Origin of the sequence: Desulfoprunum benzoelyticum, assembly GCF_014201505.1 — a bacterium.
GTDB lineage: Bacteria > Desulfobacterota > Desulfobulbia > Desulfobulbales > Desulfocapsaceae > Desulfoprunum > Desulfoprunum benzoelyticum.
In genome coordinates this window covers 173,015-230,193 of sequence record NZ_JACHEO010000003.1, presented here as the reverse complement: position 1 = coordinate 230,193, position 57,179 = coordinate 173,015, and the positions used below count along the sequence as shown (strand labels likewise).

The window sequence follows — 57,179 nt, the reverse complement described above, 5'->3', positions numbered from 1 at the left end:
GCGCGGTCCTTTGTACTCGTCGAAAATACCCGCTTTGCCATTGAAAGTCAAAATCTTCGAACGATATTTTTCTCGCCTCGACTCTGATTATCGGCTATAATTCCCGATTGCTCGAATTCTCGATGGTGCCGCTTCAGGGCCGGGAATTCGGACACCGCGGGATGGGGCCGGGCTGTTATGGCACGGCTGTCGAGACCGTCGTTCCCCCGGTGTGAAGACCTCCGGTTGTGTTGCTCGCAGAGCATTCGAAAGATATTTTATCATCAAAGGAAAAAAGGAGAACGATCATGGGCAAGAATATTCTATTCTTCGGACCGAATGGCAGCGGTAAGGGAACTCAGGGAGCCATTGTGCAGAAAAAGTTCAACATCCCGCATATCGAGTCCGGCGCCATTTTCCGTGAGCACATCAGCGGCGGGACGGAACTCGGGAAGAAGGCCAAAGAATATATCGATCGCGGCGATCTCGTTCCCGATGATATCACCATCCCGATGATGGTCGCCCGTCTCCAGAAAGATGACTGCAAAGGCGGCTGGATCCTTGACGGATTCCCGCGCTCCAAGGATCAGGCCATCACCCTGGCCAAGACTCTGGAAGAGAATGGACTGGCCCTCGATTACGTCATCGAGATCGTTCTCGATCGCCAGATCGCCAAGGAGCGCATCATGGGGCGCCGGCTCTGCGTCAACGACAACAATCATCCGAACCACATTGCCTTCGAGGCGATCAAGCCGGTGGAAAAAGACGGTAAACTGGTCTGCCGTGTCTGCGGCGGCGACCTCAAGACCCGCGCCGATGATCAGGACGAGGAGGCGATCAACAAACGCCACAACATCTATTACGATACGAACACCGGCACCATGGCTGCGGTGGACTATTTCAAGCAGGCGAAGGGCCCGAAAGTGATTTCGGTCGATGGTTCGGTCTCAATCGGTGAAGTCACCGAATTGATCATGAAGGAACTGTAATCCGGCGGGAGGAAGATCACCGATAACACCGGAGACAGCACGTACCGAGAAAGTGGAAGGGGGCATGCCTGCATGAAGGGATGCCCCCTTTTTTGCTCGGTTTCCCGGGGTGGTTGGCGGAAGAAGTCAAAAAATCCGGGACGCCTTCGGGAACGACCGCAGGGGCATCCGTCCACCAGGCCAGGCATGGTTGGCGGACGGAGAACATACAACGGCGACGCCATGTCGCTATCCGATTCAGGTATGGAAGATCAAGTGAAAAAGCACGGACCGGGGAAGGTCTATCTGGTTGGGGCAGGTCCGGGGGATCCCGGCCTGATAACGGTTCGGGGCAAGTACCTGCTCGAGCGGGCGGAAGTCGTCATCTATGATTACCTGGCCAGCCCCAGGTTGCTCCGGCATATCCCGAAGGACGCCGAACTGGTCTATGCCGGTAAGAAGGGCGGTGTGCAGCACACTCACACCCAGGAAGAGATCAACCAGATGCTGGTGGATTTCGCCCTGCAGGGCAAGATGGTGGTCCGGCTGAAAGGCGGCGATCCCTTCATCTTCGGCCGCGGTGGTGAGGAACTGCAGCAGCTGGCGGCCGCCGGCGTACCCTTTGAGGTCGTGCCGGGGGTGACCTCCGCCACCGCCGCCGCAACCTATGCCGGCATCCCGATCACCCATCGCGACTATACCGCCTCGGTGGCCTTTATCACCGGCCATGAGGACCCAACGAAGGAAAACTCGAATGTTGACTGGGCCCGCCTGGCGACAGGGGCGGGAACCCTTGTCATCTATATGGGCATCAAGAACCTGCCGATCATCGTTGACCATCTGATCAGCAATGGGCGCAATCCCAAGACCCCGGTGGCGGTCGTTCGCTGGGCCTCGACCCCGGAGCAGCAGTCGGTGGTGGCAACCCTTGACACGATCGTCGAGGTCGTCAGGGAAAACGGGATCAAACCGCCTTCGCTGGTGATTGTCGGTGAAGTCGTCAAACTCCGCGACACCATCGACTGGTTTGAAAAACGGCCGCTGTTCGGCAAACGCATCATCGTCACCCGTACCCGCGAGCAGGCCAGCGATCTGGTCGCCGGGCTCGAGGAAGCCGGCGCCGACTGTCTCGAGTATTCCACCATCAATATCCAGCCCGCCGACTCCTACGAGATCCTCGACAGTGAGCTCGAACGTCTCGACGAGTACCACTGGATCGTCTTCACCTCGCTCAATGGGGTCGACTATTTTTTTCAGCGGCTGTACGCCCGGGGAATGGATGCCCGTAATCTCAAGGGACCGGGGATAGCGGTGGTCGGCAAGAGCACGGCCGAATTACTGCTGAAGTACGGCGTCAAGGCCGACCTGATCCCCTCCGCTTCCTACACCGGCGAGGGATTGGCGGAAAGCCTGCTCGATCAGGGGGTGGAGGGGCGCAACATCCTTATCGCCCGGGCTGAACTGAGCCGGGAGATCCTGCCGGAGACGCTGCGCGGCGCCGGGGCGCGGGTGACCGTGGCCCCGGTCTACAAGAATGTCCCGCCGCGGGGGCGCAAGGATGTCCTGCGCGCCGAGCTCGAAAACGGCAAGGTCGATATGGTGACCTTTACCAGTTCTTCGACGGTCAAAAACTTTCTGACAATGGTCGATGCGGTCGACCAGCAGGAACTCGAGCGACTCATGGACGGGGTGAAGATCGCGGCGATCGGGCCGATCACGGCGAAGACCGTGACCGACAGCGGACTGAAGGTGGATATCCAGCCGCCGATCTATACCATCCCTGAGCTTATCCAGGCGATTGTCCAATACTATGCCGAGATCCGGATCTGAGATTCCGGGGCGCGGCCGATGGACCGGGAAAACCTGATCGACGGAGCCGGGCGGCCGCACCGGTCAATCCACGGCGGGGATCGGAGGCGGTATCTCCTGCGGGAGCTGCCGGCCGGCGGCTGGGAGGCAGATGTGCTCGCCGCTGACCGGGAGGAAGATCGGGCGGAAGAGGATCCGGGGGTCTCCTGTCGAGTCTGCGCCCATCGTATCACCGGCGATACCGACCGGATCGCCGTCAACGGTTCCCACACCCATACCTTCTTCAATCCCGCCGGACTGCTCTTTGAACTTGGCTGTTTCCGCCGGGCCCCGGGATGCCTGGTCAGCGGCGAGGCCAGTGATCAGTTTACCTGGTTCGCCGGTTATTTGTGGCGGCCGGCCTTCTGCGCATACTGTGCCGCCCATCTCGGCTGGCGGTTTGAAAAAGAAGGCCATGCATTCTTCAGCCTCATTCTGGCCAATCTGCACAACGGATGATGAAAAAACTCCTCGATCCCTCCAGGGAACGGAGGGGCGGGGGAAAGTCGGCTGTCTACGCCAGCCGAATCAGATCGAGCAGCTCGTCCGTGCTCATCTTGGCGCTCAGATCGCTGCCTTCGAGGAGGCTGCCGGCCAGATCCCGTTTTTCCTGATGCAATCTGACAATCTTCTCCTCGATTGAATTCCTGCACACGAGCCGATAGATCGTCACCGGGCGCGTCTGGCCGATGCGGTGGGCCCGGTCCGAGGCCTGGTCCTCAATGGCAGGATTCCACCAGGGATCCATGTGGATGACGTAATCGGCGGCAGTCAGGTTGAGACCGAGCCCCCCCGCCTTCAGGCTGATGAGAAAGAGATCGCCCTTTCCGGCCTGAAAGGCCTCGACCCGATCTTTTCTCAGCCGGGCGCTGGTGCTGCCATCAAGGTACTGATAGGAAATTTTCTGCTTGTCGAGAAATTCCCTGATGAGCCGGAGATGGCCGATAAACTGGCTGAAGACCAGCACCTTGTGGCGACTGTCGATCAATTCCTCGACGATCTCGGTGAAGACCTTCAGCTTGGAACTGGTGATCCGGCTGTGGGGGTCAAGCAGGCGCGGGCTGCAGCAGGCCTGGCGCAGGCGCATGATTTCGGTCAGGATCTGCAGGTGCCTTTTTTTCTTGTCCTTGTTGTTTTCGAGAATGTCAATCGCGTTTTGCCGCAAGGCCTCGTAGAAGTGGGTTTCGTACTCGCTCATTTCGACTTCGAGCGTGATTTCGGTCCGTGCCGGCAATTCGTCGAGCACCTCGGATTTGATCCGTCGGAGGATGAACGGACGGATCAGTTTCTTCAGCTTCAGACGGGCATCCCGGTCTTGATACCTCTCGATCGGGATGGCAAAACGATCGTTGAAACTATTGACCGAACCGAGCAGACCGGGATTGATGAAATGAAAGAGATTCCAGAGTTCGCCGAGGTGATTCTCGATCGGGGTGCCGGTGGTGATCAGCTTGAACCGGCCCTGCAGTGCCATCGCCGCCTTTGATCGCTTCGTTGCGGCGTTCTTGATCGCCTGGGCCTCGTCGAGGATGATGGCCTGCCAGGGAACGGCGGACAGCAGGTCCGTTTCCTGCTGCAGCATCGTATAGGTCGTGATGACCAGATCGAATGGCCCGAGGTCGCCGATGACTCCGTTCCGGTCTTTGGTGGAGAGCGTCCTGATCTGCAGTGTCGGAGTGAAACGGGTGACCTCCGACAGCCAGTTGGTCGAGACCGAGGTGGGGGCGACCACGAGCGATGGGCCGTCGGCGGCGAAGCGGAGGATGATGGCCAGTGCCTGCAGGGTCTTGCCGAGTCCCATGTCGTCGGCCAGGCAGCCGCCGACTCCCCACTGGGCGAGGCGGGCCAGCCAGTAGTATCCCTCCTTCTGGTAGTCGCGCAATTCCGCCTGCAGGGTTGAGGGTACCTCGGGGTGAAAGTCCCGGCAGGCGCGGATCTTCTCAAGTTGTTGCTTCCAGCCGTTGTCGGTGTTGATGGCGGTCTGGCTGATCAGGTCTTCGAGTGGGAGGGCCGCCAGCGGATGGATCAGCAGTTCGTTATTCTCGAAGCCGTTGGCGTAGATGCTGAGGTCCTCCAGCCGTTTCCTGAACTCCTGGGTGAGGGTGACGAATTGGCCGTCGCCGATCTCGACGAACCGTCCCGCGGTGGACTTGATGGTCGAGAGCAGATCCTTCAGTTTGATGACATGATCCTGGTCGAGCCTGAGGCTGCCGTCAATGGCCAACCAGTTCTGGCGGTTGGTCCGCACCTTGAGATTGAGATTTTCGAACGAGGCCTGGTAGGCGATGCTCAGTTTTTCCCCTTCCGGCCATTCGATAACGACCTTGTCACGAATCGCCTGGAGTTCGAGCAGGGCCTGCAGGCAGTCCTCCGGGTCCTGCAGATGCCACTCCCGATCGGTCTCATGCTCCAGGTCGATGGCCAGGTCGAGTATCGGACAGAGTTCCTCGACATCACGGGCCTTTTCCTCTTCCAGGGCGAGATCTCTTTTGGTCTGCATCCGTCGGCCCTGGATTTCGGTCATGATGTTTTCCACGCCCTGTCCCGGCTTGAGATAGTGCATGCCTCCGGGAAAAGGCTTGACGAACATCTCGAGCCGGAAACCGGTGCCATAAGGCAGCAGGTGCATGTATATCGTTGAATCGGCCTCGACGAATTCGATATCGCACTCTTTTCCCGCCGTCCTGTCACCGGCGATAGCTGAGTGGACAGTCATGAACGATGAGCTGTTGCCGATCAGCTTGAGTACATGCTCACTGGCCGATATCGGCACCAGCAGGCCGTCCATGCCAATCTGGCGGGCAATCTCTCGATGTTTGTCATTGATGCTGATGATCCTGATCCGGCTTGGAGTTTCCTGGAAAATCGAATAGCTGTCGGTCCCTATCGGCTGGGCGAAGCGGATCAGAAGGTTCTGTCCCTTTTCCTCGATCAACAGTTCCGGCTCGCCGGCAAGGAATTCGATCGGAGTCGTCGGTGACTTGGAAAGAAACAGCAGGGGGTGACCGATCATTGCCATCAGGGCCTTTTCGAGATCGAAATGATAACTGACGCTGTTCGTTTCCGGATTGTGAATGCGCTTGATCGCGGCGCAGATCTTGCGGTCCTTCGGTGTCAGGTAGCTGAGTTTTGCCTGGTGCAGACGGGCGAGAGAGATCGGCCGTCCCTTGCCCCAGCCGCCGGGCAGGCTCAGTTTCTGTTCCCGGGGAGTGATGGAGATCGATGTCCCGGCGGTATCGACCATCCACACCAGCCTGGTTTTTGCCTGCGACGAGGCCTCTTCCTCCGTCGAAGTGATGCTGATAAGGGCTTGGAGGGCCCGTTTCCACGGCTCTTCCGGTTCAAAGAGGGCCAGCAGCCCTGTCATCCCGGTCGCCGTCCGCAGACCGTCGATATCGAACAGGGCCGGCTTCGGCGCATTTCTCAGCTTGGTCAGGATTTCGGCATATATCATTGCCGGCAGATAATACCGGCTTTCGACGGCCCGGCCGTATCCCGTGATCAGCTCGGCCTCGACTTCCGGTTCAATGGTGCTGGTCATCCAGTACTGGCAGAGGGCGGCAAAGGCCAGGGTGAGGCTGTGGGTGGCGTCCTGGTCGGGGAGGGCGATCCGGGTCTGGTCGCTGTTGGTGTCAATCCGCGAATGGACGAAGGTGGCAAGAAATGTGTATGCATCGCTTTCCGGCGCTGTGTGAAAGAGTGTCTGGGCGGCTGCGATCTGAGCGGCGATGGCATGGTAGTCGTCACCATTCGATGCATGGAGCAGGGCGAGGATATGGAACAGCCCGCAGGGACCGAAAAAGGCGGCGTTGGCCCCCGGATTGAGCTCCTGCAGAAAGCGAAGATCAAGGTCGAATCGGGTGAGCGCCTCATCGAATCTGCCTCGGAGGAAGAGCAGGGTGCCCTTGGCGCCTGTCCCCTGGAACGACTCTTCGCTGGCCTGCAGCAGCAGATCGGCGTGGTCGAAATCGCCCTGAAGCAGGTACTGATTGAAGAGGAGACGTTTGAACGGCAGTTGTTCGTCCGGACTGAGCGCCGGAGATTGGTGCTCCGTTTCGAGGTAGGAGTGGATCTGCGGGAATCCTGTCAGGGCTGTCTGTCCATGACGAAAGATGATGTTGAGGAGGTAGAATTTGAAGGAAAGAGGCAGGCCGGCAAACCAGTCGGGATCGAAGGGCTCGGTCACGACCTGAACGATGGGTGGAGAGGAACAGACCAGATCGCGGCACTGGTTGGAGATGAATGATGCCGCCTCTTCGATGAGATCGAAATCCTGGCTGTAGATGCCGATGCGGAGTTCCCTCATCGCCCGCCAGCAGCGGGTGGACCATTTCCCATAGTAGTAGGATGCCGGAGCCTCTTCCCGAATGATCGCGGCATATCGGCCGAAATTGCCGTCAGCCAACGTTTTTCTCGTTATTATTTCAATCAGATCGGGGATCAGTCGGTGATCGGCGGTCAAGAATCCAAGTTGTTCGAATTTGGCAAGGTAGTGGTTGAGGTTGACGGAGGTGGGACGGTTTCCCCGCGGGTTATGGAGTTCGAGCTTGCGCAGGCAGTTGACCAGAAGGGTGGTGTGGGCAGGCTCGTAAACGATGGAAAGAAGTTGGAGGAGAGACTGCTCGAAGGGCGATAGCCTGTTGAACTGGTCAAGAAGTTCTGTCTCTTTCGGCATGATTGCGCTGATTCCCGGAAAACGTGGATGCCCGCAACCGGGCGCAGATGGTTCTGCTGCTCGGAGGGAGCGAAAAGGCGAACATGATACTATATCACCGGAGCACCGGCAAGAGAATGAAAAAGCGTTCAGATCGGCCTTCACCAGTCTGTCTTCAAGATTTTCGGCGGAGAAGGCAAAGGGCTACAGAAAAGGAGGCGTACTCTTCAGCGCCCCGAGACCATGCCGTGCCGCTGGAGGGGGGGCGGAAGGCGGTGGCAGGAGCGTGTGCCGGCAACCAGGCTTTGCAGGAACAGTAGAAGCGTAGGCATCGCGTTTGAAGAGGCTGACGAGATCCTGGCAGGCTGGAGCGGCGGGATGCGGGCGGCGAACCACGGGCAAGGTGGTGCCCCGCCTTGTCCATCGATGATTACAGGCTCTTATGACGACGTACCTTGGCCTGGTTCTCCAGATTGCGGATCCATGCCGTCAACAGCTGCTGCTGATTGAAACGGACAAGGGCCTCCCGATACTGTTGGATTGTCTGCTCATCAGCTTTTTTTGCCGGTGGTTTTCGTTCCTGGAAGGCAGAGACATAGAACGTACCCCCGACCTGGCCAACCTCCTCCGGCAAGGGGGAAGATTTTGAGAGCATGAAGGCCTGTGGGTGCAGGTCTGTGGGGAAGGCGGAAGTCTGGTTGGCGGCGTTGCGACGCAGATCGCCGGAGGTGGTGACCTGAAATGCGGTGCCGGCGGTCTGCTGTTGTAGGGTTTTCCCCTTTTTAAGCTGCTCGAGCATCGATAGCGCCGTGGTGCGTGCCTTTTCTTCCGCTTTGGTGGAGATAAAGTCGGCCTTGACCTTTTCCTCGACGATCGCCAGAGGTGGAACGACGGGTGGTTTTTTATCGATGGCAAAAAGGATCGCGTAGCCGGTATCGGTTTCGATCAGTGAACTCAACTCCCCCTTGTTCAGGGCGAAAGCGGCGTCAAGCAGTTTCTGGTTGGCTCCGATTTCTTTCGGCGGCTGCTCCTGGAGGAAGAAGTCCGTCTCCTTCAGGTCGGCGTCCGGGTGGGCGTCAGTGTAGGCCTTGAGATTGCCGGCTTTGATGATGCCTTCGTAGGCTCCATTGGCAAGCTGAAAGGCCATCTGTTTCGCCTCTCGACCTTTGATGATCTCAACGATTTCTGCACGAACTTCGTCGAGAGGACGGGTGGCGGAAGGCTTGACCTCCTCGAGTTTGATGATGTGATAGCCGAAGTCGGTCTTGACGATATCGCTTATTTGTCCGGGTTGCATTGAAAAGACCTTGGCGTCGAACTCCGGCACCATGCTCCCGCGTGAGAAAAATCCGAGATCGCCGCCGTTGTCTTTACTCGGATCGTCGGAGTATTGTTTCGCCAGTGCTTCGAAGTCGCTGTTCGTTTTGAGAATATCGATAATTTCTGCAGCTTTCTGCCGTCGTTCCTGGTGGTGTTCAGGGCTGTCCTTGTCGCTTGCAGCCAGCAGGATATGTCTGGCACGACGTTGTTCGGGTGTTCTGTAGGAATCGATATTGTCGGAATAATAGGCCTGTACCTGTTCATCGTCGGCCGTGATTTTCCGGCTGAGATCGTCAAAGGTGTAGGCGAGGTATCTCAGTTTGATCTCCGGGGCCGTTCGATACTTGTCCTTTGCCGAGTCAAACCACTTCTGCAACTCGGCCTTTTCGACCTTTATATCCTCTTTGAACGAGGTGGAATCCATCCTGACAAACTGGACGGATACGGTTTCGTTCTGCTGATTGTACAGATCCTCGATGTCGTTTTGGGGGACAAGGGTGACAAACTTGCCGATATCCTGGACTGTCCGGTCGGAAAGCATGTCGTGCCGCATTGACGACTCGAAGGTGGCGGGAGTGAGACGGTTGGCGGCGAGCAGGGATTGGTAGCGTTCCATGTTGAACTGGCCATCCTGCTGGAATTGCGGCAAAGAAGTGATCCTGTCGCGAACTTCCTCGGCGCTTATCCTGATCCCCATTTCGGCCGCACCCTGGCGCAGCAGCGAAGATTGAATCAGCTGCTCGATGACCTGTTGCTTGATGCCCAGCGATTCTTCCAGACCTTTCGGCAGGGTGCCTCCGAACTGGCCGCTCAGGTTGGCGATGGCCTGGTCGTATGATTCCTGGAACTGCTGAAAGGTGATTTCCTCATCGTTGACGGTGAGGGCAACCTCTCTGGTGTTCATCATGTTGGTGCCGACCCCCCAGAAAATGAAAACGAGGGCGATAATGACGACGATGATCTGTATGAATGTTGATTGGGCCTTGTTGCGAAGTATCTGGAGCATGGTTGTCGTGAAATGGCGGATAGGCAGGCGTTGAAGGGAGGAGGAGAAAGAGGTTCCTCTTGATTATTTGTCGCAGGTCTACATGGATTTACTCTTTCTTCTTCCTCCATGCAAGTAAAACCGGAGGTACGGACCGGACACGAGGCGGCATGGACACAGATCATATCGGCCTGCAGAGAGGTCTGGGAAAAAGGCGGAATAATATTTGAACATATGCAAGATATCGATTAGTGTAGGGCCCAGACTTCCCGGGTAGCAGGGAGGATCTGATTCAAACCGTCCGGATCAACCCTGCGTCAGGGGTTCGATGCCGGGCGATGAGCTGTTGAAAAATAAGCAAATCCGAGTGTCTGCTTGAAGAGACGGCGAAATTATAAATGATTGCCCATTCACTTGACAAACTTTTATCCCTATAGTAATAAGGCGTAATTAGTTTTCAGCCGACTCAAACAACGGTGAGAGCCACAGAAAAATATTTAAGGAGGTTTTAAAATGCCAACGCTTGAACACAACGGTTCGACCTTCCAGGTAGATGAGGATGGATTCCTGCTCAAGGGAATGGAAGAGTGGAATGACAATTGGGTAGACTATGTAAAAAGTTCTGAAGGTATTTCCGAACTGACCGATGAGCATACCAAGGTTATCGATGCTCTGCAGGAGTACTATAAGAAGAACGGTATTGCCCCGATGGTCCGTATTCTCTCCAAGACCACAGGTTTCCCGCTCAAGAGGATCTATGAGCTGTTCCCGTCAGGACCCGGCAAGGGAGCCTGCAAGATGGCTGGTCTTCCTAAACCGACCGGTTGCGTCTGATTCCAGAATCAGAGCGATAAGGATATAAAAAAAGGGCTGCCGATCGGCAGCCCTTTTTTTATGCCAGGTGGACATTTCTCCGTGGGGAAAAGTAATATCCTGGCCGGTTAGAAAATCATATTGGAGAAGCGTTGATGCAACTCGCTCAGATCTTCCTCGCAGCTTCCACAGAAGAGTCGGCTTTCTCCTGTTGACTGAATACTTCTGTCCTCGATGGAAAAACTGCTGTCCGGATTCTGGACGTAGTGCGTGACGACAACTGCATCTTCACTGACTTCAAAGAATTCGAGATCATTGCCGCAATGTGGGCACTTGATGCGCGGGATGAATGCCGACTCGGTCAGCGTGCGGGGGCGCGGAGATCTGCGGGAGGGGTTACTCATGGGTGTCGCCAGCGACGGCAGGAGATGACGACGATGGAGTCTGTTCTCTTTCTTCGCTTTGACGCAGATCTTTGGCCGCGGTTCTGAGCTCGCCGTCGATCGCTGCACCAGGCTCGACTGTCAGGTTCATATCTTCGATTCTGTCATGACTCGATCAGGTCTTTCTGGCGATAACGCTGCTGGCCTGGACATCACCTTCAAGGGTGCCGTAACGGTTAAACGAGACTGCCCTGATGTTGCCGATGATTTTTCCGGTCTCACTGAGAATGAGATGATCTCCTTCGGTGATATCGCGATTGGTGATTAATTCCTGGTCGAAGGGCGGGGGCCAGGGAGGGTAATGCCGGCAACTTGCATCAACTTTTCCGGATTGATCGTCTTGTTGTTGAGAGAAATTTCATAGTGGAGATGGGCGCCGGTGGTCCTGCCGGTGCTGCCGACCAGGCCGATGACCTGCCCTCGCTCGACACGATCCCCCTTCTTGACCAGGAAGCGGTCGAGGTGGGCGAAACTCGATACATAGCCGTTGCCATGGTCGACCTGGACATTGTTTCCATAGTTTCCGTTCCGGCTGGCCATGACGACAACACCGGCGCCGGTCGCAAAGACCTTGTCGCCTTTGCCGGCCCGGAAATCGAGGCCGGTGTGATAGGCGCCCTCATTGTTCACAGGGTCCAGACGAGAACCGAACCGGGAGGAAATGGGGCCGGGAACCGGTTTGCCTAAAGGTGTGTAGCGAACCGTTTCAAGATATTTTTCTGTCGTGACGAGCAGCTGATCGTGTTCGCTGTTGTCGCTGGGGACGAAGGGGCCGCCGCTGTCCTGTCTGGCGTAAGAGCTCCTTTTGATCTTGAGGCCGAGTGAATCCATGACCTCTTTGAGGTGTTCACTCCGGGCATTCAATTCGGAGACGGTGGAGGCGATGATCTCGTTTTTTTCCTCGGAAAATGAAGCGGCCTGCCGGGCCTTGTCCATCTCCAGGTTGGCAATTTCAAGGCTCATCTGCTGTTTCATCTGCTCTGAACTCTGCTGTTGTCTGGCAAGGAGTTGCGTGCTGTGCCGGAGCTGCTCGCGGAGATGGCCGATCTGTTTGGCGTGGTGGCGGTTGGTAGCAAAAAGGCCCAGGGTCAACGATGATGAAACGACCAGAGCCACAAGGGTCAGCAGGACCATGCCGCTGATGACGGTCAAAATCTTTCTATCGATGGAGAGGCGGCGGGTTTTGCCGCTGTCGCTGGTGAGGATGATGTAAAAATGATTGCTCATTCACTTGTTCCATACTGGTTAGCATGTCTCTATCACATAACTAGTTGTGATAACTAAATAACCTATACCGTCAGCAGGATAGGAGCCGTCAGAAAAACCGGCTAATTTATACTCTTGACAGGGCAATAGTTCAACAATAAAAGGACCAATGCCTGATTGCACAACCAAACCACGCCTTTGACACCATGGCAGAATTGAATCTGATGAGCTTTCAGTATGACCAGTCGCGGCCGGCAGCTCCCGGCCGCTTCCCAGTTCCGGCAGCGGTGCGAATCGTCACCGGAGCGGATCTCCACTCGATCGACAAGAGGCGACAATGGCCAATCTGATCATCGGCAAAGGCCTGAGCAAATCGTATGGCGCCCGCACGCTCTTTCACAATATCAACCTGTCGATTGCGACAGGGGAACGGATCGGGCTTGTCGGCCCCAACGGATCGGGGAAATCTACGCTGCTGCGGATCCTCTGCGGTATCGAGGATGCGGATTCGGGTCAGGTCGTCTGTCAGAAACTTGCCCGGATCAGCTATCTCGCCCAGGCCGATAGGTTCGACGAGCAGGCGACCGCCACCGATACCCTCCTTAAAGCACTTCAGGATTCCCATTTTACCGAGACCGAACGCTATACCCGGGTCCAGACCCTGCTCAGTCTCGCCGGGTTCAGGGCGGACAAGGTCCCGGTCGGTGAATTGTCCGGCGGTTGGCGCAAGCGGCTCTCCATCTGTCGATCGCTTCTTGTCTCCCCGGATGTGCTGGTGATGGATGAGCCGACCAACCATCTCGATATCGAAGGAATCCTCTGGCTCGAAGGTCTGCTCAATGGCATGCAGGGGATGGGGGTTTCCGCCTTCCTGCTGGTCAGTCATGATCGGCAGTTCCTCGAAAACTGCACCAACCGGGTTTCGGAGCTGTCGGCAGTGTATCCTGACGGGATTTTTCAGGTTGACGGCAGCTACTCCAGGTTTCTCGAAGAGCGGGCCGCCTTTCTCGCGCTTCAGACCCAGGCGGAGGAACGCCTTGCCAACAAGGTCCGACGCGAGACGGAATGGCTTCGCCGCGGACCGAAGGCGCGGGCGACCAAGGCCAGATACCGGATTGACGAGGCCGGCCGTCTCCAGGACGAACTCAGCCGGGTCAGGACGCGCAACCGTGCTTCTTCGGCGGTGCAGATCGACTTCGAGGCGACAGGGCGAAAAACCAGAAAGCTGCTCGAGGGAACCGGTATCGCCAAATCATTTGCCGGCAAAACGCTGTTCTCCGGCCTTGATATCCAGCTCTCACCGGGATCGAGGATCGGTCTGCTGGGCAGAAACGGCTGCGGGAAGTCGACCCTGATGCAGATTCTCGCCGCAGCCGTTGATCCTGCGGGCCTGCGACCGGATGCCGGGGTCCTGAAGCCGGCCGACGGGGTCCGTATCGTCAGTTTTGACCAGAGACGTGAGCAGATCCAACCGGAGGTAACGTTGCGCCGGACCCTGGCCCCGGATGGCGACGCTGTCGTCTATCAGGGGCGATCTCTGCACGTGGTGTCCTGGGCAAAAAAATTTCTCTTTCGTGTCGACCAGCTGGAGACGCCGTTGGGACAGCTCTCAGGCGGTGAACAGGCCCGCATCCTGATCGCCGCGTTGATGCGGCAGCCGGCCGATATCCTGCTCCTTGACGAACCGACGAACGATCTCGACATCCCCTCACTCGATGTCCTCGAGGAAAGCCTGCAGGAATTTCCCGGGGCCCTCGTCCTGGTCACCCATGATCGCTTCCTGCTTGATGCCGTCTGCGACCGGATTCTCGGTTTCGATGGCATCGGCGGCGTGGCCTGGTATGCCGATTACGAACAGTGGCTGTTCCATATCCAGGAACGGGAAAAGGCTGATCGTCCCGCGGCGGCGCCGGTGACGGCCGGGTCTGCCGACGAAGGGGGGCGGAAGAAGGCCGGCCGTCTCTCGTACCTGGAACAGCGCGAGTTCGATCAGCTCGAGGAGCGGATTGCGGCCGCCGAGGTTGTGCACGAAGGACTGCAGCAGACGATGGAATTGCCGGAGACGGTCGCCGATCCGGCCCGGCTTGCCGAGTGCTGGGAGAATCTTCAACAGATCGGCGAGGAGATCGATGCCCTGTACGACCGCTGGGCTGAACTCGACGCCAAAAAGGAGAGCGGAGGTTGATCGGCGCCGGGGCAGACGGTATCGTTGCCCGCCCCGACGCAGGCCGTTGACGCCGGTCAGCCTTCGCGGATCTCGATCTTCCGCGGTTTGACTGCCTCCGATTTGGGCAGGTGCAGTTTGAGGACGCCGTCGGTGAGTTCGGCGTCGACTCTGGCAAGATCGATCCCCTGCGGTACGGAAAAAACGCGGCGGTACTGGGCGGAGCTGAATTCTGCCATCAGCTGGCCCTTGACCGCCTCCACGTACCGGTTGCCGATCAAGGTCAGCTGGCCGTTATCGAGATCGATGCTGACATCCTCCTTCTTCACTCCCGGCAGATCGGCGTACACGAGATATTCATCGTTGTTCTCGTAGATATCGACGCTGGGGATCAGCACGGTGAGTTTTGCCGGTTTCTCCACGGCCGTCTTTTCAGTCTGGGCGATCGGGTTTTCCTGTGTCATGGCAGACCTCCTGTTCAGATCGTCTCGTTTCATCAGCGGATGGTTATCTGCTGCGGGCGTGCCGCAACGCTTTTCGGCAGGACAAGACTGAGCATGCCGTTCTTGATCGAGGCCGAGGCCAGGCCGCTGTCGACTTCGATCGGAAGCGTCATGCTCCGGGTGAAGGTCGGGTTCTCCCGTTCCCGGCGGTGGACGGTATATCCTTCCGGCCCGGCCGCCTTGCGTGAGCCGCTGATCTCGAGGTAATTGCCCTGGACCTTGATCTGGATGTCTTCCCGGGCGAAACCGGGGAGTTCGATGCGCATTTCCAGCTGTTCTCCGGTATCGTACAGGTTCATCTTGGGCCACCCGTCAGGGGTTCCCCAGCCGCCCTCGAAGCGCGGCAGACGGTCATATGTCTCGCCGCTCAGCAGATTGAAGGTGTCCCGCAAGGCATCCATCGATGATAGCATCTGCTGCAGATCATGAAATCGCGTTCGCATAACTGCACCTCCTGTTGGTTATGGATGGACTGATGGAAAGATGGCCTGATCTGTTGCTGCTAATTGTACTCGATTGAAATTATATATAATTTTGGTATGCGAAAAAGAAAATAAGAAGGCCTCCGGTGCATGTCAAGTGCTGCAAAGTGGTGTGCGTCGCGATTCGCGGGACAAGCCGGCGGTGAAAGTACTTGCCTCTCGACTTTGCTTTGGTCTAGTCTGGAACTGAAAGGTACGCCTCGATTTCATCGACAATCAGCCGGCAAGGATATGCGGATCGCGATTCTTTCAGATATTCATGGAAATTTGGAGGCCTTGGAAGCGGTTGCGATCGACCTCCGGGCCAGGGAGGTGGACCGGATCGTCTGTCTCGGGGATATGATCGGTTACGGCCCCGATCCCGAGGGGGTTGTCCGGTTGGTGCGAAGACTGAAATGCCTGGCGATACTCGGCAACCACGAAGCGGCCCTGCAGTCGACGGAGGCGAGACGGTGGATGAATTTTCAGGCCCGGGAGAACAACGTCCGTACCGAGCAGCTCCTTGGCGAAGAGAGCCTGGCCTATTGCCGCAGTCTGCCGCGCTCCGTGCTGCTGGCCGAGGCATTGTTCGTCCACGGTTTTCCGCCCGAATCGGTTTTCATCTACCTGTTCAGACAGACTGATCGGAAGATAGCCGAACTCTTCGCTTCATCCCCGCTATCGCTCTATTTTGTCGGTCATACCCATGACCTGCAGCTCGTGCGGCAGACGGAGGGAGAGATCGTCCGTATGCCGCTGGCCGAGGGGACGATCAGGCTGCCGGAGGACATGGGGCAGATCGTCAATGCCGGCAGCGTCGGCCAGCCGCGGGACGGCGACCTGAGGGCCAAGTACCTGGTGTGGGACTCGGTCACCCGGTTGCTGCAGGTGCTGTTCGTTCCCTACGATTGCCGGATCACCGTCGCCAAGATCCGTCGGCTTGGCTTTCCCGATGCCTATGCCGAGAGGCTGTGCCGGTCATGAATCAACTCGGCAGATACGAGGTCGTCGGCCGTCTCGGCCGGGGCGGCATGAGTGTGGTCTACAAGGGGCGGGCGCCGCTCACCGGCAGGATTGTCGCCCTGAAGGTCCTTGCCCCCCGGGACGAACTGCTGGTCGATCTCGCCGGCGAGGACCTGCTGCGGCAGGCGTTCTTCGACGAAGCCCGGATCATGGGCGGCATCGCCCACGCCCATGTCGCCGGGGTGGTGGACTGTGACGAGGCAGGCGGCCACCCCTTCATCGTCCTCGAGTACTACGCCCATTCGCTCGGCACCTTGATCGGCGAAGCCTACGAGGTCGAGCGGCCCTCGCGCACGATCTCGGTCGCCAAGACCACCCGCTATCTGCTGCAGACCCTGAAGGGGTTGGAGCGCCTCCACTTCGCCGGCATTGTCCATCGGGATCTGAAACCCTTCAATCTGATGCTGACCGGCGACGACCGGGTGAAGATCATCGACTTCGGTCTGTCCCGGGTTCGCGGCGAAGAGCGGCAGGGGATCAAGGGCCTGCAGGTCGGGTCGCCCTTCTATGCCGCCCCGGAGCAGGAAATCCGGCCCGAAGCGGCGGACGAGCGGGCCGATATCTATAGCACCGCGATGCTCGCCTATCGGCTCCTGACCGGGCGCCTGGCTGCCCCGGCGCAGGGGGACGTGCCGCTGCCGAGCAGTCTGCGGCCGGATCTGGGAGGAGGCTGGGACGAGTGGATCATGTCCGGCCTTGCCCCCGAACCGTCGCACCGGTTCGCCACCGCCAGGCGGATGCGTTCGAGCCTGGAGGATGTCTATGCCGCCTGGAAGGCGACCTCGGCGGCCGGATGCCGGTTCGAGGAGGACGAGGAGGACGAGGAGGAGCGGGGTTCGGCGGTGATCATGCGCCGGGAGGCACAACGCATCCGTCATTGCCAGGTGCAGGCGGAAGTCGGTCTCGACCGGTTGATGCGACCGACCGCATACCACCCACACCAATTGCGGTCAGGGGGCGACCGGCTTGTCCTCGATCCCCTGACCGGCTTGCTGTGGCAGGGGCAGGGCTCGGAATTCCCGCTTGACTGGAGGCAGGCGGGAGAGTATGTGGAGCAGTTGAAGCGGCAGGGCTGGGCCGGCCGGCGCGACTGGCGGCTGCCGACCCTGCCGGAGTTGCTGACCATTCTCCGCCCTCCCACCGTCGAGCGGGATTTCTGCCTCCCCCCGCTCTTTTCCCGGAAGATACACTGGCTGTGGAGCGGCGACTGGTGTTCCCTGCGGCAGGCATGGATGGTCGATATCGTCGAGTGTTTCGCCGAGCGGCTGGATAAGGATGGGACCGCTTCCGTCTGCGCCGTCTGTTCCATCTGAAACACCGCATCAAAACGGTGATGCCGCCAGCGGACGCCTCGCCGTCGCTCCCCTTCAAGCCACCCCATGGACGTGATGAAAAAAAAACCGAGAAATCGACATCGTATTGATAGCTTGAAAGACAGAGAAGAACTTGTCCTGGTCGTCAAGGGTGAAACGGAGTTGTTGAAATACCTGGTCGACAGCGTTCCGGCGAAGCGCCGCAACACCATCAAGGCCGTCCTGCGCGACAGGCAGGTCTCGGTGGACGGCAAGGTCGTCACGCAGTTCGATCATCCCCTGCATCCGGGCCAGCAGATCAGGGTACGGTGGGAAAAAATCCCCTTCAACCGGCTCTACCACGGGATACGAATCGTCTTCGAGGATCGCGATCTGATTGTCATCGACAAGCCGGCGGCGCTGCTGACCGTTGCCACCGAAACGGAAAAACGGCGGACGGCCTACAGCATCCTCAGCGATTACGTCAAAGAGCGGGACCCCGCCGCCAAGATCTTCATCGTCCACCGCATCGACCGGGAAACCTCGGGGCTGCTGCTCTTCGCCAAAAACGAGGGCATCCGGGACAGGATCCAGGAGACCTGGATGTCGACGATCACCGAGCGCACCTACGTGGCGGTGGTGGAGGGCCAGGTGGAACCAGCGGCGGGGACGGTGACCTCCTGGCTGACGGAAAGTGCCGCATTCAAGGTGTATTCGAGCCGGAAGCCGGACCAGGGGAAGAGGGCGGTCACCCATTACCGGACGATCAAGGGCAATCGCGATTATTCGCTGCTCAGCCTTTCCCTCGAGACCGGGCGCAAGCACCAGATCCGGGTCCACCTCCAGGATATCGGTCATCCGGTCGTGGGAGACAAGAAATACGGGGCGATCAGCAATCCCATCAAGCGCCTCGCTCTGCATGCCCAGGTCCTGGCCTTTATCCATCCCGTCGACAATGTCCCCTGTCGGTTTGAGAGTGCTGTTCCTCCGTCGTTCCTGCGGTTGTTCGCTGTGAAATGATCACCATTCCTCCTGGAGACCGCGGCAGGGATTGGGTGGAGATCTCGCCAGCAGTCTGTGTTAACCTCGGCTGCCGAATTGTCTTGCATTAATTGATGGATCCTTTTAAGATGACAATCTTACAATTATTTTGAGCATACACTTTCCCGCCTCCAGCAGTGTCTTACTATCGCACCGCCTGATGCCGCCAAAGTTTCTGCTGACTACGTTAAAGGAGATCCAGTATGAAACTTTTTGTCGGTAGTCTTCCCTTCGATATCACCGAACCGGAACTTGTGACCCTTTTCGGAACCTATGGCAGCGTCGTTGCCGCCAATCTGGTTACCGATCATTTTTCCGGTCGTTCCAAGGGTTTTGCATTTGTCGAGATGTCGACCAGATCAGAAGGACATAAGGCTATGGAGGATCTCAACGGCAAGGTCTATAAACATCGGACCCTCGTCTGCAACGAGGCCAAGCCCCCCAAGAAAAAAGGGCGGCGATTCTGATCCGCGGCGCTTGTCCCCTTTACCACGCAACCATCTGCCATCGGCACGGATTTCAATGCAGAACGGATGTCCCGCTTCCCCGTTGACGATCGAATGTGCTGAAGACATTTTTCGTTTTCAATTATTGAGAATGAGATGGCGTCCCTTTTCCTTCCATTCGGGATGGAAGCGGGAAAAGCATATATACAGCACCTTGAAAAGGTGCCAGGAGTTTGAATGAGTTTTTCTGTCTTTCAGTTTCACCCCCACATCACTGCCGCCGTCAAGTCCAGCGGTTACACCAGTCCGACCCCGATTCAACAGCAGGCCATTCCCCCCGTTCTCGCCGGGCGTGACGTCCTGGGCCTGGCCCAGACCGGCACCGGCAAGACGGCAGCCTTTGTTCTGCCGATCCTGCAGCGTTGTCTTCAGCATCCTAAGAAAGGAGTCCAGGCCCTGGTAATCGCTCCGACCCGTGAACTGGCCGAGCAGATTCACGAGTACTTCGCGCGGATGGCGGCGGGGACAAGGATTCGCAGCACCGTCATCTACGGCGGTGTCAGCAAATCCGTGCAGGCACGGAAATTGCGGGAAGGCGTGGAGATCATCGTCGCCTGTCCCGGCCGGCTCCTCGACCACCTGCAGGATAGGGCCGTCGATCTGCGCCATGTCGAGATGCTGGTCCTTGACGAGGCCGATCACATGTTCGACAAGGGATTTCTGCCGGATATCCGCCGGATAATCAAGCAGACGCCGCAGCAACGGCAGACCCTGGTCTTTTCGGCCACCATGCCCCGCGAGGTGCGCCATCTGGTCGAGGACATCCTTGCCGACGCCGTAACGGTGCAGATTGATCACCAGCGGCCGATCGACACGGTCAGCCACTCGATCTATCAGGTCGAGCAGGCCGGCAAGTCCGCCCTGCTGCAGGAGATTCTTCTCCAGCCCGATATCCGTAACGCCCTGGTCTTCACCAGGACCAAGCACAAGGCCCGGAGCCTGGCCCAGGTCCTCGACAAGGCCGGATTCAAGGCCACCGCCCTGCAGGGGAACATGTCGCAGCCGAAACGGCAGCAGGCCCTGGAAGGGTTCAAGCGGGGAACCTACACCATCATGGTTGCCACCGATATTGCCGCCAGAGGGATCGATGTGTCCGGGCTATCGCATGTGATCAATTTCGATATGCCGGACACCTTCGAGGCCTACACCCACCGGACCGGCCGAACCGGTCGGGCCACCTGCGTCGGCGATGCGTTCACCTTCGCCACCGGTGACGACACCCAGTTGGTGAGGCAGATCCAGAAGACGCTTGGCACCGCGGTATCGATCAAGAAGGTTGCGCGTCCGAGCCGACAACCGGCGGTTGCGGTCGAGGCAGTGAAAAAGGTATCCCCGGTCGGCCCGGTCAGCGGTGGCGATACGCGGGGAAAAACCAGGCGGGGACGGGCGAGATCGTTTGATTTCGGCCTGTAATCGCCGGGAGAGATGGCTGCCCGGGCGTTCCGGGCGGCTTGCCGGAAGATCGAAGATCGGCCGGTTTGAGAACAAAGAGGTCACAGAGTGACCGAGTACAAGGGAGCAGTACAATGGCTGAAGGAACAGTGAAGTGGTTTAATGATGCAAAAGGCTTTGGTTTTATCGCTCAGGATGGCGGCAACGACGTTTTCGTCCACCATTCGGCAATCCAGGGAGACGGGTTCAAGTCGCTTGAGGAAGGTGCCCGGGTGACATTTGACATTGTTTCCGGGGCGAAAGGACCGGCTGCAGCAAACGTCAAGAAAGTGAGATAAAAAACATCCCTGCGCACCTCTCCCGCTGGAAGGGGGATGTGCGCATTGATGGGAAATTTTCGGCTGAAGGCCTTCGTCTCTGCGTCCGGCGGCTTCGACCTGTTTCAGGTCTGTCGGTGGAAGAAGGCGCCGACGGCCTTGAGTACACGACCGATGTCGCGACGGTTGACATCGAGATGGGTCACCAGCCGGAGCGGGTTGCCGGGGCTGATGAGAATCCCTTCGGCCTGCAGGTCGTCGGCCAGTTTTTGACAGAGATCGGCCTCGATGCCGGCAAAGACCATGTTGGTCTGCACCGTGGCCGGATCTACTTGTAACGCCTCAAACTTCTGCAATCCCCTGGCCAGCCGGCCGGCGTTGTCATGGTCATCGGCCAGCCTGTCGATATGGTGGGCGAGGGCGTGCAGTCCCGCCGCCGCCAGGATTCCGGCCTGCCGCATGCCGCCGCCGCAGACCTTGCGCCATCGCCGCGCCTCTTTGATGAACTCCCGATCGCCGCAGACCAGCGAGCCGACGGGGGCGCCCAGGCCCTTCGACAGACAGACCGACACCGAATCGAAAGGTGCCGTTAATTCTTGTACATCCATCCCCAGTTTGACCGCCGCGTTGAAGATGCGGGCGCCGTCGAGGTGCAGTCGCAGTTTCCTTTCCCTGGCAAATTCGCCGGCCTTCTGCAGATAGTCGGGGGGCAGGACCTTGCCGCCCTGGGTATTTTCCAGACACAGCAGTCGGGTCCGGGCGAAGTGGAAGTCATCGGGCTTGATCGCCCTGGCCACCCGTTTCAGATCGAGCGTCCCGTCAGCCTCGAGATCCAGCGGCTGCGGCTGGATGCTGCCCAGCACGGCGGCGCCGCCGCCTTCATATTTATAGGTATGGGCCTGCTGGCCGACGATATACTCCTCGCCCCTGGCGCAGTGGGTCATGATGCTGAGAAGGTTGGCCTGGGTGCCGCTGCAGGTGAAGAGGGCGGCCTCGAAACCGAGGCGGTCGGCGGCGGTTGCCTCGAGCCGGTTGACGGTCGGGTCGTCGCCGTAGACGTCGTCGCCGACCTCGGCGGCGGCCATCACCCGGCGCATCGCCGGGGTCGGCCTGGTCACGGTATCACTGCGTAAATCAATGATCTTCATGCCTTTTCCGTTGTTCGTTGGCCGGGGATGAGCTCTGCCACAGCGTACGACGGCAATGATCCCGGAACGGTATTTGTCGATACCTCCGAGGCAGGGGGGACGGTTGCGCACTCCTCGAAGATCCTGGCCCGGCAGCGCCGGCAGGTATCCCTGTCGAGGGCGCCGAAAATCCCGGCAATGGCCCCAGCCTTTGATTCATAGATGTTTTCGGCTCCGATTTCAAGGAGATATTCGAAAAACATGAAGTGATCGCAGGCCCCCTCCTTGACGTCGTAAAGGTAGAGGTTGCCGCCTTTGGCGTGGAGATTTCTGCCCAGGTCGAGCACAGGATCAGGCTTTCATAGGAGCTGGCCTGCAGAATTTTTCACTGTCATCTGCTGGGAAATGCCGAGCCCCGCTCTTTATCCCGCGCTGAGACGAATCTCGGGGATCGATCTATCTGGATCCGATCAGGGCCAGAAACTGGTCCTCGCTCAGGATCTGCTTGCCGAGCTCTTCCGCCTTCCTGATCTTCGACCCGGGCTTGTCGCCGGCAACGATGTGGGTGGTCTTCTGGGTCACCGATGTCGCAATCTGGCCGCCATGGTCTCTGACCAGCTTCTTGGCCTCATCCCGTGACATCGATTGGAGACTGCCGGTGAACAGGACGACATGGCCGGCCAGCGGCTGGCTGCCGGTGTCGACGGCCGGCGGCAGCGGTTGAACGCCGATGTCCTCGAGGCGCTGCAGCAGTTCCCGGCCGCGCCGGCTGGTGAAGAAGTCGATGAGGCTCGTCGCCGCCTGCTCGCCGATGCCCTCGATCTCGAGGAGCTGCTCCCGGGTCGCCTGCCGCAGCTGGGCCAGCGAGGAAAAGTGCGATTCCAGGACCGCGGCGCTGATCTCGCCGATATAGCGGATGCCGAGGGCGGCGAGAAAGCGGCCGAGCGGCGGCCTGGTCTTGGCCCTGATCGCGGCAACGAGGTTTTCCGCCGACCTCGTCCCCCAGCCGTCGAGGTTCTCCAGCGAACTCGGCTCGAGGGTGTAGATGTCGGGAATATCGGTGATCAATCCCAGCTCGAGGAGCTGTTCGACATTTTTTTTGCCGAGCCCCTCGATATCGAGGCCGGCCTTCGAGGCGAAGTGGATCAGCCCCTGCAGCCGCTGGGCGGTGCAGTGCAGGTTCTGGCAGCGGGTCACCGCCTCACCGGCCGGCCGGGTCAGGGGCTGGCGGCAGGCCGGGCAGAGGGTGGGCATGACGACCGGTGTTTCGGTGCCGTCGCGTTGTGCGGTGATCGCCAAGACGATTTCGGGGATGACGTCGCCGGCCCGCTGGACCAGGACGGTATCGCCGATCCGCAGGTCCTTGCGGGCCAGTTCGTCCTGATTGTGGAGGGTGGCCCGGCTGACCGTGACCCCGCCGACGGTGACCGGTTGCAGGATGGCGACCGGGGTGATCGCTCCGGTCCGTCCCACCTGGAATTCGACGTCGATCAGGCGGGTGGTCTCCTGCTGCGGCGGGAACTTGCAGGCGATGGCCCAGCGTGGGGCCCGGACCTTGCTGCCCAGCCGGTCCTGGAGCTGGAAGGAGTCGACCTTGATGACCATGCCGTCGATCTCATACGGCAGGCTGTGGCGGAGGGCGGCGAATTCGGCGAAGCCGGCGATGACCTCGGCGATCGTCGGGCAGCGCCGGGTCAGTTGGTTGACCGGCAGGCCCAGCGTCGCCAGGTAGTTCAGGAGTTCGTACTGGCCGCTGCAGCCGGTGTCCTTCGGGGTGGCAACCCCGTAGGTGAAGAACTTCAGCGGCCGTCTGGCGGTGATCGCCGGGTCGAGCTGGCGCAGGGAGCCGGCGGCGGCGTTGCGCGGGTTGGCGAAGGGGGGGCGGCCGGCCTGCAGCTGCTGTTCGTTGAGTTTGGTGAGGCCGTCGTTTTCCATGTAGACCTCGCCCCGGATCTCGAGCAGGTCGGGAGCCGGGTGATGCAGGCGCAGCGGGATCGACTTGACGGTGCGGATCTGGTCGGTGATGTCCTCGCCGGTCTGGCCGTCGCCGCGGGTCGATCCCTGGACCAGCAGGCCATCCCGGTACACCAGTTCGACGGCAAGGCCGTCGAGCTTCGGCTCGATGACATAGGCCGGCTTTTCGGTGAGGTTGAGAAAGCGCCGCAGCCGCTCCTCGAAGGCGACGATGTCGGCCTCGGTGAAGGCGTTCTCGAGGCTGAGCATCGGCAGGCGGTGCTGCACCTGGGTAAAGCTGTCCAGGGGGGGGGCGCCGATCCGCCGGCTCGGCGAGTCCTCGGTGACCAGTTCCGGGTGACGGGACTCGAGATCAAGCAGTTCCCGGAACAGCCGGTCGTACTCGGCATCGGAGATCGTCGGCGCGTCGAGGGTGTAATAGCGGTAACCGTGGTCGTTGAGCTGGCGGCGCAGTTCGAGTATGCGCTGGGCGTCATCCATGTCGTCGTTCTTCCGGTGGATTGGGGATCCTGCCGGCCTGGGCGATGGTGTCGCTCCGGCCGCGGCATACATCGTTGCAATATACAGTATGTGACTTCCGGCAAGGGGATCTTCGAATCAAGTATATACCCCATCCGCCGGCCCTGGCTAAACTATTTTGCGCCCGGCGCAAACATCTGCCGGCGCACGGCACTCCGGCTTTCCTGTTGCCCGCCGGCGGCTATCCGGCTATGCTTGCCTTGCAGTCGTCGGCGTGGGCTGCAGGGCCTGATCCGGTATCCATGCCGGCGGCAGGGATCGATCGCACAAAAACCGGTGGGGGGAACATGCATATCTTGGTGACCGGAGGGGCAGGGTACATCGGCAGCCATACCTGTCTCGCATTGCTGCAGGCCGGGTATCAGGTGACGGTGATCGACAATCTCTGCAACGCCAGCGAGGAATCACTGCGGCGGGTCATGGAACTGAGCGGCCGGGACCTGGTCTTCCACCGCGCCGATCTCTGCGACAAGGAGGCGATCGATGCCGTCTTTCGCGGCACCCCGACGCCGTTTGACGCGGTGATCCACTTCGCCGGACTGAAGGCGGTTGGCGAATCGGTCGGCGCCCCGCTGCGCTATTACCGCAACAACCTCGGCGGCACCCTGGTGCTGTGCGAGGTCATGGCCGCCCACGGGGTCAGGGACATCGTCTTCAGCTCGTCGGCGACCGTCTACGGCAATCCGGCCACCGTGCCGATCACCGAGGACTTTCCCCTCTCCTGCACCAACCCTTACGGCCGCACCAAGTTGATGATCGAAGAGATCCTGCGCGATCTCCACATCGCCGACCCTCTCTGGAACGTCATTCTGCTCCGCTATTTCAATCCGGTCGGTGCCCATGCCAGCGGGCGGATCGGCGAAGACCCGCTCGGCATCCCCAACAACCTGATGCCCTACATCGCCCAGGTCGCCGTCGGGCAACTGGAGTGCCTGTCGGTGTTCGGCGACGACTATCCCACCCCGGACGGCACCGGGGTTCGCGATTATATCCATGTCGTCGATCTCGCCCTGGGCCATGAAAAGGCCCTGCTCCGCCTCCGGCAGCGACCCGGGGTCGCGATCTACAATCTCGGCACCGGCCGCGGTTGCAGCGTTCTCGAAATGATCGCCGCCTTCGAGGGGGCCAGCGGCCGGAAAATCCCCTACCGCCTCGCCCCCCGCCGGGCCGGGGATGTCGCGATCTGCTACGCCGATCAGGCCAGGGCGGCGGAAGAGCTGGGATGGAAGGCGGAACGGGACGTCCGGCAGATGTGCGAGGACGCCTGGCGCTGGCAGATCGCCAACCCCTCCGGCTATCGCTGACGCCGGTCGCCGGCGGGGCGAACCAGCCTCGTCATCCGGTTCGTCATCGCCGCACCTTGTCCTTCACGGTCAAGCACCCGCCTCAGGGGGTGGCGCCTGTCATCCCGACAGGTCGTGCCGCCGGTTTCTTTCCTCTCGTCGTGCCGGGTTTCTTCCCGGATCACTCGAAATTCCCGCATGTCTAACCGGATTAACAGGTAACTGGCTGAATTGTCTGATGGTTAATCTTCCTGACGGTGGACGTTCGCCGACGGGTCGAGGGGCTGCCGGGGATGGTGGATGCGAGGCTTTCTTTCTTTTTTTGTCGTGATTCCAGGTTGATATCAAGTTTCAAGGCAAATGCAGATGTCGATATCAATAAATTAAATGGCTCAGATCATTATTGATAATTTCTCTTGATATTGATCCGGGGCAATGGTAACGTCGCATTAAAATTAACAAGAGGCACTGTTTGCACAATGGCACAAGAAAATATCTCGACTGTGGTCTTCGGTTGCGGCAACGTCGTCATGGGTGATGACGGCTACGGTCCGGCAGTCGTCGACGCCCTCAACTCCCGCTATCAATTGCCGGCAGGGGTGGAGGCGATCGATGCCGGCACCGGCATCCGTGAGTATCTTTTTGATTATATCCTGACGGCAGAGGGCCGGCCTGACCGGATCATCGTCCTCGACGCGGTTGATTTTCCCGACCGCGAGCCCGGCGATGTCTTTCTTATGGATACTTCGGCAATTCCCCCGAAGAAAATTCACGATTTTTCCCTCCATCAATTTCCCACCGTCAACCTGCTGGTCGAACTGGAACAGCATACCGGTGTGCGCGTCGTTATCCTGGCCGCCCAGGTCGAGACCATTCCCGATGAAATAACCCCGGGACTGTCGCCGGCAATGTCTGCTGCCGTCTCTGTGGCATGTGAGAAGGTGTTACACATTCTTTCTGAATAAGCTCAATGAGGTGACCGTGTATGATGTATGAATTTAGAGTCAGCGAAATGGCAGAGGAGTTTGGTGTTCACCGGAACACCATACGCAACTGGATCGCCGCCGGGACGCTTCCCGCCAAGGAGGGTCCCGGGCGCAAGTATCTGATGAAGTTCAACGATTATCAGGTCCTCTGTCAGAAGTTCGGCCGTGAGCCGCATATCCGCCCGGACAGCCATGTTGATCTCACCACCGTCAAGACGATGGAGGCCAGGGCCGAGCAGGAGATTCCAGCGTTGGATCTGGATGGGCATCACAGCGAGATCGCCGTCGACCCGAGCTGGGCCGATGCCTGTCTGACCTGCGGCACCTGCGCCAGCGCCTGTCCGATTGCCGGTGTCGACGGCCTCGATCCCCGCAAGATCGTGCGCATGGCGGTCCTCGGCATGGACCAGGAACTGGTTGCCAGTCAGTGGCCGTGGAAATGCACGATGTGCGGCAAATGCGAGGCCTCCTGCCCCGCCAACATCCAGATCGTCGCCCTGATGCGCAGGCTTCGCGGTCTCCGCGACCGCGACAAGGTTCCCGGCCCGATCCACAAGGGGGTCGTGATGTGCCTCGAGCGCGGCAACAATCTCGGCATCCCCAAGGACGACTTCGTCTTCCTGTGCCAGGAACTGGGTGAGGAACTGGCCGCCGACAGCTGCCCCGGCTTTGTCACCCCGATCGATGTCCACGGCGCCAGGGTGCTCGTCACCATCAACTCCAAGGAGCCCTACGGCGAGCCGGACGACATGAAGTTCTGGTGGAAGATCTTCCACGCCGCCGGTGAGTCCTGGACCATCGCCTCGGAGAACTGGGAAGGCGTCAACTGGGGTCTGTTCTCCGGTGACGACGCGGCGATGAAGGTCATTGTCGGCCGGATCGTCGACAACATGCGGAGGTTGAACTGCAAGGTTCTCCTCCTCCCCGAATGAGGCCACGCCTACTTTGCAACCCGGTCCGGGTTGAACAGGTGGTTCCCGGAAGTCTTCAACGAGTTCAAGATCGTCTCGGTTTTCGAACTGTTGATGGAATACATCAGGGCAGGGAAGATCCAGTTGGATAACACCATCCACACCATGCCCGCCGTTTTTCATGATCCCTGCAACTATGGCCGCAAATCCTTCAGGGCCTTCGGTCAGGCATTTTTCGAGGAAGGCCGGGATATCTCCCGGGCCTGCTGCCCCGATCTGCGCGAGATGTATCCGAACCGGATGGAGGCCTACTGCTGCGGCGCCGGCGGCGGCGCCTGGGCGATGCCGTTCAGCGCCGAACGGGTCTACTACGGTCGAACCAAGGCCCGGCAGATCTCTGAATCGGGCGCACATCTGGTCATCGCCCCGTGTCACAACTGCCGTGACCAGATCATGAAGTCACTGAACAAGGAGTACGATCTCGGCATCGAGGTCAAGTACATCTGGGAGCTGGTCGCGGATTCGCTGATCATGCCGAACAAACAGTAAGAGAAGCGGAATTCAACGACCCGCGGTTCCTGCTGCTTGCCGGCAAGGGCTTGAACACTATGAAGTACCCCGCGATTCTCGGCAATTCGGGGTATGCACTATTATACAAGAGGAGCACCTGTCATGCTGGACACGAAGAAAGTTGGCTCGGTAATGATTGTGGGAGGTGGCGTCACGGGGATGCAGGCAGCCCTGGATCTCGCTGACTCCGGGTATTACGTCTACCTGGTCGAAAAATCAGGGGCGATCGGCGGGGCCATGGCCCAGCTCGACAAGACCTTCCCGACCAATGACTGCTCGATGTGAATAATCGCGCCCAAACTGGTTGAGTGCGGTCGGCACTTAAATATCAAGTTGATGACCCTGAGCGAAGTAACCGGGATAACCGGAGCTGCCGGGGACTTTACCGTAACGATCAAAGAATCTCCACGTTATGTGGACATGGACAAGTGCATTGCCTGCGGCGCCTGTGCCGAGAAATGTCCGAAGAAGGTGGACAGCGAGTACGACGCCGGCACCGGCAAGCGCAAGGCCATCTATGTCAAGTACGCCCAGGCGGTCCCGTTGAAGTACCAGATCGATCCGGTCAGCTGCATCCGGCTGCAGAAGCCGGGGGCCTGCGGCTTCTGCGAGAAGGTCTGCGACGCCGGGGCGATCAATTTCGACGATGTCGAGAAGGTCCATCAGGTCAACGTCGGCGCCGTCATCCTCGCCCCCGGCTTCGAGGCCTACGATCCTCGACCGGCCCAGGTCTGGGGCTACGGCATCATGCCGAACGTCATCACCGCCCTCCAGCTCGAGCGCTATCTGTCGGCTTCCGGACCGACCGAGGGCCACTTGGTCCGTCCCTCCGACGGCAAGCCGGTCACCAAGGTCGCCTTCCTGCAGTGCATCGGTTCCCGCGACGAGAACCTGTGCGGCAACGGTTACTGCTCTTCGGTCTGCTGCATGTACGCGATCAAGGAGGCGGTCATCGCCAAGGATCACGTGCCGGGGCTGGCGACGACGATCTTCTATATGGACATGCGGACCCACGGCAAGGATTTCGACAAGTATCTCGAGCGGGCCAAGGATGAATCGGCCGTCCGTTTCGTCCGCTGCCGCGTCAACGGCATCGAGCCGCAGGGAACCAACGGCGACCTGCGCATCCATTACATCAACGAGAAGGGGCGTCAGGTCGAGGAGTACTACGACATGGTCGTCCTCTCGGTCGGGCTGCAGACCCCGAAGCACGTCCTTCAACTGGCGGAGACGACCGGCATTCAGCTGACCGCCGACAAGTTCGCCGCCACCTCCGACTTCGCCCCGGTCCAGACCTCCCAGGCCGGGATCTTCACCTGCGGCGCCTTTGCCGGGCCGAAGGATATCCCCCAGTCGGTCGTCGAGGGGTCGGCCGCGGCGGCGGCGGTCGCCGACCTGCTCTCCCCGGCGCGGCACGAGCTGACGACCGAGGCGACCTTTCCCCAGGAGAAGGACGTCAGCGCCGAAGACCCGCGGATCGGGGTCTTCGTCTGTCACTGCGGCTCGAACATCGCCGGGGTGGTCGACGTCAAGGCGGTAGAGGACTACGCGGCAACGCTTCCGAACGTCGTCTATGTCGAGCGCAACCTCTTCTCCTGCTCGCAGGATACCCAGGAGCAGATCACCAAACGCATCCAGGAGCAGAACCTCAACCGCATCGTCATCGCCGCCTGCACCCCGCGCACCCATGAGCCCCTGTTCCGCGAGACCCTGAAGTCGGCCGGGCTCAACGAGTACCTGGTGGAGATGGCCAATATCCGCAACCACAACTCCTGGGTCCACAGCAAGGACCCGAGCCATGCCACCGCCAAGGCCAAGGATCTGGTGCGGATGGCGGTCGCCAAGGTCACCTACGGCGCCTCGCTGCAACCGATCGCCGTGCCGATCACCCAGTCGGCCCTGGTGGTCGGCGGTGGGGTCGCCGGCATGACCGCCGCCTTGAATCTGGCCGAACAGGGATTCGATGTCAACCTCATCGAGCGGACCGAGACCCTCGGCGGCAACGCCCTGTACCTGAAGCACACCTGGTCCGGCGAGCATATCCCGACCCGGGTCGCCAAACTGGTCGAGAAGGTCCTGTGGAACGACAGGATCACCGTCCATAAAGGCTCCGAAGTCACCGCCGTCGACGGGTTCGTCGGCAACTTCAAGTCGACGATAACCTCGCGGAGCGGGATCTCCACCGTCATCGCCCACGGTGTCGGCATCATCGCCACCGGCGGCAGCATCTATTCGCCGAACGAGTATGGCTACAACGAGATCAAGCGGGTGGTGACCTCCATCGAATTCGACAAGCTCCATGAGCTGAAGGAGAAGCACATCAAGTCCAGCAGGAACTTCGTCTTCATCCAGTGTGTCGGCTCCCGCGAGTCCGGGCACATGTACTGCTCCAAGGTCTGCTGCACCCACTCGGTGCAGGCGGCGATCGGGCTGAAGAAGGAGGATCCGTCCCGCAACGTCTATATCCTGTACCGCGACATGCGGACCTATGCCCAGCGCGAGGCCCTGTATCGCCAGGCCCGGAAGATGGGGGTCATCTTCATCAACTATGAACTGCACGGCAAACCGCTGGTCACCGAAGACGGCAGCCATGTCAACGTCGAGGTCTGGGACCATGTCCTGCATCGGCCGCTGAAGATCAAGGCCGATATGGTGATTCTCGCCTCGGCGATCAGGCCGAAGACGGACGCCGTCGACCTCGCCAAGCTCTACAAGATCCCGGTCGATAACGATGGCTTCTTCCAGGAGGCCCATGCCAAGCTGCGGCCGGTCGATTTTTCGACCGACGGCATGTTCGTGGCCGGCCTCGCCCATTATCCCAAACCGATCGAAGAGTCGGTCGCCCAGGCCCTGGCCGCCTCGGCCCGGGCCGCCACGCTGCTGTCGAAATCGCAGGTGTCGCTCGATGCGGTGAAGGCCACCGTCGACCCCGATTACTGCGACGGCTGCGCTCTGTGCGTCGACGTCTGCCCCTACAACGCCATCACCCTGATGACGATCGAGGCCGACACCGAAGGCGGCGAGGGCAAGCGGATCATCAGCGTCAACAAGGCCCAGTGCAAGGGTTGCGGTCTGTGTCAGGGAACCTGTCCGAAGCGCGGCGTCTATATCGCCGGCTTTACCATGAAGCAGATCAGCAGCCAGGTTCGGGCGGCGCTTGCGGTCTGATGGGCATGGCGAACAACGTAGAAATGAACATTCATGTATACAAGGAGTGGGAAAAATGAGTTTTGAGCCGAAAATCATTGCATTCTGCTGCAACTGGTGCTCCTACGCCGCTGCCGATCTGGCCGGAACGGCCAGGATGCAGTATCCGCACAACGTGCGGATTATCCGGGTGATGTGCTCGGGGATGGTCCATCCCGAGCACGTCATGGACGCCCTCGGCCAGGGGGCCGACGGCGTCATGGTCCTTGGCTGACACCTCGGCGAATGCCATTACCTGGATGGTAATTACAAAGCGATGCGCCGTTCCGATATGATCACCGAACTGCTGGAGGACTTCGGCTATGACAGTGGCCGTTTCGAGATCACCTGGGTATCCTCTGCCGAGCCCGATAAGTTTGTCAAGGCCGTTACCGACATGACGAACCGGATCAAGCAGCTGGGCCCCATCAACAATCAAGATGCCGCGGTCACGGCATAAAGGAGGTCGCTATGGGTGTACCTACTGCTTTGGAATGGCTGGGTTCCTGTGCCGGCTGCGAGATCGCGATCCTGAACATCGGTGAGGCCCTGGTGCCGATCATCACCGAAGCCCTCGACATCGTCCACGCCCCGGTCCTGATGGACCACAAGTACTTCGGTCAGTGCGGCGAGGGGGTGACCATGGAGATCCCCGAGGCGACGGTTGGTATCGTCACCGGCGGCGTCGGCAACCACGAGCACGTCGAAGTCCTGGAAGAGATGCGGAAAAAATGCAAGGTCCTGATCGCCCTCGGCACCTGTGCGACCCATGGCGGCATCCCGGCGCTGATGAACGGTCAGGACCGCAAGACGAGCTGGGAAGGCATCTATCAGACCCTGACGACCGACCCCGGCGCGACCGTGCCGACGGTCGAGGTGCCGGCGCCGCTCGACCGGATCTACGCCTGCGACGAGAAGGTCAAGATCGACATGCAACTGCCCGGCTGCCCGCCGAATCCGGCCCTGATCGCCGAGGTCATCGTCTCCCTGCTCGAGGGCCGGCCGCCGGTGCTGCCGGGCAAGAGCGTCTGTGATACCTGCCCGACCAAACGGGAAGGCAAGGGGGCCGTCACCACGGTCAAGCGCTTCATCACCAACGCCGAATTCACCCCGGGCGAGCCGATCAGCGAGATGCGCTGTCTGCTCGAGCAGGGCTATATGTGCATGGGTCCGGTGACTGCCGCCGGCTGCGCCAAACTGGGAGCGCCGAGCTGCATCAGCGCCCGGGTCCCCTGCCGCGGCTGTTTCGGCCCGGTGCGCAAGGACGGCAACCAGCTGCTTGACATGATGAACGCTCTGGCCAGCAACGGCATCGACTTCAATTCCGTCGTCGACCGCCGCTCCATCCTGCGCTTTTCCGGCGCCCATGGAATGCTCAGGCCGGTCAAAAAACGGATAGAAGAGGAGGAGAGCTGAGATGGGAACTGTACTGAATATTGCCCCGGTTTCCCGCATAGAAGGACACGCCAAGATTGCCATCCATCTCAATGATGCCGGCAATGTGGAAGATGCATTTCTGCACATCCAGTCCCTGCGCGGGTTTGAAAAATTCATCGAGGGCCGGCCGGCGGAGGAGGTTCCCCGCATCGTCAACCGGATCTGCGGCATCTGTCCGTGGATGCACCATCTGGCCTCCAACAAGGCGGTTGACGGCTGCTTCGGCGTCACCCCGACCCCGACCGGCCACAAGCTCCGGGAGATGTGCCAGGTCATGGCCCACATCAACGACAAGATCCTGCACTTCTTCTTCCTCGCCGCCCCCGATTTCGTCCTCGGCCCGGACGCCGACTACGCCGTCCGCAACGTCATCGGCGTCGTCAAGGCGGCGCCGGAACTGGCGACCAAGGTCGTCAAGATGCGCCAGCTCGGGCAGATGATGCTCGACAAGTTCGCCGGCAAGGCGATCCACCCGATCGCCGGGGTCGTCGGCGGCTTCGCCAAACCGATGGTTGAAGCGGAGCGGCAGGAACTGCTCGAAGGAAGCAGGACCCTGCTCGATTTCGCCTGCTACGCCCTCGATTTCGCCAAGACGAACGTCTTTGCCAAGTACATGGATACGATCGGCAGCCTGGGAGTCATCAAGACCGGCTTCCTTGGCACCGTCGACCGGGCCGACGGCTCGTTCCGGATCTATGACGGCCGGCAGCGGCTGATGAAGGCCGACGGCAGTTACGTCGACTTCGAGGGCGCCGACTACGCCGAGTATCTCGGCGAGCACGTCGAGCCCTGGGCCTATTCGAAGATGCCGTATGCCAAGTCGTGGGGTGAGGGATTCAATCTGGACTACGAAAATCCCAAGGGCATCTACCGGGCCAACACCCTGGCGCGGATCAACGTCTGCGACCAGATGAGTACACCGAAGGCCCAGGCGGCCCTGGAGGAGTTCCGCGCCGCCTTCGGCCGTCCGGCCCAGGCCACCCTGCTCTATCACTATGCCCGCCTGATCGAGCTGGTCTATGCCTGCGAGCGGACCATCGAGCTGCTTGAATGGGAAGGCATCACCGATCCCAATGTCCGGGCCAGGGTCGAGCCCAGGGCCGGACGCGGCGTCGGTATCGTCGAGGCCCCACGCGGTACCCTGATCCATGACTACACCACCGATGACAACGGCTGCATCAAAAGCGCCAACCTGATCGTCGGCACGACGCACAATATCGCCCCGATGAACATGAGCGTCAAACAGGCGGCGACCTCCCTGATCAAAGGCGGCGTCTACAACCAGGGCCTGCTCAATCAGGTCGAGATGGCGGTGCGCGCCTACGACCCCTGAATGTCCTGCGCTACTCACCGCCTGGATGGCGGCGTACCTGTGGCAGTCAGCATCGTCGATGCGAAGGGGCAGGAGATTGACAGGATCGTCAGTTGAACGATGCAGGTCCGAACCAGGCTGCCGGTTGCGAAACCGGTTGTCGGGAGATGGGCCCAAGGGAGGCGGCCGGAGGTTTTTCGGCCGTGACGTTCAGGATACCTGTGATGATGGTTTGTATATTCTGTGCCAAAAGTATATAATACAAGCCTGATCAGGCATCTCTCGGGGATATATGTATGTAACGCGAGGAAACTGGAATGACGGAACAAACAGAGAAAAGATATCAGGTTCGAGCCGAAAACCCGAGCGGCGTGTGCGGGTACATCGGCCATATGACCATCGATGAACTGAAGGCGCGGGCCGTCGGCGATGAATTCGACGCCACCTGTCCGGCCTGCGGCAAGTTTCATCTGACCAAGGAAGAGATCGACAAGCTGAACGAGGAGAAGATCACCGACAGCAAGAGTTACGCGGTAATGAAGGAGCAGGCTGAAGAGTCCTGATTCCACGTTGATCGATACCGGCCATTCGCTGCATTGATTGTTGAAGGGAAGGGCCAAAGATGTTAGACATGGATGGGACCACGTGTGGTCCCATCTTTTTTTAATCAGTCTCTGACAGCCCGGAACAGGAATGTGATCATGCCGTCATCCCAGGAACTCTTACTGGAACTGCAGCACATCGTCGACAGACCGATCAGGGTAATGGTGGTCTGCGGTACTCACAATCGTGCAATTCTGCGCTATGACCTGAGGGAGCGGCTGCCGCGCAACCTGGAGCTCGTCGCCGGTCCGGGATGCACCGTCTGCGTCATGCCTGCCGGCCATATCGATGCCTTCGTCAAGATCGCCAAACAACCCGATGTCATCACGACGACCTGTGAAGACCTGCTGCAGGTCCGGGGAACCCGGGAGTCGCTGGCTTCGATCAGGGCCCAGGGCGCCTTGGTAGAGGTCATCTCGACCCCCCGGGACAGCCTGGCGATCGCCGAGGCCAATCCGGACAAGATCATCGTCTATCCGGCAGTCGGTTTCGAGGCGACGGCGCCGGGCATTGCCGAAGTCATCCTCGATGCCGCCTCCCGCGGGATCGACAATTTCTGCGTCATCCCCTCCATCCGGTTGCTGCCGCCGACCCTCGATTCACTGCTCGACGACCCCCACCTCAGCATCGACGGTCTCCTCTGCTCCGACCATATCAACTCCCTGTCCGATACCGAGGCCTACACCACCCTGGCCCAGAAGCACCATCTGGCCTGCTGCATCGCCGGCTTCGAGCAGGAGGATATTCTGCGCTGCCTGCTCAACATGGTCAAACAGATCAGGAGCGGGGTAACGCAGGTCGACAACCTTTCGGCCGTGGTCTATTCTTCCGAGGAATACCGCAAGGCCAAGAAGATGGTTGCCGAGGTGTTTTTCGCCGTCGACACCATCTGGCGGGGGATCGGCATCATTGAAGAGAGCGGGTTCGTCATCCGTGACGAGCTGTCGCTGTATGACGCCACCAGGCGGTTCAACGTCCGGCTGCCGGACGAGGAGATCCAGTGTCAGTGCATCTGCGGCATGATCATGTCCGGCCTCGGCCTGCCGCCTGACTGTCCCGACTTCGGCAAAGCCTGCACCATCGAGCATCCGATCGGTCCCTGCATGCTGTCGGTCGAGGGCATCTGCGCCTCGTATTACAATTATACTCTGGAACACGGCAGACCGGCCGCGCAACCGCTGCACGGCTGAAAGCGGATCGATTTTCACCACCGACGTCACGGAGAACACGCGTGCACGAGTTTTCGCTGGCCCAGGGCCTGCATTGGCAATTGCTCGACCTCGTCAAGCAGCATCAGGCGGACAAGGTCACCCGGGCTCAAATTCTGCTCGGCAGCAACGCCGGGATCGTCGAGGAGTCCTTCCTGTTCGGGGTCGACATCCTGTGCCGTCAGGATCCGCGAACGGAGGGGATGGAAGTCACCATCACCCGTGATGACGGTCAGGACCTGATGCTGATGCAGGTCGACCTGGCTTAGAGCTGCTTCCCTCGTCCCAGACTGCCCCACCCCCGATTTCTTCCTCTTTCATCCCCCCAGCCCTGCGTCCTCAAGTATACCTGCCGCAGAGCCCTTTCGATCGTCACCCGGGCCGCCATCGCCACGAACGTGTCGCAGGCCGGTTCGCCCTCTGCCTGGAGCGTCGTTATCGTTGTCCGCCGGCCCTGGCAGCGGCGGCCTGAAGATATTCCCGGTTGCGGGCCGCCAGTTCCCGGTCGCCGCGGATCCGGCTTTCGGCCTTGCGGAAAAACTGCAGCGCCTGGGGATAGGCGCCCTGGTCATATTTGGCCCGCCCGAGCAGGTGCCAGTAGCGGGCGTTGCCGGGATCGATCCGCAATGCCCGTTCGATCAGGATCTCGGCCCGGCCGGGGTTGCCCGAGCGCAGCGCCGCTTCGGCCTCGAGGTAGAGCGAGCCGGCCGGTCCGGTCGGTTGCGCCACCTTGCCCGGTCTCGGCTTCACCGGTCGCGGGGCGGTCGACGGCGGCGCCGGCGCCGGCGGCGAGATCTCCGTCGGCGCTGGTCGGGCCGGACGGGTGGGGGCCGGGACGGTCACGGCGCAGCCGTAGAGCAGGACCGTCAGCAGCAACAGCAGGAGGAACGGGAGTGGCGGCAGCAGCCGGGCGGTGGGGAGGGGGCGGGTGGTGGTTGCGGTCATTGGCGCTCCGAAAGGGTGATTACTCGAACCAGCTGCGGACCGAATCGATCAGGCCCCTGGTCTTCTCTTCGATCGCCTCCATCCCGGGCAGGACGGCGGCGTTGTCGGGGGCGGTGCCGGCCACGAACGGCAGGGCGACCGCGTCGGGGTTGCGGCGGCTCGTCGCCGCGAACGTGCGGCTGTCGATCCAGGCCCATTCGATGTCCGGCGGTTCACTCAGTTCCAGCGGCCGGGGATGCAGATCTTTGAGGATATTGCCCCAGACGATCATGGCCCCCGCGGCCCCGGTGACTCCGGCCGGCAGGTTGTCGTCGCGGCCGACCCAGACGACGGCCAGTTTGTCGCCGGTATAGCCGGCGAACCAGCTGTCGCGCAGATTGTCGGTGGTGCCGGTCTTGCCGGCGACGGCATGGGTGGCCGGGATTAACCGGGTCAGGGCCCGGGCCGTTCCTGCGCTGACGGTCTGCTGCAGGGCGGAGTTGAGGAGAAACACCCCGGTCGGGGCGAAGCGCTGCTCGACCTCCATCCCGTACCGTTTCAGCAGGGCGTTGTCGGCATCGAGGACGCTGTCGATGCAGCGCAGCGGCTGATGGAAGCCGCCGGTGGCGAAGGTCTGGTACATCTGGCCGACCTCGAGCGGCGACATTTCGGCGGTGCCGAGCAGAAACGAGGGGTAGGGGGCGATGTTGCCCGGCATCCCGAGTCTCTTGGCGCAGTCGATGACCTTGTCGAGCCCGATCGCCATGCCGAGCCGGACCGTGGCGAGGTTGTAGGAATGGGCGAGGGCGAGGTAGAGCGGCACCTGGCCGTGCTCGCGGCGATCGTAGTTCTGCGGCCGCCAGGTCTGGCTGCCGGGCGACGGGATGCTGATCGCGCTGTCCTGCAGCGGGCTGGTCAGGGTGTAGCCCTGTTCCAGGGCCGCCAGATAGACCGCCGGCTTGATCAGCGACCCGATGGGGCGGCGGGCGTCGATGGCGCGGTTGAATCCCGCCATCCCGGGGTTGCGGCTGCCGGCCAGGGCCAGGATCTCGCCGTTGTCGCGGCCGGTGATCACCACCGCCCCCTCCAGGACCCCGGCCTTCTTTTCGATGGCGCCCAGGGTCCGATCGAGCTGCTGTTCGACCTGCCGCTGGGCCTGGGGATCGAGAGTCGTGAGGATCTTCATCCCCCTGCCGTTGAGGTCCTGCTCGCGGTATTCCCGCTGCAGTTCGCGCCGGACCAGGTCGAGGAAGGCGTGATAGCGGCTCCCCCCCTTCATGACGCGGGTGGAATGATCGAGCGGTTCGCTCAGCGCCTGCCGGTACAGGGGCTCGTCGATGATGCCCGACTCGCGCATGACGGCGAGGACGACCGCCCGGCGCTGCAGGCTCGCTTCGGGGTGGCGGCGGGGATCGTAGGCGCTCGGTCCCTTGATCATCCCGACCAGCAGGGCGATCTGTTCGGGGCTGAGATCGGCCAGATCCCGCCGGAAATAGAAGCGGCTGGCCCGGCCGAAGCCGTGGATCGCCCGCCCGCCGTCCTGGCCGAGAAAGATCTCGTTGGCATAGGCGGTGAGGATCGTCTCCTTGTCGTAATGGAGTTCGAGGAGCAGGGCGATGATTGCCTCGTTGGCCTTGCGCCCCAGGGTCCGTTCATGGGTGAGGAAGAAATTCCTCGCCAGCTGCTGGGTCAGGGTGCTGCCGCCCTGGACGGTGGACCCGGCCCGGAGGTTGGCGACGAGGGCGCGAAGGATGGAGCGCGGGGCGATGCCGCCATGGTTGTAGAAATCACGGTCCTCGACGGCGAGCAGGGTCTTGACCAGCATCTCCGGCAGCTGGGCCCGGCTGAGCAGCAGCCGGTCCTCATGTTCCAGGGCATGAAAACTGCCGATCCGGGCCGGATCGATGCGGATCAGGGAAATGGACTCCGCCGTGTCGACGCCGGTGATGGCGGTGACATGGTCGCCGGCCAGCGTCAGGGTGAAATGTGTCGAAGGTTCGAGGCCCGAGGGGTAGGGGAAATCGCGGGTGACAATCTCGAAACTGCCGTTGCGGCGGGCATAGGCCCCCGGCGCTGCCGGCTCGTCCTCCCGGCGGTAGCCGGCCAGTTCGAGTTCGTCCTCCAGTGCCTGGGCCTCGAGTTCCAGACCGGGGTAGAGTTCGAGGGGCCGGGCATAGACCTCGGCCGGCAGGGCCCAGATCCGGCCCTCCAGTCGATCTTTGACCATGCGGTCCAGGCGCAGGACCCGGGGGCCCAGGATCAGCGAGATCGCGGTGATAATCAGGGCAATGAAAGAGAGAACGATCCATCTCTTCTTCACCCGTCTGCTCGTATCGGCCATGTATGTCCAGTGTCGGTAAGAAGTTCGGTTGCAGGCGGCAAAATCAAAAATCTACCACATCCGGCGGGTTTTAGCCATGGACAGGGAGGGCGGGCCGCTTTCCCCTGATCAAAGGATGGCCATGGATGCGGCGGGATCGAGCCGCGGCGCCCCTGGGCCGCTCAGAGCAGGGCGTTCCGGAAGGCGATCCGGGTCATTTCGACGACGTTGTTGCACTGCATTTTTCGCAGGAGATGGCGGCGGTGGGTGTCGACCGTCAACGGGCTGATGCAGAGTTTCTGGGCGATCTCCCGGCTGGTGTAGCCGAGGGCGAGATAGCGCAGGATCTCCAGTTCCCTTGCCGTCAGGCTCTTCTGTCCCGACAGGGGGGTATAGACCCGGCTGAAGACCGTTTCCGCCAGTTCCTTGAACTGAAACTGCTTGATCTTCAGGCGCAGGGGCAGGAGTTCGCCATTCTGCAGCATGATGGTGTTGCCGAGCACCAGCGAGGCCCGCCCCTGATCGTCCAATTCGAGAATATGGATATTGCTGAGCAGGTTGACATAGCTCTCATCCTTTCTTTTGTAACGGTAATTATACTGGAAGAGCAGCCCTTTTTTGACGTTGTCGTCCGGCTGGGCGGCGACAAAGGCGATCATGTCGGGATAGACCTGATGCAGGAGGATGTCGATTTCACCGGGATGGACGGAACGGAGAAAGAGGTCGATCCCCCGTTGCAGGACTTCTTCGTTGGGATAGCCGGAAATATGCTCCTGCTGCCGGCCGAGGAAACGGTATTGCCCTGACGGGTATTCCAGCACATAGAAAAAGGCGGCGAGATCGGGGAGATGCTTCTCCATCTGGATGTAGGGTTCGATGTGCCGCCTGATCGTCTCCTCGCGGATGTAGCCACTCCTGAAGACATCGATGAACTCCTGGCGGAAGTTGCGCATTTTCTTCCCCTCGGGCGGCGAAAATACTCAAATATGGGTATGGACATCGGCTCGTCCTGTCGATAGCCTTTTATCAGATCAGCAAAGTATATCATGCCCGGACGCTCTTATGCAAAGGGGCGCTCTGTCTGTCGATGTCCATCCGGTGGGGGAGTGTTCGCAGACCCTGCGGGGGACTGGTTGCGCGGATTGAGGCCGGCGACGGCGTGTGTATGCGACGGGCTGTACTTCAACTGCCAGGAGGTGACGTTATGATGCGCATCGACAGCATTATCGTACTGTTCTGGATTCTACCTGTGACGCTGCAGATCGTCCTGCCGCTCGGAATGCTCCTCGGATTCGGTTTCAAGCGGATGTTTGCCGGCAAGGTCGGCAGTGAGATTGCCACCGTCGGGAGCGAAGCGAAGCGGCTTCGTCCGCACGGGGTTGCCTGATCTTTCCGAAGTCGGCCTGACCAGGCTGCTGTTGAGATTCCGGATTGAGAGAAAAGGAACGACACGATACGCCATATCAACCTCCTGCTCTCTCAATGGGTGTCAAAAAAGAACCGTGAACGCCGAGGGGGGCGGACACTCCCGATGAGATACTGCGCCTTCTGAGAGAGGCGCCGCGGGGGAGACGGGCTGGCTTGACACTCAGGAGAGGTAAGGGAGGACCGCCGCTCGGTCCTCCCTTATCCTCCGTTCAGCGACCGGGCCTGTGTGCTCCCGGGCCCCGGGTTCAGCTTTGATGGCAGTGCCTGTCGGTTACGATGATGTCCGCAGCCGTATGATCCGCTCTTTCCCGATAATCCCCGCCGTGTGTTTCTCTCGTCGGTCCCCCTGGGCCGGCGACGCCTTTCTCCCTTCCTTCCCGCGCTGATCTCCGCCTCTGGTTCAGGGAGTCTCTCGATTTTTCAACCTTTATGTGATGGCGTCAAAAATCGATTGATTTCCGTGGAGGACTCAGCTAATGTTTTTTTCCTACAATATTGTATCATTTTGATATTTTTTGTAACAATTTTTGGATTCATGTCATGAATATCCCTATATTGCAGATACATATGGTGTGTGCTGTCTTTGGCCACTGTCGCTGCCTGCATCCGCCGGCAGCGCTATAGACGTATATCCATTCACTTCAACGCAAGGATGACGAGCATGAGATTTTCAAAGAGCAATGATGTTCTCGGCACCATGAATCGCGGTGACGCCGCCGAATCGAGCCTGTGCACCCTGTGTCGGGCGGATTGCAAGGGAAAATGTGAAACCTGGTTGTCCAGCATGGTCGGTCGCAAGCTCCTCTATCCGCGGAGTTTCGGCCTGGTGACCGCCGGGGCGAACAATACCACGCACATTGGCGTCAATTATAATTCGCTGCGCATCCAGGGCTATGCCTATGGGGCCCAGGGGATGGCGCCGGGGCTGACGAACAGCCAGGACGACTGCATTTTCCCCAATGTCAGTCTCGAGACCCAGTTCGGCAGGAAGGTCAAGACCAAGGTCCGCATGCCGCTGATGACCGGGGCCCTTGGCTCGACGTTCATCGCCGAAAAATACTGGGACTCCTTCGCCATCGGCGGCGCCCTGGTCGGCATCCCGGTCGTCATCGGCGAAAATGTCGTCGGGGTCGACCGCAAGTCGGAGATCAATCCCGGCCCGGAAAAAAAGGGCAAGATCAAGGCGGCGCCGGAGCTCGACCGCCGCATCGATACCTATATGCGCTACCATGACGGTTATGGGGCGATTATCGTCCAGCTCAACGTCGAAGACGCCCGCAACGGCGTCGCCGAGTACGTCGCCGATAAATACGGCGACAAATGCATTATCGAGCTGAAGTGGGGCCAGGGCACCAAAAACATCGGCGGTGAGATCCAGGTGCGGAGCATCGACTACGCCAGGTTCCTCAAGGACCGCGGCTATGTCGTCGATCCCGATCCCTCCATCCCCGAGGTCCAGAAGGGTTTCGAGCAGGGGGCGATCAAGTCGTTCGCCCGGCACAGCCGCCTCGGCGCCACCCAGCTCAGTTCGGTGGAACAGGTCCGCGAAGATTTCATGAGCACCGTCGAATACCTGCGCGGTCTCGGGTTCAACCGGGTGACCCTGAAGACCGGTTCCTACGGCATGGAAGAACTGGCGATGGCGATCAAGTTCTCCACCGACGCCCAGCTCGACCTGCTGACGATCGACGGTTCCGGCGGCGGTACCGGCATGAGCCCCTGGAACATGATGCAGAGCTGGGGCGTGCCGTCGATCATTCTCCACTCCAAGGCCCATGAATATGCCAATATGCTGGCGGCCAAGGGCAGGCAGGTCGTCGACATGTCCTTTGCCGGCGGCTTCGCCCTCGAGGACCACATCTTCAAGGCCCTGGCCCTGGGGGCGCCCTATACCAAGCTGGTCTGCATGGGCCGGGGGATCATGATCCCCGGTTTTCTGGGCGCCAATATCGAGGGCGCCATCTATCCCGAACGGCGGGATCGGGTCAACGGCAACTGGAACGAACTGCCCAAGACCGTGCTCGAGCAGGGCAAGACCGCCGACGAGATCTTCGCCGGCTACTATGACGTCGAGAAAATTGTCGGCAAGGACGAGATGAAGAACATCCCCTATGGCGCCATCGGCTTCTACACCCTGGCCGACAAGCTCGCCTGCGGCGTCCAGCAGCTGATGGCCGGGTGCAGGAAATTCTCCCTGAACCAGGTCAGCCGCAGCGACATCTTCTCCGGCAACCGGGAAACGGCGCGAGAGACCGGCATCCCGCACGTCTCCGACGTCAACGACGAGTCGGCAAGGAAGATTCTGAACTCCTGAGCCGTCTGCGCCTGTTCCCTTTCCGGGCCGACGGAGGTGTGCGGCCCGCAAGGGGGACGGCGGTCCTCGCCCGCGCGATCTGCCCGACGACCTGGTCCCCGGGCCTTCGCGGCGATCGCGCGGCCTCCATTGAAGCCCCGTCGGGTTTATGGTATCAAATTGACAGGGGCCTCAATTTTCCATTCCCGCCCGACACGATGTTCGCGCCGCCCCCGGGCATTCCGCGGCGCGCCGCCTCGCAGTCCGCAGCTTTCTCCGGTCCGCAGATCAGGCCGGGCCTGCAGCCGCCAGGCCGATTGCGGCTCAGGTGGGACAGTGACGCCAGAATGAACAAAAAGAGATACACCAGGACCGTCGTATATTCCATTATTGTATCATTTCCTGTAGCGGTGGCGGGAATCACGTGAGAGGATACATCCCTATGCGATATCACACCCATGTCTCCACTGGCTGGGACAGCCTGGACCATATCATCGATCACCTGCGCTGGGGGGACAATGTCGTCTGGCAGGTCGACAGCATCGACGACTACCAGCGGCTGGTCCTGCCTTTTGTCAACAGCGCCTTGTCCAGAAACGAACGGGTCGTGTACATCCGCTTCGGCCGGCATATGCCGATCCTGGACGAGCGTCCCAACCTCATGATCTACCGGCTGGAGACCGGAAACAGTTTCGAGTCGTTTTCCCGCGAGGTCCACAGTATCATCACCAGGGAAGGACGGGATGTGCTGTATGTCTTCGACCTCCTCTCCGACCTGCTGCATATCTGGGCCACCGACCTGATGATCGGCGATTTTTTCGTCATCACCTGCCCCTACCTGTTCCAGCTCAACACCATCGCCTATTTCGCCATCCTCAGAAACAGCCACTCGTTCAAGTCGATCGCCAGGATCCGGGAGACGACCCAGGTCCTGATCGACGTCTACAATGCCGACGGCAAGCTCTGTATCCATCCCCTCAAGGTGGAGCGCCGCTATTCGCCGACGATGTTTTTACCCCACATCAAGGAAAAACGCCGGCTGGTGCCGGTCATCAACAGTGTCGAGGCGGCACAGCTTTTCTCCCGCCTTTCCCACTATGATACGACCGGGGCCCATCGCCACCTCGATTACTGGGATCGGTTGTTCATGGAGGCCAGGCGTCTGCTGCAATCCGACGCCGCCGAGGCGGAAAGGAAAGATCTGATCCAGCAGCTGAGCCGGCTGATGCTGACGCGGGACGAGCGACTCCTGGCCCTGATCCGCAGCCATTTCACCCTCGAGGACATGCTGAGCATCAAGGACCGCCTGATCGGCACGGGTTTTATCGGCGGCAAGTCCGTGGGCATGCTGCTGGCCCGCAAGATCCTGATGAAAGACGATCCGGACACCTGGGGGAATACCCTGGAACACCACGATTCCTTTTACATCGGCTCCGATGTCTTTTATTCCTATATCGTCCAGAACGGCTGGTGGCAGACCTTCATGGAGCATAAAACCCGGGAGGGCTACTTTCCCAAGGCCATGGAGCTGAAGGAAAAAATGGAAAACGGGGTGTTCCCCGAAGAGATTGTCGAACGTTTCAAGCTGATGCTGGAGTACTTCGGTCAATCGCCGAGCATCGTCCGTTCCAGCAGCCTGCTCGAGGACGCCTTCGGCAGCGCCTTCGCCGGCAAATACGACAGCTTCTTCTGCGTCAACCAGGAGAGCCCGAAACAGCGCTACGAAAGCTTCGAAAAGGCGGTGCTCCGCATTTTCGCCTGCACCATGAGCGAAGACGCGCTGACCTACCGGTTGCAGCGGGGACTCGATCAGTCGGATGAGCAGATGGCGATCCTCGTCATGCGGGTCTCCGGTTCCTACCGGACGTCCTACTTCTTCCCCGATCTGGCCGGCGTCGGCCTGTCCCGCAACCCCTTCGTCTGGAAAAAGGGGATGGATCCCCAGGAGGGCATGGTCCGCCTCGTCTTCGGGCTCGGGACACGGGCCGTCAACCGTGTTGAACATGACTATCCGCGGATTCTGGCCATCGACGATCCCCTCGCCAAACCGCTTGTCGGCCTCAACGATATCCGCAAGTATTCCCAGCATTATGTCGATCTTCTGAATCTGGAAAACAACCAGATCGAAACCGTCACCCTCGTCGAGGCCCTGGAGAAAGGCACGCCGGAAAAATTCGATCTCATGGGAATCAGGGACACGGAGGCGGTCGATGCCATGCGGGAGATGGGGCGGCCGGTCAAGGACTATCGGATCCTGACGTTCGATCCCTTTCTCTCCGAAACGCCGTTTGTCGACCTGATGCGGAGGATGTTCGCGCGGCTGGAGCAGACCTACGACCACCCGGTGGAGATCGAGTTCACCGTCAACTTCGATCAGAAGGGGGATTTGAAGATCAACCTGCTGCAATGCCGGCCGTTCAAGGCGATGGGATCGGGTCCGAACGACCCCCTGCCGGATCCGCGTGAGATCGGGAGAACGATTCTGCGCGTGGAAGGCAATGCGATCGGCGCCGCGATCTCGAAGGAGGTCACCCGGATCATCTTTGTCGACCCGGAACAGTATGGCGATCTGTCAGTGCAGGAAAAATACGCCGTCGCCCGCCTGATCGGCAAGCTCAACAAGGCCATTGCCGCCGGCAATGGCGGTTCCGTCCTGCTGATGGGGCCGGGGCGATGGGGAACCTGCACCCCGGCGATGGGCGTTCCCGTGACGTTCTCCGAGATCAACCACGTCACGGTCATTGCCGAGATCAGCCACAGCACCGGCAGCCTGGTGCCGGACCTGTCCTTCGGGACCCATTTTTTTCATGACCTGGTGGAGACCGGGATTGTCTATCTCGCCGTGTATCCCGAAGATCCTGAAGTGGAATGCGATCTTGACTGGATCAGATCCCGTCCCAACATGCTCAGCGCCCTGGTGCCGGAAGGCGAGCGCTTCGCGCATGTGGTCCGGGTAGCGGAGACGAAAGACGAGCGGCTGAGAATCCAGTCCGATGTCGAGCATCGGAAAGTGCTCTGTTACCTGGCGCTCGATGACGAAAGAAAGGAAATTGCCTGAACGTAGACGGGCCGTCCTGCGTGCAGTCCGGCCCGTTGCGCTTGGGCGGTGATCAGACGACGCCGTACGCCACCATGGTCTTGGCGACCTTGACGAATCCGGCGATGTTGGCCCCGGTGACGTAGTCACCTTTCTTGCCGTAGGCTTCAGCCGCATCCAGGCAGGATTTATGGATGCCCTTCATGATGTTCAGCAGCTTGCCGTCGACCTCATCGCGGGACCACGACAGTTTGGAGCTGTTCTGGCTCATTTCCAGACCGGAGGTGGCGACACCGCCGGCATTGGAGGCCTTGCCGGGGCCGTAGAGCAGGTTGTTGGCCTGGAAGACCCTGATCGCCTCCGGCGAAGAGGGCATGTTGGCGCCTTCGGCAACGCAGATACAGCCGTTGTTCACCAGCCCCTGGGCGTGACCTTCGTCGATTTCGTTCTGGGTGGCGCAGGGAAGGGCGACGTCGACCTTGATCCCCTCTTTCCTGATGACATCCCAGACGTTATCGCCTTCGAAGCAGGCGGCCTTGTAGGTGTCGGCGTACTCGGAGATACGGCCGCGACGGATGTTTTTCAGCTCCATGATGTAGCGGCATTTTTCGGGATCGATGCCCTGCTCGTCGATGATCGTCGAGGTCGAATCGCAGACGGAGATCACGGTGCCGCCCATCTGGTTGACCTTTTCGATCGCGAACTGGGCGACGTTGCCGGCGCCGCTGATGGCGACCCGTTTGCCCTTGAGGTCGATGCCGCGGGTGGCCAGCATTTCGGTGGCGAAGTAGACGGTGCCGTAACCGGTGGCTTCGGGACGAATCAGACTGCCGCCGTATTCAATGCCCTTGCCGGTGAGGACGCCGGTGTGATCGTTTCTGATCTTCTTGTAGTACCCGTACAGATAGCCGATTTCCCGGCCGCCGACGCCGATGTCCCCGGCCGGGACGTCGGTTTCGGGACCGATGTGGCGGAACAGCTCGCGCATGAATGACTGGCAGAAACGCATGACCTCGCCGTCGGATTTGCCTTTGGGATCGAAATCCGACCCGCCTTTGCCGCCGCCCATGGCCAGAGTGGTCAGGGAATTCTTCAGAATCTGTTCGAAGCCGAGGAACTTGATGATGCTCAGATTGACGGAGGGATGGAAGCGGAGCCCCCCCTTGAAGGGGCCGATGGCGTTATTGAACTGGACCCTGAAGCCGCGATTGACCTGGACCTCGTTCCTGTCGTCAACCCACGGGACCCGGAAGATAACGGTTCTTTCCGGCTCGACGAGCCGCTCGTAGATCTTCATCTTGACAAATTCAGGATGACGATCGACGGTAGGCTCGAGGGTCTCCATGACCTCCTCCACCGCCTGGTGAAACTCTTTCTGGTCAGGATCCATCTGCCTGACTCTTGCAACAACGTCGTTGGTAACGGACATTCTTCGTTCTCCTTGGTTGTGAATGATAGACGGTCGATTGTCTTCCAAATGGCATGGTTCGTGATAGTGATCCTCACGGAGTGATATTTGATATCACATAGCTCCGGGCGGGGGAATAAAAAAATGGCCTTTCGCCCCGGAGATCGGAAATTTTTCCTGACCAATTTTTCCTGTCAGCTCGGAATCGGGGGGCGGGCCCCGGCGGGCAGGACACCGGGCGGGCGACAAAAGACATGAGAAAGAGGCCGATGTTGGGTATCATACAGATGCGATAAGAAGATCGGATATCTTATGACAATCGGATTCCCGGACGGAGAGGGGGTGGAGATGAAAAAAGCGATCAGTGAGATCGTCGTGGAGGAGGGGGCGCGGATCCGCAAGGATACCGGGGATATCGCGGCCCTGGAGAAATCGATCGCCAACGTCGGCCTGCTCAACCCGGTCGTCATCGACGAGAACAATCGCCTGGTGGCCGGCTATCGGCGGCTGGCGGCCTGCTGCAACCTGGGCTGGGAGGAGATCGAGGTGACGGTCGTCTCCTTCGGCGGCGATGTCCTGAAGCGGCTCGACGCCGAGGCCGACGAGAATCTGTTCCGCAAGGATTTCACCCCGGCGGAGATCATCGCCATCGAAAAACGGCGGGAGGAAATCCACCGCCTGCGGCGGGGGACACCACTGCAGCGGTTCTGGCGCTGGCTGAAGGGGGTGTTTGCCGGAACCCCGGCGCAATGATGGGCGAGCGTGACGCGCCGCGCTCCGCGGCGTCATTGCCTGCCGTCGGTTGAAGGTTGACGGGCCCGAAAACAGTGACAACTGTAAAGAGGAGTTTGCCATTGTCAGGCGGCACTGCGGGGCAGTGGAGGCCTCGGCGGCAGCGGTTGCAAGTGAATCTCAACGAAGGGGTGAACCATGGAATTGAGGGAAGAGTTCGACAAACTGATGGACAAGCTGAGAATGGAACGGGATCAGATCAATCTCAAGATGCACCTGGCCTCGATGGAGATGAAGGAGGAATTCGCGGAGGCGGAGAAAAAATGGGCCCAGGTCAAGACCAAGGCCGCCGAGATCGCCGATGATGCCGCCGAGACCTCGGAGGAGTACATCGCCAAGGCGAAGGTCGTCGGCGAGGAACTGAAGGACACCTACCACCGCATCACCAAGCGGCTGTCGGATTGATGACGGCTCCTGCCTGACAGAGCGTAGCGTCCGGCACAGAGGTGCCGGACGCGATCATTTCCCTCCCGGCGACGGCCGGAGCGCGTCAATCATCCTCCGAAACGGCAAACGACCGTTTGGCGAAATAGCTGCGGGCCTGCTGGAACTGGCGCCGGACATACTGGACCTTGAGCTTGTTTTTCAAGAGCTTACCGCTGGTGCTGGTGGGCAGGTTCTCCACCCATAAAATTTTTCGCGGCACCTTGTAGCGTGCAAGTACCCTGGAGCAGAAGGCCTTGAGCTCCTCCTCGCTGACCTGCGCCCCTGGTTTCTTGACCACGAAGGCCGTGACCGCCTCGCCCCATTTCTGATCCTGAATGCCGATGACGGCAACCTCGGCGACCGCCGGGTGCTGGTACAGGGCATTCTCGATCTCGGCCGGAAAGACATTTTCGCCACCGGTGATGATCATTTCCGTTTTTCTGCCGTTGATCTGGATGTAGCCGTACGCGTCGACCGTGCCCAGGTCGCCCGAATAGTACCAGCCATTCCTGAAGACCTCCCGTGTTTCCGCCTCCCTGTTCCAGTACCCGCGCGTCATCCCCGTCCCGCGGATGCGGATCTCGCCGATGGCGTCCGGGCGCACGGGTTGGTCTTGCTCGTCGACGACCTCGGTTTCCATGTCGCAATAGGTTTTGCCGCAGGAGCCGAGAATTTCGGTCCTTCCTTCGGCCAGCGCCTGAGCGACCTCCTCGGTTCTCAAAATGGTCGCCGAGCCCATCGTTTCGGTCGTCCCGAAAGCGTGGATGAAGATATTGCCGAATTGGTCGATGGCCTTCCTGAAGACCACGGCGGAGACGGGCGCGCCGGCAAACATCAGCTTCCTGAGGCTGCTGAGGTCGTATTCGCCGCTGTTGGGATGGTCGACGAAAAACCGCAGCATGGGGGTGGCCAGCAGGCCCATCGTCACCCTGTGTTTTTCGACAAGCGCCATGAATTCTTCCGTATCCCAGCGCGGCATAATGACCGAGGCGGTGCCGCTGTAGATGCCGCACAGCAGAATCACTACGCCGGAGACATGAAACATCGCGACGGGGACGATGCCGACATCACCCTCCTGCATCTGCAGCTCATGCGCCATGCTCCTGCCGACATGATAGAAATTGCGATGCGTGGCCATGCAGCCCTTCGGCTCGCCCGTCGTGCCGCTCGTATACATCAGCGCCGCCAGGTCGTCGGCGTTGATCTGCACCTCGGGTTCATCGGCAGTGGCGTTCGCAATCAGGGTCTCATAATGCAGCCAGTCTTCAGGTATCCCGGTCTTGTCGCCTATGTAAACGATATGTTTCACAAAAGTGAGGGCGTCGCGGATTTGCTTCAGATGGCCGACGTATTGTTCGGTCACTATCAGGATCTTGGTCTGGGAATCGCGGAGGATTTCCAGGATGTTGCCGGGGGCGAGCCTGAAGTTGACCATGACCAGGACCAGCCCGGCATTGGGAATGCTGAAGTACGATTCGGCGCTTTCCAGGCTGTTGCGGCTCAGGACCGCTACCCGATCGCCCTTGACGAGGCCCAGGTTCAGCAAGGCGTTGCCGATTCTGTTGGTCCGGTCCGTCAATTCCCGGAAGGTCAGCCGCCTGCCGCCTGCGATGATGGCCGGTCTGTCTCCGCCGGACCGAAGGTTGCGCGCCAGCATGGTTCTGATAGTTTCTATCTCTTTCATCTAACCTCTTAGCCAGGATGAAGTATTCGAAGTAACGCAATGAAAAATCGAAAAAAGCTGTGATTCGGTCGCAGTCCCGCATCCCGGGTCGGGGAGGCGGACGGAAGGGCGATGTGTTCCCGGTCGAGAATCGATCGTATTGTAGCTGCGGCCGGATTGTAGCTTTCAGGTCGAGCGGCGTCAACAGCTTTCAGCGGCGTCCGTCATCCCCCAGGACGACAGTTCCGGAGGCTCGGGCGCCAATTTCATCGTCAAATGGCAGGCCGCGGCCCCCGCCAACCCGCCGATCGTCGAGACCGTCATGATCGGCACCCAGTCGCAGTTCGGCATCTCCTTCACCTCGAGGGATCAGATGCTGCAGAACTGAGGTCCCAGCCGCGGGCCCAGGCCGTCGAAACCCTTGCCCGGCAGGGTCATCACCGTCATCATCGTTTCGGGAATCAGCTTGCTGACCTATATCCTGGGTCAGACAGCCAAGGTCATTATCGAAGGGGAACTGTACAAGCTCCTGGGGAGGCGAAAATTGGGCAAGCACCTTGCTGAACTGGCCGGACACGACATCGTATGCGGCTTCGGCCGAATCGGGAGGGGCGTCGGCGACGCGACCGCCGATGATATCCTGCTGCAGGCCGGTCTGATGGACGCCAAGGGGCTGGCGACCGGCGGTGTCCAGCGACGACGACAACGTCTTCATCACGCTGACGGCCAAGGGGCTCAGACCCGATATCTTCGTGCTGTCGCGGGCCGCCGACCTGCAGAACGAGTCGAAACTGTTGCGGGCCGGGGCCTCGCGGATGGTGTGCCCCTGCAACATGCAGCGGATGCGCCGGGTCCTGGCCTGGCACGGCGCGGGGGCGGAGGGGCCGGCAGCGAGGGCCGGAACAGTCCGCTCAGCCCTTACCCGTTCTGCTTCTGCTTTGCCTGGGTATCAAATCCGATGCAATCTTTATAATCTTCTGGATCCATCAGCTGGGGCGTATAAATCTTGCCGGTGTTCTTCTCCCAGTTGTAGACGTACCCGCGCAGGTGGTTGTAGGAGCCCTCGTAGAGGTTGGTGTACACTTCGTTGATGTGATCGACATCCGTTTCACCGACCGCCTTCCAGATATCGAGGATGTCGTATTCCTCGATGAAGGCGCCCACGGCAAGGGCCTCGTCTTCCGAGGCTATGCCGCGTTCGGTCAGCGTGGTGAACAGACCGCCGATATAGGAGTTGGTGAACGATCCGACACCATCATCAGGGACCGGATCCTCGATGTCGAAATAATTCAGCAGCTTGAGCATGGCATCCATGTGCCTCTGCTCGCTTTCGATAATCAGGCTGAAAATCGGATTGCCCCATTTTTCGGCCATGACGATATACACGTCGCGCGCCAGCTTTTCCTCCTCCCGGATAAATTCCAGATGATGGATTTCCGTGGCGTCCAGGGGTTCCCCCGTCAGGATTTTTGTTTCGGCCGAAGCCAGGAAGGCCGCGGCTGCCTGCGATGCCCTGGAGGCAAGCAATCCCCCGGCAAGTGTTACGGAGGCGGCCTTCAGAAAAGCCCGTCTGTTTCTGTTCAAGGAACGCATCTTTTTTCTCCTTCCAGATTGTAGGTGAGGTGATATTCTTCGCCTGGGCGTCGTGCCCCTGCGCATCCCCCGGACGGGTCTTCATCGTCCGGCTGTCAAGGTCAGGGCTGAATCACGGCGTGGGGGCGGCCGCCTGGAGCGGCTGCTGGATGACTTGAAGAGCGGATCCTGAGGGGTGACGGCGGGTTGTCTCCCTGCCGTTCACCCGTAAATTTCTCGGGCGCTGGACCGCAGGGGCCATGTAGCGAGGGCAGGAAGTAAAATTATTGGTCAGGCAATAGGTGGTGATGTCGTGCGCGAGGGGGATGAACACCCCCTCACGCCTCATATTGCAGCGGAACGAGCTCCGGTTCCAGTACCGACAGCTGCTGCCGCACCCGACGGTATCGGTCTTCTGTTTGCTGGAAACGGTTGTCGTCGACATTGAGGTCCCCTAAGTGGATATGCCGGGGCGGAGACTGGCGGCCGCCGGGCAGTTGTTTCTACCTTTGACCGCCCGCTCCATTGCCGCTGGAGCCGGAACCGCCGCTGGAGCCGGAGCTGCCGCTGGAGCCGCTTGAGCCGCTGGAATTGCCGGAGCTGCCGGAGCTGCCGCTTGAGCCGCTGCTGCCGGAACTGCCGCTGGAGCCGCTGGAATTGCCGCTGGAGCCGCTGGAATTGCCGCTGGAGCCGGAACTGCCGCTGGAGCCGCTGGAGCCGCTGGAATTGCCGCTGGAGCCGGAACCGGTGTTGGCCGAACCGATAGCGCTACCGGATCCCCGCTGGGTGTCGCTCCCCTTGCCGCTGGAGTCGGCATGGCTGCCGGCGATCGCCGCCGCTGACTGCTTGCCGCCATCGCTTGCCAGCTGATCGCCCAGAGCTCTCATATCACTGGAAGTATAATCATCGCTCAGCGCCTGGTTGACGATGTCGGCAACCTCCGGAGAGTTGATCCCCAGCCTGGCCATGGTGCGTACGGCCCCCATGGTCTGCACCACCAGCGCCTCGTCCTCGGCTTGATTCGTCCTGGTCCGGGTCTGGGTCCGGGTCTGCAACCGGGTCCGGGTCTGCAACCGGGTCTTGACCGTCTCGATATCCTCCGGCTGCATCCCCGCCGCCAGGCTGTCGGCCACGGCCAGGCTGGCCGCGTCGACATTCTTTTTCTCAGTCACCAGGGATTTCGCCAGGCGGTTGGCATACTCGTGGCGCTGCTGCACCCTTTCCATCGCCGCGATGATCTGCGGTTCCGGGACCTGCTTGGCCATGCCTTCCATCGCCTTGCTCATCACCGGCTCGGTGGGTAGTCCGGCTTTTGCGGCCGCCATCACCAGCTGCTGGGCCTGGACCATGGTCCGCTTCTCGAAACGGTTCTGGACCATCAGGGTCAACATCTGCCGCGCCGGCTCTTCGGCGATGCCCAGACCGCTCATGGTCCTGGTCTGCAACTCCACATATTCCCTGGCCTGGAGGGGAATCCCCTCCCATTCTTCACCGAAGGCGGCCGACGCCCAGCAGCACAGAACCACCATCATGCATACGATTTTTTTCATAATCTCCTCTCTGCGATCAAATATAGATTTTCTTCTCACCGGGATATTGCGGTGAACGTTGTGTTGCCTGTACAACGGCCTGGGAAAGGAAAGGTTACAATCACGGGTAAAAAATTGTGGTGGGCTGCGCCGGCAGCCGGCGGGATCATGCCGCCGACAGTCGGCGGCAGTGTTTCAGATCCGGACCTCGACGCTGAGGATCGAGTTCTCGCCGCCGAAGTCGTCGCGCTCGACGGCCGGGAGGGTGGGATCGGCCATCCGCTTGTCGCCGTCGAGGATGTAGGCGAAACGGTGCTCGCCGGCGGGCACCGGCAGCCGCAGTTCCCAGTAGCCGCTGGCGCCGAGGCGCTGCATGGCGACGCGCTCCCAGCCGGTGAACGATCCGGTCAGCTCCACTCGCTCGGCGGCGGGCTCGAACAGGACGAAGCGGTTGCTGCTCGGCGACGGCGGCGGATTGAAGGAGATCGTGTTGACCATCAGCACGGCGGCGGCAAAGCCGGCGGCGGCGAAGCCGAAGGGTCTGATCAGGTTGGCCAGGACGTGGCGCAGCGGCGGCCGCCACTGCTGTGCGACCGCCGGCTGCGGCGCCATGGCCGGCAGCTGCCGCAGCCGCTGTTCCTGGTCCAGCAGGTCGACGGTCAGGGCATAGAACTCGTCGTCATGATGGACCATCTCGACGAACTGCCGCTTTTCTCCCAGATCCATCTCGTTGTCGATGTACATGCTGGCCAGATAATCCATTGTCATTCTCCCTGGGCAAGAATTGCCTTCAGCCTGAGCCGCGCCCGGTGCACCTTGACCTTGACGTTGGCCTCGCTGATATCGAGCATGCCGCCGATCTCCTTGTAGGAAAAGGTCCCGGTCGCCAGCAGGGAGATCAGCTGCCGGTCGATGTCGTCGAGTTGGCGGACGGCGGCGAGCACCGTGTCGAACTCCTGCCGCTCGATCAATCTGCCTTCCGGGTCGCGGTCGCGACCGACCGCCTCCCGCTCCCCCGCCTGGCTCTCCCGCCGTTTGCGGAAGGTGTCGAGGGCGGCATTGCGGGCGATGGTATAGAGCAGGGCAAGATTGCCGCTGTCGCGGCCGTAGCGCGAGAGGTAGCGGGCGAAGCTTTCCTGGACCAGATCGCGGGCCAGATCGTAGTCCCCGGTCAGGTGGAGCAGGAAGGCGAGGATCCGCTCCCGGTTGTCGCGGTAAAAACGGTCGCACGCTTCCATGGCGTCAGCGACCCCGTGCAACCAGGCGCCGCTCGATGCAAAGGGGGATGTTTCTACCTGCCGCCGCCATGACCGCCGCCCCCGTTGCCACCGCCGGCATTGCCGCCGCCGGAATTTCCGGAACCGGAATTTCCGGAACCGCCGCTGCCGCCGGCATTGCCGCCGCCGGAGTTGCCGCTACCGGCATTACCGCCGCCGGCCCCCGCTCCAGCCGTCGGGCCGGGGCCGTCACCCCGGCCGATCGAGGCGGCATGGCGGGCGGCGATTGCCCGGGGCGCTTCCGCCACGGCCCGGTTGGCGAATCGCTGCCGCAGTTGTTCCATCTCCCGGTAGGTGTACTGCTGCTGCAGCGCCCGGCCGACGATGTCGGCAACCTCCGGCGACCGCACTCCCCGCCTGCTCATGGTGGCCACGGTCAGCATGGTCTGCACCGCCAGGGCCTCGTCCTCGGCCCGGTTCTGCGTGCGCTGCCGGGCCTGGCTCCGGACCTGCAGCCGGTCCCGCACCGCCTCCAGATCCGCCGGCCGCATCCCCGTCGCCAGGCAGTCGACAATGGCCGTCCGCATGGTTTCGGTCCGGCGGGGCTCGGTCGCCAGGGATTTCGCCATCCGGTCGGCATAATCGTAACGGTTGCGCACCGTCGCCATCGCCGTGACGACCTCCTGCTCCCGCGCCTGGCGGGCCATGCCGGTCATGGCTTCATTCATCATCGCTTCGGTGGGCAGACCGGCCCGGGCGGCATCCAGCACCATCTGCCGGGCCCGCGCCATATTCTGCTCGCTGAAGCGGTTGCGGTGCATAGTGATCAGCATCTGCCGCGCCGGCGTCTCCGGGATGCCCAGTTCGCTCATCTCCCTGCTCTGCAACTGCACCCGTTCCCGCTCCTGCAGGGTCAGGCCCTCCCACTCGTCGGCAAAGGCAGGGGGCACGGCCAACACGCCGCACAGTACCACGAGCAGATAGAGCAACTTGTTCATAGCGCCCTCCATGGGGTCGTCCTGATTGGTGTTTGCAATGATATAACGGAACAGGGAGGAAAAGGTTACAGCCCCGGGTCGAAAACGCAGTTGTCGGCGCCGAAATCGTCCTTCTCCCGCAGCCGGCAGGGCGGGACATAGACCGCGCCGTCGACCAGATAGAAATAGCGGAACGGGCCGTCGGCGGGCAGCGACACCGCCCACCGGCCATGCTCCCGGCGGGCCGGGTGGGGCACGAAGCCGTCGCGGCTGCAGGCCAGGGACACCTGCCTGCCGGCCGGGACATCGAGGTACAGGGTGACGACGCCGTTGTGCAGGCCGTGGGAGTGGGTCGAGCAGCCGGCCAGCAACAGCAGACCGCCGAGGAGCGGTAGCAGGAACTTCACAGGTGGATCTCCAGGTTGAGGAGCGAATCTACCCCGTCAACAACAAGCCGGTCGCCGGCAGGGCGAGAGATTCGGTGCTGCGACCGGAGCCGGGGAGAGCGTTGCAAACTTGCCGGGGGAGGCTGCGTTGAATTCCCACCCCCGGCCATCTACAGTTTATTGAAACGTACAGACTGGAAAAAGGTTACAGCATGAGCCGTATTTTTTTGCCCCACCGCCGCTCTCGCCGATTACCAAGTGACGTTATCAACAACGTTCGAGCAGGTTTTCGTCTTTTCTTCGCACACCTGGTAGATGGCGGATGTCGTGGTTTTGGAAACCTTGTCGGTGTAGGCTTCGTCGTTAAGTGTAGTTACAATGATCTTGCCATCCCGATAGATGTCCACATTTACTGAATCAGCTCCGCTCCATTTCAGATCCGCGTATTTATTGACTGCTTTGATGCGGGTAGTAACGGTCAAAGCGATGTTGGTTTCACTATCGCCAATGAAAACAGGAGCAAATATGTTCGTATTGCTCACATCGAGCAGCGGTTCCTTGATGCCGTCGACTAATTCGGCATCGTCGGTCCACTCATAGTTGCCGGCGATTATGACAGCGCGGTAAAGATTGTAAACATCATCGGCATCCTCCGGATTATCGGCACTCGCCAGCAGGGCCAGGGCCCCGGCCGCATGGGGGCTGGCCATCGAGGTGCCGCTGATGGTGCCGTACTCGCCCTGCTCGAGGGGATAGGTCGACAGGATGCAGACGCCGGGGGCGGCGATATCGACGGCTTCGCCATAGTTGCTGAAATCGGCCAGGGTGTCATCGACGTCGGTGTAGCAGGTCGGGGCGGCGCCACCGCCCGGCAGGCCGTTGAAATCGGCCAGGGCGCTGACCGTGAGCACATTGCCGAAGGCGGCGGGGTAGTAGTTGGCGGCATCGTCATCCTCGTTGCCGGCGGCGACGGCAAAGGCCACCCCGGCATCCACGGCGCCCTGGATGGCGTCGTACTCGGCCTGGCTGAACCCGGCCCCGCCCAGACTCATATTGGCCACTTCGATCCCATGGTCCGGATCGGCGACCCAGTCGATCCCGGCGATAATCCACGAGCTATAGCCACTGCCGCGTTTATTCAGCACCTTGACCGGCCATAGCCGGGCCCCGGGGGCG

The 57,179-nt window shown here is 60.4% G+C and carries 51 protein-coding genes and 1 pseudogene (1 of these 52 cut by a window edge); 29 read left to right on the top strand and 23 right to left on the bottom strand.

The features are described from left to right. The first annotated feature begins 287 nt into the window (after nt 1–287). The 3 genes from HNQ81_RS05200 to HNQ81_RS05190 all read left to right on the top strand — a co-directional run bounded on the left by HNQ81_RS05200 (nt 288) and on the right by HNQ81_RS05190 (nt 3,254). Nucleotides 288–968, top strand: coding sequence for an adenylate kinase (locus HNQ81_RS05200; protein ID WP_183349006.1), 681 nt, complete (start codon nt 288–290; stop codon nt 966–968). Between the two features lie 243 nt (nt 969–1,211). Further along, the gene (gene cobA / locus HNQ81_RS05195; protein WP_183349004.1) at nt 1,212–2,777 is read left to right on the top strand and encodes a uroporphyrinogen-III C-methyltransferase; all 1,566 of its coding nucleotides are present in this window, start codon (nt 1,212–1,214) and stop codon (nt 2,775–2,777) included. Nucleotides 2,778–2,795: 18 nt separating this feature from the next. Beyond that, nucleotides 2,796–3,254: a cereblon family protein gene (locus HNQ81_RS05190; protein WP_183349002.1), complete on the top strand. Its 459-nt coding sequence runs from the start codon at nt 2,796–2,798 to the stop codon at nt 3,252–3,254. 55 nt (nt 3,255–3,309) lie between these two features. Here the strand turns inward: HNQ81_RS05190 and HNQ81_RS05185 are convergent, their stop codons facing one another. Then, a complete protein-coding gene (locus HNQ81_RS05185) occupies nt 3,310–7,470 on the bottom strand; it encodes a DEAD/DEAH box helicase (protein ID WP_183349000.1) in 4,161 nt (1,386 codons plus the stop codon). Nucleotides 7,471–7,879: 409 nt separating this feature from the next. Beyond that, nucleotides 7,880–9,775: a SurA N-terminal domain-containing protein gene (locus tag HNQ81_RS05180; RefSeq protein ID WP_183348998.1), complete on the bottom strand. Its 1,896-nt coding sequence runs from the start codon at nt 9,773–9,775 to the stop codon at nt 7,880–7,882. Nucleotides 9,776–10,267: 492 nt separating this feature from the next. On the opposite strand from HNQ81_RS05180, the gene HNQ81_RS05175 reads away from it, so the two are divergent. Continuing rightward, complete coding sequence (locus tag HNQ81_RS05175; protein ID WP_183348996.1) at nt 10,268–10,588, top strand: TusE/DsrC/DsvC family sulfur relay protein; 321 nt, start codon at nt 10,268–10,270, stop codon at nt 10,586–10,588. Nucleotides 10,589–10,695: 107 nt separating this feature from the next. Here the strand turns inward: HNQ81_RS05175 and HNQ81_RS05170 are convergent, their stop codons facing one another. Further along, nucleotides 10,696–10,971 (bottom strand): hypothetical protein, encoded by a 276-nt coding sequence (locus HNQ81_RS05170; RefSeq protein ID WP_240191752.1) that lies wholly within the window; start codon nt 10,969–10,971, stop codon nt 10,696–10,698. A 145-nt stretch (nt 10,972–11,116) separates the two neighbouring features. On the opposite strand from HNQ81_RS05170, the gene HNQ81_RS05165 reads away from it, so the two are divergent. Next, nucleotides 11,117–11,278, top strand: a complete 162-nt coding sequence (locus HNQ81_RS05165; RefSeq protein ID WP_221270827.1) for a hypothetical protein — start codon at nt 11,117–11,119, stop codon at nt 11,276–11,278. Here the strand turns inward: HNQ81_RS05165 and HNQ81_RS05160 are convergent. After that, nucleotides 11,275–12,237 (bottom strand): M23 family metallopeptidase, encoded by a 963-nt coding sequence (locus HNQ81_RS05160; RefSeq protein ID WP_183348992.1) that lies wholly within the window; start codon nt 12,235–12,237, stop codon nt 11,275–11,277. The two genes, HNQ81_RS05165 and HNQ81_RS05160, sit on opposite strands and share 4 nt — an antisense overlap. A 316-nt stretch (nt 12,238–12,553) precedes the next feature. Between HNQ81_RS05160 and HNQ81_RS05155 the strand changes: the two genes are divergently transcribed. Continuing rightward, the gene (locus HNQ81_RS05155) at nt 12,554–14,401 is read left to right on the top strand and encodes an ABC-F family ATP-binding cassette domain-containing protein (protein ID WP_183348990.1); all 1,848 of its coding nucleotides are present in this window, start codon (nt 12,554–12,556) and stop codon (nt 14,399–14,401) included. A 56-nt stretch (nt 14,402–14,457) separates the two neighbouring features. On the opposite strand, the gene HNQ81_RS05150 is transcribed toward HNQ81_RS05155, so the two are convergent. Both HNQ81_RS05150 and HNQ81_RS05145 read right to left on the bottom strand, forming a co-directional pair. Beyond that, nucleotides 14,458–14,844 (bottom strand): Hsp20/alpha crystallin family protein, encoded by a 387-nt coding sequence (locus HNQ81_RS05150; protein ID WP_183348988.1) that lies wholly within the window; start codon nt 14,842–14,844, stop codon nt 14,458–14,460. A 32-nt stretch (nt 14,845–14,876) separates the two neighbouring features. Further along, entirely contained in the window at nt 14,877–15,326 is a 450-nt protein-coding gene (locus HNQ81_RS05145) for an Hsp20/alpha crystallin family protein (RefSeq protein WP_183348986.1), read from the bottom strand. 129 nt (nt 15,327–15,455) lie between these two features. Here HNQ81_RS05145 and HNQ81_RS05140 point away from each other — a divergent pair, with 129 nt between their 5' ends. The 6 genes from HNQ81_RS05140 (at nt 15,456) to HNQ81_RS05115 (ending at nt 20,936) form a co-directional block, all read left to right on the top strand. After that, complete coding sequence (locus tag HNQ81_RS05140) at nt 15,456–16,328, top strand: metallophosphoesterase family protein (protein WP_337833423.1); 873 nt, start codon at nt 15,456–15,458, stop codon at nt 16,326–16,328. After that, nucleotides 16,325–17,680 (top strand): protein kinase domain-containing protein, encoded by a 1,356-nt coding sequence (locus HNQ81_RS05135; RefSeq protein ID WP_240191754.1) that lies wholly within the window; start codon nt 16,325–16,327, stop codon nt 17,678–17,680. The genes HNQ81_RS05140 and HNQ81_RS05135 overlap by 4 nt, the downstream gene beginning before the upstream one ends. A gap of 114 nt (nt 17,681–17,794) precedes the next feature. Then, nucleotides 17,795–18,679: an RluA family pseudouridine synthase gene (locus HNQ81_RS05130; protein WP_205240273.1), complete on the top strand. Its 885-nt coding sequence runs from the start codon at nt 17,795–17,797 to the stop codon at nt 18,677–18,679. A 224-nt stretch (nt 18,680–18,903) separates the two neighbouring features. Beyond that, nucleotides 18,904–19,167, top strand: a complete 264-nt coding sequence (locus HNQ81_RS05125; RefSeq protein ID WP_035232637.1) for an RNA recognition motif domain-containing protein — start codon at nt 18,904–18,906, stop codon at nt 19,165–19,167. 216 nt (nt 19,168–19,383) lie between these two features. Continuing rightward, nucleotides 19,384–20,619 carry a DEAD/DEAH box helicase gene (locus tag HNQ81_RS05120; protein ID WP_183348978.1) on the top strand — a complete coding sequence of 412 codons (1,236 nt, stop codon included), beginning with the start codon at nt 19,384–19,386 and terminating at the stop codon, nt 20,617–20,619. A 113-nt stretch (nt 20,620–20,732) separates the two neighbouring features. After that, nucleotides 20,733–20,936 carry a cold-shock protein gene (locus HNQ81_RS05115; protein WP_183348977.1) on the top strand — a complete coding sequence of 68 codons (204 nt, stop codon included), beginning with the start codon at nt 20,733–20,735 and terminating at the stop codon, nt 20,934–20,936. Nucleotides 20,937–21,040: 104 nt separating this feature from the next. On the opposite strand, the gene ltaE is transcribed toward HNQ81_RS05115, so the two are convergent. The 3 genes from ltaE to ligA form a co-directional block, all read right to left on the bottom strand. Further along, nucleotides 21,041–22,063, bottom strand: a complete 1,023-nt coding sequence (ltaE, locus tag HNQ81_RS05110; protein WP_183348975.1) for a low-specificity L-threonine aldolase — start codon at nt 22,061–22,063, stop codon at nt 21,041–21,043. Further along, nucleotides 22,060–22,389, bottom strand: a complete 330-nt coding sequence (locus HNQ81_RS05105; RefSeq protein WP_183348973.1) for a hypothetical protein — start codon at nt 22,387–22,389, stop codon at nt 22,060–22,062. The genes ltaE and HNQ81_RS05105 overlap by 4 nt, the downstream gene beginning before the upstream one ends. 109 nt (nt 22,390–22,498) lie before the next feature. Continuing rightward, a complete protein-coding gene (gene ligA / locus HNQ81_RS05100) occupies nt 22,499–24,496 on the bottom strand; it encodes an NAD-dependent DNA ligase LigA (RefSeq protein WP_183348971.1) in 1,998 nt (665 codons plus the stop codon). 326 nt (nt 24,497–24,822) lie between these two features. Here ligA and galE point away from each other — a divergent pair, with 326 nt between their 5' ends. After that, nucleotides 24,823–25,839, top strand: coding sequence for a UDP-glucose 4-epimerase GalE (gene galE, locus HNQ81_RS05095; protein WP_183348969.1), 1,017 nt, complete (start codon nt 24,823–24,825; stop codon nt 25,837–25,839). Here galE and HNQ81_RS05090 read toward each other — a convergent pair. Further along, nucleotides 25,830–26,003, bottom strand: a complete 174-nt coding sequence (locus tag HNQ81_RS05090) for a hypothetical protein (protein WP_183348967.1) — start codon at nt 26,001–26,003, stop codon at nt 25,830–25,832. The two genes, galE and HNQ81_RS05090, sit on opposite strands and share 10 nt — an antisense overlap. Nucleotides 26,004–26,297: 294 nt before the next feature. Between HNQ81_RS05090 and HNQ81_RS05085 the strand changes: the two genes are divergently transcribed. The 9 genes from HNQ81_RS05085 to HNQ81_RS05045 all read left to right on the top strand — a co-directional run bounded on the left by HNQ81_RS05085 (nt 26,298) and on the right by HNQ81_RS05045 (nt 36,300). Next, entirely contained in the window at nt 26,298–26,783 is a 486-nt protein-coding gene (locus HNQ81_RS05085) for a hydrogenase maturation protease (RefSeq protein WP_183348966.1), read from the top strand. Nucleotides 26,784–26,806: 23 nt separating this feature from the next. Then, nucleotides 26,807–28,264, top strand: a complete 1,458-nt coding sequence (locus tag HNQ81_RS17770) for a 4Fe-4S dicluster domain-containing protein (protein ID WP_275888843.1) — start codon at nt 26,807–26,809, stop codon at nt 28,262–28,264. A 123-nt stretch (nt 28,265–28,387) separates the two neighbouring features. Next, nucleotides 28,388–31,453 (top strand): FAD-dependent oxidoreductase, encoded by a 3,066-nt coding sequence (locus HNQ81_RS05075; RefSeq protein ID WP_183348964.1) that lies wholly within the window; start codon nt 28,388–28,390, stop codon nt 31,451–31,453. Nucleotides 31,454–31,508: 55 nt separating this feature from the next. After that, the gene (locus HNQ81_RS05070) at nt 31,509–31,931 is read left to right on the top strand and encodes a hydrogenase iron-sulfur subunit (protein ID WP_183348963.1); all 423 of its coding nucleotides are present in this window, start codon (nt 31,509–31,511) and stop codon (nt 31,929–31,931) included. A gap of 11 nt (nt 31,932–31,942) precedes the next feature. Then, nucleotides 31,943–32,887 carry an NADH-quinone oxidoreductase subunit B family protein gene (locus tag HNQ81_RS05065; RefSeq protein ID WP_183348962.1) on the top strand — a complete coding sequence of 315 codons (945 nt, stop codon included), beginning with the start codon at nt 31,943–31,945 and terminating at the stop codon, nt 32,885–32,887. Between the two features lies 1 nt (nt 32,888). Next, the gene (locus HNQ81_RS05060) at nt 32,889–34,337 is read left to right on the top strand and encodes a Ni/Fe hydrogenase subunit alpha (RefSeq protein ID WP_183348961.1); all 1,449 of its coding nucleotides are present in this window, start codon (nt 32,889–32,891) and stop codon (nt 34,335–34,337) included. Nucleotides 34,338–34,537: 200 nt separating this feature from the next. After that, on the top strand, nt 34,538–34,783 hold the full coding sequence (locus HNQ81_RS05055; RefSeq protein ID WP_183348960.1) for a hypothetical protein: 246 nt from the start codon (nt 34,538–34,540) through the stop codon (nt 34,781–34,783). A gap of 72 nt (nt 34,784–34,855) precedes the next feature. Next, nucleotides 34,856–36,013 carry a hydrogenase formation protein HypD gene (gene hypD / locus HNQ81_RS05050; RefSeq protein ID WP_275888841.1) on the top strand — a complete coding sequence of 386 codons (1,158 nt, stop codon included), beginning with the start codon at nt 34,856–34,858 and terminating at the stop codon, nt 36,011–36,013. A gap of 41 nt (nt 36,014–36,054) precedes the next feature. Further along, nucleotides 36,055–36,300: a hydrogenase/urease maturation nickel metallochaperone HypA gene (locus tag HNQ81_RS05045; protein WP_183348956.1), complete on the top strand. Its 246-nt coding sequence runs from the start codon at nt 36,055–36,057 to the stop codon at nt 36,298–36,300. A 166-nt stretch (nt 36,301–36,466) separates the two neighbouring features. Here HNQ81_RS05045 and HNQ81_RS05040 read toward each other — a convergent pair whose 3' ends face one another. The 3 genes from HNQ81_RS05040 to HNQ81_RS05030 all read right to left on the bottom strand — a co-directional run bounded on the left by HNQ81_RS05040 (nt 36,467) and on the right by HNQ81_RS05030 (nt 40,228). Next, a complete protein-coding gene (locus HNQ81_RS05040) occupies nt 36,467–36,976 on the bottom strand; it encodes a tetratricopeptide repeat protein (RefSeq protein WP_183348954.1) in 510 nt (169 codons plus the stop codon). 19 nt (nt 36,977–36,995) lie between these two features. Beyond that, the gene (mrcB, locus tag HNQ81_RS05035; RefSeq protein ID WP_183348952.1) at nt 36,996–39,275 is read right to left on the bottom strand and encodes a penicillin-binding protein 1B; all 2,280 of its coding nucleotides are present in this window, start codon (nt 39,273–39,275) and stop codon (nt 36,996–36,998) included. Nucleotides 39,276–39,457: 182 nt separating this feature from the next. After that, complete coding sequence (locus HNQ81_RS05030) at nt 39,458–40,228, bottom strand: LuxR C-terminal-related transcriptional regulator (RefSeq protein WP_183348950.1); 771 nt, start codon at nt 40,226–40,228, stop codon at nt 39,458–39,460. A 251-nt stretch (nt 40,229–40,479) separates the two neighbouring features. Here HNQ81_RS05030 and HNQ81_RS05025 point away from each other — a divergent pair, with 251 nt between their 5' ends. The 3 genes from HNQ81_RS05025 (at nt 40,480) to HNQ81_RS05015 (ending at nt 46,054) form a co-directional block, all read left to right on the top strand. Beyond that, a complete protein-coding gene (locus tag HNQ81_RS05025; RefSeq protein WP_183348948.1) occupies nt 40,480–40,662 on the top strand; it encodes a hypothetical protein in 183 nt (60 codons plus the stop codon). A gap of 702 nt (nt 40,663–41,364) precedes the next feature. Beyond that, on the top strand, nt 41,365–43,017 hold the full coding sequence (locus HNQ81_RS05020) for a glutamate synthase-related protein (RefSeq protein WP_183348946.1): 1,653 nt from the start codon (nt 41,365–41,367) through the stop codon (nt 43,015–43,017). Between the two features lie 421 nt (nt 43,018–43,438). Continuing rightward, complete coding sequence (locus tag HNQ81_RS05015) at nt 43,439–46,054, top strand: PEP/pyruvate-binding domain-containing protein (protein ID WP_183348944.1); 2,616 nt, start codon at nt 43,439–43,441, stop codon at nt 46,052–46,054. Between the two features lie 52 nt (nt 46,055–46,106). Here the strand turns inward: HNQ81_RS05015 and gdhA are convergent, their stop codons facing one another. Further along, nucleotides 46,107–47,462, bottom strand: coding sequence for an NADP-specific glutamate dehydrogenase (gene gdhA, locus HNQ81_RS05010; protein WP_183348942.1), 1,356 nt, complete (start codon nt 47,460–47,462; stop codon nt 46,107–46,109). Between the two features lie 291 nt (nt 47,463–47,753). Here gdhA and HNQ81_RS05005 point away from each other — a divergent pair, with 291 nt between their 5' ends. After that, nucleotides 47,754–48,194, top strand: a complete 441-nt coding sequence (locus HNQ81_RS05005) for a ParB N-terminal domain-containing protein (RefSeq protein ID WP_183348940.1) — start codon at nt 47,754–47,756, stop codon at nt 48,192–48,194. Between the two features lie 177 nt (nt 48,195–48,371). Beyond that, the gene (locus HNQ81_RS05000; protein WP_183348938.1) at nt 48,372–48,638 is read left to right on the top strand and encodes a hypothetical protein; all 267 of its coding nucleotides are present in this window, start codon (nt 48,372–48,374) and stop codon (nt 48,636–48,638) included. A gap of 85 nt (nt 48,639–48,723) precedes the next feature. Here the strand turns inward: HNQ81_RS05000 and HNQ81_RS04995 are convergent, their stop codons facing one another. Then, nucleotides 48,724–50,343, bottom strand: coding sequence for a class I adenylate-forming enzyme family protein (locus HNQ81_RS04995; RefSeq protein WP_183348936.1), 1,620 nt, complete (start codon nt 50,341–50,343; stop codon nt 48,724–48,726). A 145-nt stretch (nt 50,344–50,488) separates the two neighbouring features. Between HNQ81_RS04995 and HNQ81_RS04990 the strand changes: the two genes are divergently transcribed. Both HNQ81_RS04990 and HNQ81_RS18070 read left to right on the top strand, forming a co-directional pair. Beyond that, nucleotides 50,489–50,710, top strand: coding sequence for a DUF3124 domain-containing protein (locus tag HNQ81_RS04990; protein WP_183349066.1), 222 nt, complete (start codon nt 50,489–50,491; stop codon nt 50,708–50,710). 298 nt (nt 50,711–51,008) lie between these two features. Further along, a pseudogene (locus HNQ81_RS18070) lies at nt 51,009–51,089 on the top strand (hypothetical protein); the annotation flags it as partial. A gap of 151 nt (nt 51,090–51,240) precedes the next feature. Here the strand turns inward: HNQ81_RS18070 and HNQ81_RS04985 are convergent. The 8 genes from HNQ81_RS04985 to HNQ81_RS04950 form a co-directional block, all read right to left on the bottom strand. Next, nucleotides 51,241–51,915 carry a DUF2202 domain-containing protein gene (locus tag HNQ81_RS04985; RefSeq protein ID WP_183348934.1) on the bottom strand — a complete coding sequence of 225 codons (675 nt, stop codon included), beginning with the start codon at nt 51,913–51,915 and terminating at the stop codon, nt 51,241–51,243. Nucleotides 51,916–52,027: 112 nt separating this feature from the next. Then, on the bottom strand, nt 52,028–52,339 hold the full coding sequence (locus HNQ81_RS04980) for a hypothetical protein (protein WP_183348932.1): 312 nt from the start codon (nt 52,337–52,339) through the stop codon (nt 52,028–52,030). 58 nt (nt 52,340–52,397) lie between these two features. Then, on the bottom strand, nt 52,398–53,444 hold the full coding sequence (locus tag HNQ81_RS04975; RefSeq protein WP_183348930.1) for a hypothetical protein: 1,047 nt from the start codon (nt 53,442–53,444) through the stop codon (nt 52,398–52,400). A 174-nt stretch (nt 53,445–53,618) separates the two neighbouring features. After that, a complete protein-coding gene (locus tag HNQ81_RS04970) occupies nt 53,619–54,185 on the bottom strand; it encodes a glycogen-binding domain-containing protein (RefSeq protein WP_183348928.1) in 567 nt (188 codons plus the stop codon). Between the two features lie 2 nt (nt 54,186–54,187). Continuing rightward, nucleotides 54,188–54,661 (bottom strand): RNA polymerase sigma factor, encoded by a 474-nt coding sequence (locus tag HNQ81_RS04965; protein WP_183348926.1) that lies wholly within the window; start codon nt 54,659–54,661, stop codon nt 54,188–54,190. Between the two features lie 53 nt (nt 54,662–54,714). Next, nucleotides 54,715–55,638, bottom strand: coding sequence for a hypothetical protein (locus tag HNQ81_RS04960; protein WP_183348924.1), 924 nt, complete (start codon nt 55,636–55,638; stop codon nt 54,715–54,717). 65 nt (nt 55,639–55,703) lie between these two features. After that, nucleotides 55,704–56,024: an early set domain-containing protein gene (locus HNQ81_RS04955; RefSeq protein WP_183348922.1), complete on the bottom strand. Its 321-nt coding sequence runs from the start codon at nt 56,022–56,024 to the stop codon at nt 55,704–55,706. A 230-nt stretch (nt 56,025–56,254) separates the two neighbouring features. After that, nucleotides 56,255–57,179, bottom strand: the 3' portion of a protein-coding gene (locus HNQ81_RS04950; RefSeq protein ID WP_183348920.1) for a S8 family serine peptidase. It continues 398 nt past the right edge of the window; the window shows 925 of its 1,323 coding nt (coding positions 399–1,323); its start codon lies off the right edge, out of view — the gene reads right to left on this strand; it ends in the stop codon at nt 56,255–56,257.

What these genes read in the sequence shown, in the direction of transcription:
- HNQ81_RS05200 (WP_183349006.1), top strand. Translation starts at nt 288, where the DNA reads ATGGGCAAGAATATTCTATTCTTCGGACCGAATGGCAGCGGTAAGGGA.
- cobA (WP_183349004.1), top strand. Translation starts at nt 1,212, where the DNA reads ATGGAAGATCAAGTGAAAAAGCACGGACCGGGGAAGGTCTATCTGGTT.
- HNQ81_RS05190 (WP_183349002.1), top strand. Translation starts at nt 2,796, where the DNA reads ATGGACCGGGAAAACCTGATCGACGGAGCCGGGCGGCCGCACCGGTCA.
- HNQ81_RS05185 (WP_183349000.1), bottom strand. Translation starts at nt 7,470, where the DNA reads ATGCCGAAAGAGACAGAACTTCTTGACCAGTTCAACAGGCTATCGCCC.
- HNQ81_RS05180 (WP_183348998.1), bottom strand. Translation starts at nt 9,775, where the DNA reads ATGCTCCAGATACTTCGCAACAAGGCCCAATCAACATTCATACAGATC.
- HNQ81_RS05175 (WP_183348996.1), top strand. Translation starts at nt 10,268, where the DNA reads ATGCCAACGCTTGAACACAACGGTTCGACCTTCCAGGTAGATGAGGAT.
- HNQ81_RS05170 (WP_240191752.1), bottom strand. Translation starts at nt 10,971, where the DNA reads ATGAGTAACCCCTCCCGCAGATCTCCGCGCCCCCGCACGCTGACCGAG.
- HNQ81_RS05165 (WP_221270827.1), top strand. Translation starts at nt 11,117, where the DNA reads ATGACTCGATCAGGTCTTTCTGGCGATAACGCTGCTGGCCTGGACATC.
- HNQ81_RS05160 (WP_183348992.1), bottom strand. Translation starts at nt 12,237, where the DNA reads ATGAGCAATCATTTTTACATCATCCTCACCAGCGACAGCGGCAAAACC.
- HNQ81_RS05155 (WP_183348990.1), top strand. Translation starts at nt 12,554, where the DNA reads ATGGCCAATCTGATCATCGGCAAAGGCCTGAGCAAATCGTATGGCGCC.
- HNQ81_RS05150 (WP_183348988.1), bottom strand. Translation starts at nt 14,844, where the DNA reads ATGACACAGGAAAACCCGATCGCCCAGACTGAAAAGACGGCCGTGGAG.
- HNQ81_RS05145 (WP_183348986.1), bottom strand. Translation starts at nt 15,326, where the DNA reads ATGCGAACGCGATTTCATGATCTGCAGCAGATGCTATCATCGATGGAT.
- HNQ81_RS05140 (WP_337833423.1), top strand. Translation starts at nt 15,456, where the DNA reads ATGTCAAGTGCTGCAAAGTGGTGTGCGTCGCGATTCGCGGGACAAGCC.
- HNQ81_RS05135 (WP_240191754.1), top strand. Translation starts at nt 16,325, where the DNA reads ATGAATCAACTCGGCAGATACGAGGTCGTCGGCCGTCTCGGCCGGGGC.
- HNQ81_RS05125 (WP_035232637.1), top strand. Translation starts at nt 18,904, where the DNA reads ATGAAACTTTTTGTCGGTAGTCTTCCCTTCGATATCACCGAACCGGAA.
- HNQ81_RS05120 (WP_183348978.1), top strand. Translation starts at nt 19,384, where the DNA reads ATGAGTTTTTCTGTCTTTCAGTTTCACCCCCACATCACTGCCGCCGTC.
- HNQ81_RS05115 (WP_183348977.1), top strand. Translation starts at nt 20,733, where the DNA reads ATGGCTGAAGGAACAGTGAAGTGGTTTAATGATGCAAAAGGCTTTGGT.
- ltaE (WP_183348975.1), bottom strand. Translation starts at nt 22,063, where the DNA reads ATGAAGATCATTGATTTACGCAGTGATACCGTGACCAGGCCGACCCCG.
- ligA (WP_183348971.1), bottom strand. Translation starts at nt 24,496, where the DNA reads ATGGATGACGCCCAGCGCATACTCGAACTGCGCCGCCAGCTCAACGAC.
- galE (WP_183348969.1), top strand. Translation starts at nt 24,823, where the DNA reads ATGCATATCTTGGTGACCGGAGGGGCAGGGTACATCGGCAGCCATACC.
- HNQ81_RS05085 (WP_183348966.1), top strand. Translation starts at nt 26,298, where the DNA reads ATGGCACAAGAAAATATCTCGACTGTGGTCTTCGGTTGCGGCAACGTC.
- HNQ81_RS05065 (WP_183348962.1), top strand. Translation starts at nt 31,943, where the DNA reads ATGGGTGTACCTACTGCTTTGGAATGGCTGGGTTCCTGTGCCGGCTGC.
- HNQ81_RS05055 (WP_183348960.1), top strand. Translation starts at nt 34,538, where the DNA reads ATGACGGAACAAACAGAGAAAAGATATCAGGTTCGAGCCGAAAACCCG.
- hypD (WP_275888841.1), top strand. Translation starts at nt 34,856, where the DNA reads ATGGGACCACGTGTGGTCCCATCTTTTTTTAATCAGTCTCTGACAGCC.
- HNQ81_RS05040 (WP_183348954.1), bottom strand. Translation starts at nt 36,976, where the DNA reads ATGACCGCAACCACCACCCGCCCCCTCCCCACCGCCCGGCTGCTGCCG.
- HNQ81_RS05030 (WP_183348950.1), bottom strand. Translation starts at nt 40,228, where the DNA reads ATGCGCAACTTCCGCCAGGAGTTCATCGATGTCTTCAGGAGTGGCTAC.
- HNQ81_RS05025 (WP_183348948.1), top strand. Translation starts at nt 40,480, where the DNA reads ATGATGCGCATCGACAGCATTATCGTACTGTTCTGGATTCTACCTGTG.
- HNQ81_RS05020 (WP_183348946.1), top strand. Translation starts at nt 41,365, where the DNA reads ATGAGATTTTCAAAGAGCAATGATGTTCTCGGCACCATGAATCGCGGT.
- HNQ81_RS05015 (WP_183348944.1), top strand. Translation starts at nt 43,439, where the DNA reads ATGCGATATCACACCCATGTCTCCACTGGCTGGGACAGCCTGGACCAT.
- gdhA (WP_183348942.1), bottom strand. Translation starts at nt 47,462, where the DNA reads ATGTCCGTTACCAACGACGTTGTTGCAAGAGTCAGGCAGATGGATCCT.
- HNQ81_RS05005 (WP_183348940.1), top strand. Translation starts at nt 47,754, where the DNA reads ATGACAATCGGATTCCCGGACGGAGAGGGGGTGGAGATGAAAAAAGCG.
- HNQ81_RS05000 (WP_183348938.1), top strand. Translation starts at nt 48,372, where the DNA reads ATGGAATTGAGGGAAGAGTTCGACAAACTGATGGACAAGCTGAGAATG.
- HNQ81_RS04995 (WP_183348936.1), bottom strand. Translation starts at nt 50,343, where the DNA reads ATGAAAGAGATAGAAACTATCAGAACCATGCTGGCGCGCAACCTTCGG.
- HNQ81_RS04985 (WP_183348934.1), bottom strand. Translation starts at nt 51,915, where the DNA reads ATGCGTTCCTTGAACAGAAACAGACGGGCTTTTCTGAAGGCCGCCTCC.
- HNQ81_RS04980 (WP_183348932.1), bottom strand. Translation starts at nt 52,339, where the DNA reads ATGTCGACGACAACCGTTTCCAGCAAACAGAAGACCGATACCGTCGGG.
- HNQ81_RS04975 (WP_183348930.1), bottom strand. Translation starts at nt 53,444, where the DNA reads ATGAAAAAAATCGTATGCATGATGGTGGTTCTGTGCTGCTGGGCGTCG.
- HNQ81_RS04970 (WP_183348928.1), bottom strand. Translation starts at nt 54,185, where the DNA reads ATGGATTATCTGGCCAGCATGTACATCGACAACGAGATGGATCTGGGA.
- HNQ81_RS04965 (WP_183348926.1), bottom strand. Translation starts at nt 54,661, where the DNA reads ATGGAAGCGTGCGACCGTTTTTACCGCGACAACCGGGAGCGGATCCTC.
- HNQ81_RS04960 (WP_183348924.1), bottom strand. Translation starts at nt 55,638, where the DNA reads ATGAACAAGTTGCTCTATCTGCTCGTGGTACTGTGCGGCGTGTTGGCC.